This is a genomic window from Streptomyces sp. NPDC050658 (assembly GCF_044457025.1).
Taxonomy (GTDB): Bacteria; Actinomycetota; Actinomycetes; order Streptomycetales; family Streptomycetaceae; genus Streptomyces.
Genome location: NZ_JBITGM010000002.1, coordinates 914,189 through 971,113, shown reverse-complemented (window position 1 = coordinate 971,113; position 56,925 = coordinate 914,189). Strand labels below are relative to the sequence as shown.

The 56,925-nt window shown below is 71.3% G+C and carries 48 protein-coding genes and 1 pseudogene (2 of these 49 only partly in view); 25 read left to right on the top strand and 24 right to left on the bottom strand.

What is annotated here, in order from left to right:
* Together ACIBKX_RS11080 and ACIBKX_RS11075 are read right to left on the bottom strand one after the other, a co-directional pair.
* A protein-coding gene (locus ACIBKX_RS11080; RefSeq protein ID WP_363274002.1) for a cytochrome bc complex cytochrome b subunit crosses the window boundary here: on the bottom strand, positions 1–1,707 show its 5' portion. It extends 54 nt beyond the left edge of the window; only the first 1,707 of its 1,761 coding nucleotides appear in the window; the start codon lies at positions 1,705–1,707; its stop codon lies off the left edge, out of view.
* 163 nt (positions 1,708–1,870) lie between these two features.
* On the bottom strand, positions 1,871–3,427 hold the full coding sequence (locus ACIBKX_RS11075) for an NCS1 family nucleobase:cation symporter-1 (RefSeq protein ID WP_363274001.1): 1,557 nt from the start codon (positions 3,425–3,427) through the stop codon (positions 1,871–1,873).
* A gap of 155 nt (positions 3,428–3,582) precedes the next feature.
* On the opposite strand from ACIBKX_RS11075, the gene ACIBKX_RS11070 reads away from it, so the two are divergent.
* Entirely contained in the window at positions 3,583–4,164 is a 582-nt protein-coding gene (locus ACIBKX_RS11070; RefSeq protein WP_363274000.1) for a hypothetical protein, read from the top strand.
* A gap of 71 nt (positions 4,165–4,235) precedes the next feature.
* Here the strand turns inward: ACIBKX_RS11070 and ACIBKX_RS11065 are convergent, their stop codons facing one another.
* Together ACIBKX_RS11065 and ACIBKX_RS11060 are read right to left on the bottom strand one after the other, a co-directional pair.
* Positions 4,236–5,183 carry a class I SAM-dependent methyltransferase gene (locus ACIBKX_RS11065; RefSeq protein ID WP_363273999.1) on the bottom strand — a complete coding sequence of 316 codons (948 nt, stop codon included), beginning with the start codon at positions 5,181–5,183 and terminating at the stop codon, positions 4,236–4,238.
* Positions 5,180–6,196, bottom strand: a complete 1,017-nt coding sequence (locus ACIBKX_RS11060) for a carboxymuconolactone decarboxylase family protein (RefSeq protein ID WP_363273998.1) — start codon at positions 6,194–6,196, stop codon at positions 5,180–5,182. The genes ACIBKX_RS11065 and ACIBKX_RS11060 overlap by 4 nt, the downstream gene beginning before the upstream one ends.
* A gap of 440 nt (positions 6,197–6,636) precedes the next feature.
* Here ACIBKX_RS11060 and ACIBKX_RS11055 point away from each other — a divergent pair.
* The 3 genes and pseudogenes from ACIBKX_RS11055 to ACIBKX_RS11045 all read left to right on the top strand — a co-directional run.
* Positions 6,637–7,689 (top strand): annotated as a pseudogene (locus ACIBKX_RS11055) (sensor histidine kinase); the annotation flags it as partial.
* 215 nt (positions 7,690–7,904) lie between these two features.
* Positions 7,905–8,573 (top strand): response regulator transcription factor, encoded by a 669-nt coding sequence (locus tag ACIBKX_RS11050; RefSeq protein ID WP_363273996.1) that lies wholly within the window; start codon positions 7,905–7,907, stop codon positions 8,571–8,573.
* A 69-nt stretch (positions 8,574–8,642) separates the two neighbouring features.
* The gene (locus tag ACIBKX_RS11045) at positions 8,643–9,389 is read left to right on the top strand and encodes a DUF4232 domain-containing protein (RefSeq protein ID WP_363273995.1); all 747 of its coding nucleotides are present in this window, start codon (positions 8,643–8,645) and stop codon (positions 9,387–9,389) included.
* On the opposite strand, the gene ACIBKX_RS11040 is transcribed toward ACIBKX_RS11045, so the two are convergent.
* The gene (locus ACIBKX_RS11040) at positions 9,355–10,410 is read right to left on the bottom strand and encodes a biotin/lipoate A/B protein ligase family protein (protein ID WP_363274044.1); all 1,056 of its coding nucleotides are present in this window, start codon (positions 10,408–10,410) and stop codon (positions 9,355–9,357) included. The two genes, ACIBKX_RS11045 and ACIBKX_RS11040, sit on opposite strands and share 35 nt — an antisense overlap.
* 172 nt (positions 10,411–10,582) lie before the next feature.
* Between ACIBKX_RS11040 and ACIBKX_RS11035 the strand changes: the two genes are divergently transcribed.
* Complete coding sequence (locus ACIBKX_RS11035) at positions 10,583–12,040, top strand: basic amino acid/polyamine antiporter (RefSeq protein WP_363273993.1); 1,458 nt, start codon at positions 10,583–10,585, stop codon at positions 12,038–12,040.
* Between the two features lie 53 nt (positions 12,041–12,093).
* Positions 12,094–13,356 carry an arginine deiminase gene (locus tag ACIBKX_RS11030; protein WP_363273992.1) on the top strand — a complete coding sequence of 421 codons (1,263 nt, stop codon included), beginning with the start codon at positions 12,094–12,096 and terminating at the stop codon, positions 13,354–13,356.
* 33 nt (positions 13,357–13,389) lie between these two features.
* On the opposite strand, the gene ACIBKX_RS11025 is transcribed toward ACIBKX_RS11030, so the two are convergent.
* Both ACIBKX_RS11025 and ACIBKX_RS11020 read right to left on the bottom strand, forming a co-directional pair.
* The gene (locus tag ACIBKX_RS11025) at positions 13,390–14,025 is read right to left on the bottom strand and encodes a hypothetical protein (protein WP_363273991.1); all 636 of its coding nucleotides are present in this window, start codon (positions 14,023–14,025) and stop codon (positions 13,390–13,392) included.
* Positions 14,026–14,051: 26 nt separating this feature from the next.
* Entirely contained in the window at positions 14,052–15,146 is a 1,095-nt protein-coding gene (locus tag ACIBKX_RS11020) for a chemotaxis protein (RefSeq protein ID WP_363273990.1), read from the bottom strand.
* 198 nt (positions 15,147–15,344) lie between these two features.
* On the opposite strand from ACIBKX_RS11020, the gene ACIBKX_RS11015 reads away from it, so the two are divergent.
* The gene (locus ACIBKX_RS11015) at positions 15,345–17,513 is read left to right on the top strand and encodes a hypothetical protein (protein WP_363273989.1); all 2,169 of its coding nucleotides are present in this window, start codon (positions 15,345–15,347) and stop codon (positions 17,511–17,513) included.
* A 112-nt stretch (positions 17,514–17,625) separates the two neighbouring features.
* Positions 17,626–18,447 (top strand): inositol monophosphatase family protein, encoded by an 822-nt coding sequence (locus ACIBKX_RS11010; RefSeq protein ID WP_363273988.1) that lies wholly within the window; start codon positions 17,626–17,628, stop codon positions 18,445–18,447.
* Here the strand turns inward: ACIBKX_RS11010 and ACIBKX_RS11005 are convergent.
* Positions 18,383–19,042, bottom strand: coding sequence for a hypothetical protein (locus tag ACIBKX_RS11005; RefSeq protein ID WP_363273987.1), 660 nt, complete (start codon positions 19,040–19,042; stop codon positions 18,383–18,385). The two genes, ACIBKX_RS11010 and ACIBKX_RS11005, sit on opposite strands and share 65 nt — an antisense overlap.
* Positions 19,043–19,140: 98 nt before the next feature.
* On the opposite strand from ACIBKX_RS11005, the gene ACIBKX_RS11000 reads away from it, so the two are divergent.
* The 4 genes from ACIBKX_RS11000 to ACIBKX_RS10985 all read left to right on the top strand — a co-directional run bounded on the left by ACIBKX_RS11000 (position 19,141) and on the right by ACIBKX_RS10985 (position 23,249).
* The gene (locus ACIBKX_RS11000) at positions 19,141–20,550 is read left to right on the top strand and encodes an NAD(P)/FAD-dependent oxidoreductase (protein ID WP_363274042.1); all 1,410 of its coding nucleotides are present in this window, start codon (positions 19,141–19,143) and stop codon (positions 20,548–20,550) included.
* Entirely contained in the window at positions 20,547–21,071 is a 525-nt protein-coding gene (locus ACIBKX_RS10995) for an O-acetyl-ADP-ribose deacetylase (RefSeq protein ID WP_363273986.1), read from the top strand. Before ACIBKX_RS11000 ends, ACIBKX_RS10995 begins: the two co-directional genes overlap by 4 nt.
* A gap of 187 nt (positions 21,072–21,258) precedes the next feature.
* Entirely contained in the window at positions 21,259–22,734 is a 1,476-nt protein-coding gene (locus ACIBKX_RS10990; RefSeq protein WP_363274041.1) for an AlkA N-terminal domain-containing protein, read from the top strand.
* 14 nt (positions 22,735–22,748) lie between these two features.
* On the top strand, positions 22,749–23,249 hold the full coding sequence (locus ACIBKX_RS10985) for a methylated-DNA--[protein]-cysteine S-methyltransferase (protein ID WP_363273985.1): 501 nt from the start codon (positions 22,749–22,751) through the stop codon (positions 23,247–23,249).
* Positions 23,250–23,275: 26 nt separating this feature from the next.
* Here ACIBKX_RS10985 and ACIBKX_RS10980 read toward each other — a convergent pair whose 3' ends face one another.
* On the bottom strand, positions 23,276–23,770 hold the full coding sequence (locus ACIBKX_RS10980) for an NUDIX hydrolase (protein WP_363273984.1): 495 nt from the start codon (positions 23,768–23,770) through the stop codon (positions 23,276–23,278).
* A 118-nt stretch (positions 23,771–23,888) separates the two neighbouring features.
* Entirely contained in the window at positions 23,889–24,950 is a 1,062-nt protein-coding gene (locus tag ACIBKX_RS10975; RefSeq protein WP_363273983.1) for an ADP-ribosylglycohydrolase family protein, read from the bottom strand.
* 145 nt (positions 24,951–25,095) lie between these two features.
* Here ACIBKX_RS10975 and ACIBKX_RS10970 point away from each other — a divergent pair, with 145 nt between their 5' ends.
* Both ACIBKX_RS10970 and ACIBKX_RS10965 read left to right on the top strand, forming a co-directional pair.
* Positions 25,096–25,308 carry a hypothetical protein gene (locus ACIBKX_RS10970; RefSeq protein ID WP_363273982.1) on the top strand — a complete coding sequence of 71 codons (213 nt, stop codon included), beginning with the start codon at positions 25,096–25,098 and terminating at the stop codon, positions 25,306–25,308.
* Between the two features lie 160 nt (positions 25,309–25,468).
* On the top strand, positions 25,469–26,647 hold the full coding sequence (locus ACIBKX_RS10965) for a glycerate kinase (protein ID WP_363273981.1): 1,179 nt from the start codon (positions 25,469–25,471) through the stop codon (positions 26,645–26,647).
* Between the two features lie 133 nt (positions 26,648–26,780).
* Here the strand turns inward: ACIBKX_RS10965 and ACIBKX_RS10960 are convergent, their stop codons facing one another.
* Positions 26,781–27,980, bottom strand: a complete 1,200-nt coding sequence (locus ACIBKX_RS10960; protein ID WP_363273980.1) for a helix-turn-helix domain-containing protein — start codon at positions 27,978–27,980, stop codon at positions 26,781–26,783.
* A gap of 224 nt (positions 27,981–28,204) precedes the next feature.
* Here ACIBKX_RS10960 and ACIBKX_RS10955 point away from each other — a divergent pair, with 224 nt between their 5' ends.
* The 5 genes from ACIBKX_RS10955 to ACIBKX_RS10935 are packed head-to-tail and all read left to right on the top strand — an operon-like array spanning position 28,205 to position 33,119.
* Positions 28,205–29,017 (top strand): ABC transporter ATP-binding protein, encoded by an 813-nt coding sequence (locus ACIBKX_RS10955; RefSeq protein WP_363273979.1) that lies wholly within the window; start codon positions 28,205–28,207, stop codon positions 29,015–29,017.
* Positions 29,014–29,844: an ABC transporter ATP-binding protein gene (locus ACIBKX_RS10950; RefSeq protein ID WP_363273978.1), complete on the top strand. Its 831-nt coding sequence runs from the start codon at positions 29,014–29,016 to the stop codon at positions 29,842–29,844. The genes ACIBKX_RS10955 and ACIBKX_RS10950 overlap by 4 nt, the downstream gene beginning before the upstream one ends.
* Positions 29,841–30,731 (top strand): branched-chain amino acid ABC transporter permease, encoded by an 891-nt coding sequence (locus tag ACIBKX_RS10945; RefSeq protein ID WP_363273976.1) that lies wholly within the window; start codon positions 29,841–29,843, stop codon positions 30,729–30,731. Before ACIBKX_RS10950 ends, ACIBKX_RS10945 begins: the two co-directional genes overlap by 4 nt.
* On the top strand, positions 30,724–31,857 hold the full coding sequence (locus ACIBKX_RS10940) for a branched-chain amino acid ABC transporter permease (protein ID WP_399375725.1): 1,134 nt from the start codon (positions 30,724–30,726) through the stop codon (positions 31,855–31,857). The genes ACIBKX_RS10945 and ACIBKX_RS10940 overlap by 8 nt, the downstream gene beginning before the upstream one ends.
* Positions 31,854–33,119, top strand: a complete 1,266-nt coding sequence (locus ACIBKX_RS10935) for an ABC transporter substrate-binding protein (protein WP_363273975.1) — start codon at positions 31,854–31,856, stop codon at positions 33,117–33,119. Before ACIBKX_RS10940 ends, ACIBKX_RS10935 begins: the two co-directional genes overlap by 4 nt.
* A gap of 11 nt (positions 33,120–33,130) precedes the next feature.
* Here the strand turns inward: ACIBKX_RS10935 and ACIBKX_RS10930 are convergent, their stop codons facing one another.
* A complete protein-coding gene (locus ACIBKX_RS10930) occupies positions 33,131–33,982 on the bottom strand; it encodes a PaaX family transcriptional regulator C-terminal domain-containing protein (RefSeq protein WP_363273974.1) in 852 nt (283 codons plus the stop codon).
* 74 nt (positions 33,983–34,056) lie between these two features.
* Here ACIBKX_RS10930 and ACIBKX_RS10925 point away from each other — a divergent pair, with 74 nt between their 5' ends.
* Together ACIBKX_RS10925 and ACIBKX_RS10920 are read left to right on the top strand one after the other, a co-directional pair.
* Positions 34,057–35,271, top strand: a complete 1,215-nt coding sequence (locus tag ACIBKX_RS10925) for an LLM class flavin-dependent oxidoreductase (RefSeq protein ID WP_363273973.1) — start codon at positions 34,057–34,059, stop codon at positions 35,269–35,271.
* On the top strand, positions 35,268–36,308 hold the full coding sequence (locus ACIBKX_RS10920) for a zinc-binding dehydrogenase (protein ID WP_363273972.1): 1,041 nt from the start codon (positions 35,268–35,270) through the stop codon (positions 36,306–36,308). The genes ACIBKX_RS10925 and ACIBKX_RS10920 overlap by 4 nt, the downstream gene beginning before the upstream one ends.
* A gap of 194 nt (positions 36,309–36,502) precedes the next feature.
* Here the strand turns inward: ACIBKX_RS10920 and pssA are convergent, their stop codons facing one another.
* The 9 genes from pssA to ACIBKX_RS10875 form a co-directional block, all read right to left on the bottom strand.
* A complete protein-coding gene (pssA, locus tag ACIBKX_RS10915; protein WP_363273971.1) occupies positions 36,503–37,354 on the bottom strand; it encodes a CDP-diacylglycerol--serine O-phosphatidyltransferase in 852 nt (283 codons plus the stop codon).
* Positions 37,341–37,997 (bottom strand): phosphatidylserine decarboxylase, encoded by a 657-nt coding sequence (locus ACIBKX_RS10910; RefSeq protein ID WP_363273970.1) that lies wholly within the window; start codon positions 37,995–37,997, stop codon positions 37,341–37,343. The genes pssA and ACIBKX_RS10910 overlap by 14 nt, the downstream gene beginning before the upstream one ends.
* Positions 37,998–38,167: 170 nt before the next feature.
* Positions 38,168–39,382, bottom strand: a complete 1,215-nt coding sequence (locus ACIBKX_RS10905; RefSeq protein ID WP_363273969.1) for an acyl-CoA dehydrogenase family protein — start codon at positions 39,380–39,382, stop codon at positions 38,168–38,170.
* 2 nt (positions 39,383–39,384) lie between these two features.
* Entirely contained in the window at positions 39,385–39,912 is a 528-nt protein-coding gene (locus ACIBKX_RS10900; RefSeq protein WP_363273967.1) for a MaoC family dehydratase, read from the bottom strand.
* A 5-nt stretch (positions 39,913–39,917) separates the two neighbouring features.
* Positions 39,918–40,883 (bottom strand): CoA ester lyase, encoded by a 966-nt coding sequence (locus ACIBKX_RS10895; RefSeq protein ID WP_363273966.1) that lies wholly within the window; start codon positions 40,881–40,883, stop codon positions 39,918–39,920.
* The gene (locus ACIBKX_RS10890) at positions 40,880–42,907 is read right to left on the bottom strand and encodes a protein meaA (RefSeq protein WP_363273965.1); all 2,028 of its coding nucleotides are present in this window, start codon (positions 42,905–42,907) and stop codon (positions 40,880–40,882) included. Before ACIBKX_RS10890 ends, ACIBKX_RS10895 begins: the two co-directional genes overlap by 4 nt.
* A gap of 17 nt (positions 42,908–42,924) precedes the next feature.
* The gene (gene ccrA / locus ACIBKX_RS10885) at positions 42,925–44,262 is read right to left on the bottom strand and encodes a crotonyl-CoA carboxylase/reductase (protein WP_363273963.1); all 1,338 of its coding nucleotides are present in this window, start codon (positions 44,260–44,262) and stop codon (positions 42,925–42,927) included.
* Positions 44,263–44,670: 408 nt separating this feature from the next.
* The gene (locus tag ACIBKX_RS10880) at positions 44,671–45,480 is read right to left on the bottom strand and encodes a TetR family transcriptional regulator (protein ID WP_363273962.1); all 810 of its coding nucleotides are present in this window, start codon (positions 45,478–45,480) and stop codon (positions 44,671–44,673) included.
* A gap of 124 nt (positions 45,481–45,604) precedes the next feature.
* On the bottom strand, positions 45,605–47,386 hold the full coding sequence (locus tag ACIBKX_RS10875) for a 3-hydroxybutyryl-CoA dehydrogenase (protein WP_363273961.1): 1,782 nt from the start codon (positions 47,384–47,386) through the stop codon (positions 45,605–45,607).
* 343 nt (positions 47,387–47,729) lie between these two features.
* On the opposite strand from ACIBKX_RS10875, the gene ACIBKX_RS10870 reads away from it, so the two are divergent.
* Complete coding sequence (locus ACIBKX_RS10870; protein ID WP_363273960.1) at positions 47,730–48,302, top strand: adenylosuccinate lyase; 573 nt, start codon at positions 47,730–47,732, stop codon at positions 48,300–48,302.
* Between the two features lie 26 nt (positions 48,303–48,328).
* On the opposite strand, the gene ACIBKX_RS10865 is transcribed toward ACIBKX_RS10870, so the two are convergent.
* The 3 genes from ACIBKX_RS10865 to ACIBKX_RS10855 form a co-directional block, all read right to left on the bottom strand.
* Entirely contained in the window at positions 48,329–48,721 is a 393-nt protein-coding gene (locus ACIBKX_RS10865; protein ID WP_363273959.1) for a RidA family protein, read from the bottom strand.
* A 57-nt stretch (positions 48,722–48,778) separates the two neighbouring features.
* The gene (locus ACIBKX_RS10860) at positions 48,779–50,347 is read right to left on the bottom strand and encodes an alpha/beta hydrolase (protein WP_363273957.1); all 1,569 of its coding nucleotides are present in this window, start codon (positions 50,345–50,347) and stop codon (positions 48,779–48,781) included.
* Positions 50,348–50,511: 164 nt separating this feature from the next.
* Positions 50,512–51,555, bottom strand: a complete 1,044-nt coding sequence (locus ACIBKX_RS10855; RefSeq protein WP_363273956.1) for an Rv2578c family radical SAM protein — start codon at positions 51,553–51,555, stop codon at positions 50,512–50,514.
* A 149-nt stretch (positions 51,556–51,704) separates the two neighbouring features.
* Here ACIBKX_RS10855 and ACIBKX_RS10850 point away from each other — a divergent pair, with 149 nt between their 5' ends.
* From ACIBKX_RS10850 to ACIBKX_RS10840, 3 genes are all read left to right on the top strand, one after another.
* Entirely contained in the window at positions 51,705–52,148 is a 444-nt protein-coding gene (locus ACIBKX_RS10850; protein WP_363273955.1) for an SRPBCC family protein, read from the top strand.
* Between the two features lie 237 nt (positions 52,149–52,385).
* A complete protein-coding gene (locus ACIBKX_RS10845; RefSeq protein WP_399375724.1) occupies positions 52,386–54,791 on the top strand; it encodes an MFS transporter in 2,406 nt (801 codons plus the stop codon).
* Between the two features lie 132 nt (positions 54,792–54,923).
* Positions 54,924–56,925 carry the 5' portion of a SpoIIE family protein phosphatase gene (locus ACIBKX_RS10840; protein WP_363273954.1) on the top strand. It continues 437 nt past the right edge of the window, so only the first 2,002 of its 2,439 coding nucleotides appear in the window; its start codon is at positions 54,924–54,926; its stop codon lies off the right edge, out of view.

The following is a 56,925-nucleotide window of genomic DNA, read 5'->3' as shown; positions in this document are numbered from 1 at the left end:
CCCGCTTCCCTCGGGCAACGCCGCGTCCCCGGAGCGCGGCCCCTCGTCGACAGGCCGCTCGCTCCCGTTTCCGCCCCCGCTCCCGATTCCGCTCCCGTTTCCGCTCCCCACCATCGGTCGCGCCTTCGGGATCTGGCTTCCCTCCCCGAACATCCACCGCGACAGCGCCACCCGCAGTCGTTCCGTGCCACGCACTCGTCTGCGCACGCCGTGCTCGTCCATGGACGGCACCCGTGAAAGCGGCTTCGGCTGTTCGTGCTGGGTCAGACGGTACAACTCGCCCTGTGGCAGCGGCTCGTGGACCTCCACGAACTCGCCGTGCGGGAGGCGGCGGATACGGCCCGTCTCCCTGCCGTGCAGGACCTTCTCGCGGTCCCGCCGCTGCAGGCCCAGGCAGATCCGGCGCGTGATCACGAACGCGAGCACCGGACCCACGAGGAGTGCCACGCGTACGAACCACGTGACCGCGTTCAGGGAGAGATGGAAACGCGTCGCCCAGATGTCGTTGCCGCCGCCCATCAGCGCCACGAAGAAGATGGTGAGCCAGGCGACGCCAAGTCCTGTACGTACCGGGCGATTTCGTGGTCGGTCCAGGAGGTGGTGTTCGCGCCGGTCGCCGGTGATCCACGACTCGATGAACGGATACACGCCGATCAGGACCAGGACCAGCGGGAAGGCGACGATCGGGATGAAGACGCCCAGGGCGAGTGTGTGGCCCCACAGTGTTATCTCCCAGCCCGGCATCACACGGACCAGGCCCTCCGCGAATCCCAGGTACCAGTCCGGCTGCGCGCCCGTCGACACCTGGTCGGCGCGGTAAGGGCCGTACGACCAGACCGGGTTGATCGAGGCGATCGCCGCGATCACCGTCACCACGCCGAACACCAGGAAGAAGAATCCACCCGCCTTGGCGAGGTATACGGGGTAGAACGGCGCGCCGACGACGTTGCGTTCGGTCTTTCCGGGGCCCGGGAACTGGGTGTGCTTGTGGTAGAAGACGAGGATCAGATGCGTCACGACCAGCGCCGCCATGATGCCGGGCAGCAACAGCACATGGAGGGAGTAGAAGCGCGCCACGATGTCGTCGCCGGGGAATTCGCCGCCGAAGAGGAAGAACGAGAGATACGTTCCGACGATCGGTACGGAGAGAATCGCGCCGTCGACGAAGCGCATTCCCGTCCCCGACAGCAGATCGTCGGGCAGCGAGTATCCCAACAGGCCCTCGAACAGGCCGATGAAGAGCAGCAGCCAGCCGAACAGCCAGTTCATCTCGCGGGGTTTGCGGAACGAGCCCGTGAAGAAGTGCCGCATCATGTGCATCAGCATGGCCGCGATGAAGATCAGCGCGGACCAGTGGTGGATCTGCCGGATGAGCAGTCCGCCGCGTACGTCGAAACTGATGTCGAGCGTCGACGCGTACGCCTCCGACATCCTGACCCCGTTCAGCGGGATGTAACTGCCGTGATATTCCACCTCGTTCATCGACGGGTGGAAGAACAGGGTCAGATAGATGCCGGTGATGATGAGGATGATGAAGGTGTACAGGCAGACCTCGCCCAGCAGGAAGGACCAGTGGTCGGGGAAGACCTTCCGCAGGTATTTGCGGCTGATTCCATAGATGCCGAGCCGTCCGTCGGCCCAGTCGGCGACGCGCTCTCCTCGCGGTGCCGACTGCTCGGTCCGTTGCCTGGTGGTGCTCTCGGACATCCCTTGCCTCCCGTGGGCGCTCATACACCCGACGGGATGGGAGGCCGGCCTGTGACAGCACGGGGGTTGTTTGTGGCGTAGGTCACGGTGGCGCGAGCGGGCTCAGCGCCTGCGGCGGCTTCTCGGGCTTCAGCGCTTGTGACGGCTGCCCGGCTTCCCGGCTTCAGTGCTTGTGACGGCTTCCCAGGCTCGTCGCCACATAGAGGCAGAGCGCCGCGCCCAGGCCGACCGCCCAGCCGTAGTCGGCCAGCGGTTTGAGGAAGGGGATGAGGCCGTCCGCGGGGAACGGGCCCTTTCCGGGGGCCGAGTAGGAGCCGCCGATCGCGAGGGTGCCGCCGACGGTGAAGGCCAGCAGGGCGCGCCAGTTCCAGCCCGCCGCGTACCAGTAGCGGCCGTGCGGTCGGTACAGGTCGGCGAGGTCGAGGACCGTGCGGCGGATGATCCAGTAGTCGGCGATCATCACGCCCGCCACTGTGCCGAGCAGTCCGCCGACCACGCCCAGCCACGTGAAGATGTAGAGCTCGGGCGTCGCGGTCAGCTTCCACGGCATCACCAGGACGCCGATCACGCCCGTGATCAGCGCGCCCGTACGGAAGTTGATGAGTTTCGGGGCGAGATTGGACAGGTCGTACGCGGGAGAGACGACGTTCGCCGCGATGTTCACCGACACCGTCGCGATCAGGATCGTCACCAGGGCGAAGAGCAGGCCGAATACGTTGTCGGTCTTCGCGGAGAGTGCGACCGGGTCCCAGATCGCCGCCCCGTAGACCGCCTGCGATCCCGAGGTGACGAGGACCGAGAGGAGCGCGAAGGCCGTCATCGTCGTGGGGAGGCCCAGCGACTGGCCCCAGACCTGGGCCCGTTGGCCCTTCCCGAAGCGGGTGAAGTCGGGGATGTTCAGCGAAAGCGTCGCCCAGAATCCGATCATTCCCATGAGGGACGGGAAGAAGACCTTCCAGAAGTCCGCGCCCCAGCCCAGCTCCGACGGCTGGTCCAGGAGCGGTCCGAAGCCGCCCGCCTTCGTCGCCATCCATACGAGGAGCACCACCGCGCCGATCAGCACGAAGGGAGCCGCCCAGTTCTCGAACCTGCGCAGCGCGTCCATCCCCCGGTAGATCACGGCGAGTTCGAAGGCCCAGAAGGCGACGAAGCACAGCCACAGGGTCCACGGATAGCCGCCCACCTCGGACGCGTTCGCCCAGCCGCCGAAGATCTTGCCGAGCAGAAGGAAGATGCCCTGGCCGCCGATCCACGTCTGGATGCCGAACCAGCAGCACGCCACCGCCGCCCGGATCAGCGCCGGGAGGTTCGCGCCCCGCAGGCCGAACGAGGCGCGGGCCAGGACGGGGAACGGGATGCCGTACTTCGGTCCCGCGTGGCCCGTCAGGAGCATCGGGAGCAGCACGATCAGATTCGCCAGGGCGATGACGAACACCGCCTGCTTCCAGTCCATCCCGAGGGCCACCAGACCCGAAGCAAGCGTCCAGGAAGGGATGTTGTGGGCCATGCCGACCCACAGGGCCGTGTAGTTGTAGACGCCCCAGGTGCGTCGCTCCATGGGGACGGGGAGCAGGTCCTCGTTCGCGAACCGGGGGTCGTCCAGCGTGACGCCGTCGGCGAGGGACACCCGGCCGTCGGGGTGTGAACGCTGGGTCGTGATCGGGGGCGTGGGCGCGGTCGTGGCGGGGCGGACCGCAGGGGGCGGGCTGGCGTCGCTCATGGGCAGGCCGTTCTTGACAGGGCACGCCCGGCCACGAGGACTCGTGCGGAGGTGCCACGTGACAGGGACAGGGCGCTGTGCGGGTGCCGTGATCCAACGCGGAGTGGAGAGGACTGTACAACTCCCGCGACACTTGCGGGAGTAGGGGATCGAAGATGGGGAGACGCATGGGCGGGGCGCAGGACGGCATAACGGTCGGGCAGTTGCTGCTCACCGAGTACCAGGTCGTCAAGGAGGAGCAGAAGGCGCGGATCGGATTCCGCGACAATCTGCTGTACGTGACGCTCGCCGCCGTCGCGGCACTCGTGGCCGCCGCCGCGCAGACCGGACAGGCCGCCATGCTGCTCGCCCTGGGGCCCGTCTGTGTCGTCCTCGGCTGGACCTACCTCGTGAACGACGAGAAGATCTCGGCCATCGGGGCCTATGTGCGCGGCGAACTCGGGCCGCGCCTCGTGGAGTTGGCGGCAGCGACGGACGAAGGGGCGGCCGCCCAGGCCTTCGGCTGGGAGACCGCCCATCGGGGTGACGCGCGGCGCCGATCGCGCAAGGCCATCCAGTGCCTGGTCGACCTGGTGGCGTTCTGCGTGGTGCCGCTCGCCGGACTCGTCGTCTTCTGGGCCGACGGAGAGGGCGGCGGACTGCTGCTCGCCCTCTCCGTCGTCGAGGCGGTGGCGATCGTGGGACTCGCCTGTCAACTGGTGTGGTACGCCCGGCCGTTCGTGGGAGGCGGGAGGTGAGCTGCCGCTGCTGCGGATCTCACGGGCCTCGCGGATCTCAGGACCTCACGGACCTCAGGACCTCGCGGATCTCACGGACGTACCGCCGTGACCAGCCATACCCCCGCCCGCAACCGCACGCCCCGCCCGGTCGCGTACGGACGGAACACGTCCTCCAGCGCCGCCCGCGCCTGCGGGGTCACGGTGCGGCCGGGGGCGCGCGACAGCATGAAGTCGACGGTGTCGCGCGGAGTCTCGCCCCAAACCGTCTCGACGAGTACGGGCGTCACCGCCACGTCCGCGTAGGCGGCGAGCGCCGCGTGGATGCGGGCCGGGTCGGAGAGGGAGGCCATCGCGGCGCGGGCCGCGAGTGCGTCGGCGGACGCCTGCTGCTGCTCGCCGGAGCCGCCCTGCTGCCCGCCGGAGCCACCCTGTTGCTTGCCGGAGCCGCCCTGTTGCCCGCCGGAGCCACCCTGCTCCTCCAGGAGTTCGCCGAAGTGGGCCAGCGCCCGTGACTCATCGCCTGACTCTCCCTCCTCACCCGTCGCGTCGGCCGGCTGCGGGCAGACGAAGGCCAGCCGCCCCCCGGGGCGCAACGCGCGGCCGATGTTCTCGAACGCGGCCGCGTGGTCGGCGAAGAACATCACCCCGCCACGGCTGATCGCCACGTCGTACCCGGCCGCCGGGAAGGGGTGCACCTGGGCGTCGGCCCGTTCGTACGCCGCGTTGGTGACGCCTTCGGCGGCCGTAAGCGCACGGGCCCGGTCCAGGAGCGGCGCCGAGATGTCGACGCCGACCGCGTGGCCGTGCGCGGCGCGGCGAGCCGCGATACGGGTGGTCGCGCCGGCCCCGCAGCCGATGTCCAGGACCCGGTCGCCCGCGGCGATGGCGGCGGCCTCGAAGAGCGCTTCGTTCACGCCGCCCAGCATCGTGTCGAAGCGGTCGTGGTGTGCGGCCCAGTGGGTCCCGAGTTCGCCGTTCCAGGCCGCCGCCTGGCGGGAGTTGGGGCAGACGGCCACACCCTCGCGCGCCCCGGTCATGACCGCTCCACGGCCAGGTGGGTGGTGATGCCGCGCTCGACGCGCTCGACGGCGGCGAACGCGCCGTACGAGATCAGATGCACCAGACAGTGATCGCTGAACGGCGGCTTCTTCCAGGCCGCCACGTCCTCGTCCGTGATGCGGTACGGGGCGAGCGCGGCGAGCAGCGCCAGGCGTGCCCCCGGCCGGGACGCGCGGTCGGGCAGCCCGTCCCAGGCCAGCGGCGGATGCGCGCCGTCCCACGCCGCCACCGTCTCCTGTACGAGATGCTGATCGGCCTCGTCGAGCAGTCCGGCGCCCGCCTGCGCCGCCCCACGGAGCGCGGCGTACGCGGCACCGACCGGCGAGCCCGCCGCCCAGTCCGGGCCGGGCAGCGGGTCGTCCAGGAGGGCCAGCGAGTCACCGGGCGTGATGCTGCGCCGGACCGACTTCTGGAGCGAACGGCCGCCGATCGCGCGCACCGCGCGGAAACGCTCCGCCCGGCACGGCAGCACCCCCTCCGTGATCAGCGACGACGCGACCCGATTGATGAAGTGGAAGGTCAGCGCGGTCCCGATGTGCCCCGCGGCGTGGGCGCGCGGGAACGGCAGCGAGGCCAGCTCGGGAGCGCCCGGGGTGCGGGTCGCGCGGCTCCAGTCGACCAGCCGTGCCTGGTCGGGGTCCTCGGGGCGGTCGCCGCGCAGCACCCGCTCCGCGACGTGGTGGTCGCCGGTGGCGTGCAGCATCGTCGTGTGCGCGTTCACGCAGAACGGGCAGCGGTTGGCGAGCGAGACGCCGAGGGCGACCAGTTCGCGGTCGGCGCGGGTGCTGCCGCCGGAGTGCGGGTCGCCCGCCAGCAGGGACTCGCGGAGCAGCGCCCAGGCGGCGGTGAACAGTTCGGGCGCCGGGGAGAGCGCGGCGAGCGGCGCGGGCACCGCGATGCCGAAGTCGTCGGCCATCTGCGCGTAGGCGTCGGCGGTCCTGCCGGTCGCGGACTTCGGGAGCACGGGATCGGCGTATCGGTAGGTCGTCATGGCATAGAGGTTCGCGGTGCCGGGTGCCTTCGGTCGTCGTATGGCGGAAGGCAGTCGGGGGTACGTCGGCGGGGGCGGCCGGGGGCGCGACTACTACCGGGGGAGTAGCGCGGAAGGGGTCTGCCGGGCGGACGCCGTTGTCAGTGGCGGCGTCTATGGTTTTGAACACGGTGGGGGACGCGCGGGTGTGCGGGGGCGCGGTGGAAGCGGTGGGCGCGGGTGGGATCGGGGGGCGGGGGATCGGTGGATCGGCGGGAGCCGGGACGGGGGAGCGAGTGGTGAGTCGGGCGGGACGGTCGGATCGGGCGGGACGGTCGGATCTGGCAGATCTGGCGGAGCTGGCGGATCGGACGCGGCGTTCGGCGGGCCTTGCGGTGCGGGCCGGGCGGCGGGAGCGGATCGGTGACGCGGTGCTCGCGGTCGTCGTGGCGGTGATCGTCATGATCGCCGAGGGGTACGGCGGAGACGCGGGCCTGCTCGATCACGTGCTGATAGCGGCGGGCGCCCTGGCCCTCGCCGCGCACCGCGCCGCACCCCGCGTCGTCCTCGCCGTCACCACGGTGTGCCTGCTCGGGGAGGTGCTGCACGCGGGGGCGAGCAGCGTCGCGGCGATACCGGTGGTGGCGGCCGTGCACACGGCGGCGCGGGCCGGGCACCGGGGCGTGGCCGGGCTGGCCGCCGGGGTGTTCCTCGCGGGATTCGCCGTGGCCGGCTCCGGGGCAGCGGGCTTCGCGGCGGCGGGCTCCGGCTCGGACGACGTGACGCAGCGGACCATGCTGCTGGCCGGCTGGTTCCTGTGCGCGCTGGTCACGGGCCTCGCCGACAAGAACTGGCAGGCGTATCTGCGGCAGACCGAGCAGCGGGCCCTGGAGGCCGAGCGGACCCGTGAGGAGGCGGCGCTGCGCCGGGCGGGCGAGGAGCGGCTGCGGATCGCCCGCGAGCTGCACGACTCGCTGACGCACAGCATCTCCATCGTCAAGCTCCAGGCGGGCGTCGCCGTCCACCTGGCACGCAAGCGGGGCGAGGAGATACCGCCCGCGCTGCTCGCCATCCAGGAGGCCAGCGGCGAGGCGATGCGTGAACTGCGGGCCACGCTCGACGTGTTGCGGACGGACGAGCCGACCGGCAGCCCCGCGCGGCTGGTGGAGCGTGCGCGGGCGGCCGGGCTCGACGTGGAGTTCGCCGTGCGGGGCCGGGAGCGGGCCCTCGCCGAAGGGCTTGAGCGCGCCGTGTACCGGATCGTGCAGGAGGGGCTCACCAACGCGGCCCGGCATGCGGGGAGCGCCGCCCGTGTGACGGTGGAAGTGGAGTACGGGGAGCGGGCGTTGGGGGTGCGGGTCGCGGACGACGGGGCGGGTGAAGCCTGGCGACCGCCGGTTGAGGGGACGGGGCTCACGGGGATGCGGGAGCGAGTCGTGGCGCTGGGCGGCACGCTGCGGGCGGGGCCGCAGGCGGAAGGGGGATTCTCGGTGGTGGCCGAACTGCCGCTGGAGGTGGGGGAGTCGGCTTCGCGGACGCCCTCGGGGGCGGAGGCGGTGTCTGGGGTGACGGTGTCGGGGGTGGCGGCTACTGGGACGACGGCTAGGGCGGCTTCCACTGAGACGGTTTCCACTGAGACGGCGGCCACCGGCGCGGCGGCCACCGGGGCGGCGGCTTCCGGCGCGGCAGAGATACCGGCTGTCGTGGCCGGGCCTGGCGGGGCGCGCCGGTGATCCGGGTCGCGCTGGTGGACGACCAGGCGCTGATGCGGGCCGGGTTCCGCGCGTTGCTCGACGCCGAGGACGGGATCGAGGTGGTGGGGGAGGCCGCCGACGGGGAGCGTGGGGTGGCCCTGGTACGGGAGTGCGTGCCGGACGTGGCGCTCATCGACGTACAGATGCCCGTGATGACGGGGATCGAGGCGACGCGCAGGATCGTCGCCGATCCGCGCCTGGCGGGCGTACGGGTCGTGATCCTGACCAACTACGGCCTGGATGAGTATGTCTTCGACGCGTTGCGGGCCGGGGCCAGCGGGTTTCTGCTGAAGGACACCGAGCCCGCGGACCTGCTCCAGGGCATCGAGATCGTCGCGCGCGGGGAGGCGCTGCTCTCGCCCTCGGTGACCCGCAGGCTCATCGGGGAGTTCGTGTCGCGGCCGCCGGACCGGGCCACGGCGCCGGGGCTGGAGACGCTGACCCGTCGCGAGCGTGAGGTGACCGCGCTCGCGGCGCGCGGACTGACGAACGAGGAGATAGCCGAGCACATGGTGATCAGTCCGTTCACGGCGAAGACGCATGTGAGCCGCGCGATGACGAAGCTCGGCGCGCGGGACCGGGCCCAACTGGTCGTGTTCGCCTATGAGTCGGGGCTTGTCACGGCGCGGAGCTCGGCTTCATAGCGATGAATGGGGGCAAGGTCGGCAATAGGGGACACAGGGCGGGCAACTCGGGCATGGCATGATCGGCGCGTGACCGTCATACCGTTCAGATCAGTCGTCGGACGCGTCAGACCCGCCGTCAGACGCGCCGCCGTCGTCACGGCCGTCGTGCTGCTCGCCGCCGGGTGCGGGCTCTCGGAGGAGTTGGAGCGGGAGCGGGATCCGGGGCGCACGGAGGCTGCTGCCCCGGAGGGCGGGGCGGGTGCCTCGGGGGTGCCGAGTGCTCCCGGTCTGCCGTCGCGCACGCCGATCCCGATCGACGAGGCGCCGGCGCAGGGCGCGCCCGAGGCCTCCTGCCCCGCGTCGGGGGTGCGGATCGAGCCCGGCATGGTCGACGCCGCCATGGGGCTGCGTGCGATGGGCGTGACGCTGACCAACTGCGGCAAGCGGACCTACCGGTTGAACGGCTACCCGCGGCTGCGGGTCCTCGACGAACACCGCGAGCCCCTCGACGTACAGATCCTCGAAGGCCCGAAGCCCGTCACGCAGATGGACGACCCCGGTCCGCATCCGGTCACGCTGAAGCGGGGCGAGGCGGCGCACACGGTGCTGGTCTGGCGCAACACCGTCACCGACACCACGACGACCGCCGTCAGCGGCACCTACCTGGACCTCACCCCGGCCCGCGGCGCACGCAAGGTGACCCTGACGCCGCAGGGCCGCATCGACCTCGGCAACACGGGGCGCATCGGCACCACCGCCTGGCAGAAGAGCCCGGCGGGCGACGGCGGGGCGGCCAGGCCTACGGCACCCGCGCCGTCCACTCCGGCGAGCTGAACTTCGTCCGGGCCAGCTCCCGGGCCCGGGACATCTCGTCGTCGGTGGGCTTGCCCGCCGTCAGTCCGTACCGCGTGCGGAACGAGTCCAGCATCCGCTCGATGACGGCCTCGCGCGGCAGGCCGGTCTGCCGGCGCAGTGGGTCCACCCGCTTCTTCGCGCTCTTCGTGCCCTTGTCGGAGAGCTTCTCGCGGCCGATGCGGAGCACCTCGACCATCTTCTCCGCGTCGATGTCGTACGACATGGTCACGTGGTGCAGCACGGCACCCTGACCGCCCGCCACCCGCTTCTGGGCGGCGCCCGCGACCTTCCCGGCGTCGGTGGCGATGTCGTTGAGCGGCTGGTACCAGGCCTTGACGCCCATGTCGCCGAGGGCGCCGAGCACCCAGTCGTCGAGGTAGGCATAGCTGTCCGCGAAGGAGAGGCCCTGCACGAGGGCGTCGGGGACCGAGAGGGAGTACGTGATGGCGTTGCCCGGCTCGCAGAACATCGCGCCGCCGCCGCTGATCCGGCGTACGACCTGGATGCCGTGCCGCTCGGCGCCCAGCGGGTCCACCTCGTTGCGCAGCGACTGGAAGCTGCCGATGACGACCGCCGGTGACGCCCACTCCCACACCCGCAGCGTCGGCGGGCGACGCCCTGCGGCGACCTCCTCCGTGAGCACCTCGTCCAGGGCCATCAGGAGCGCGGGGGACTGCGGGGCCTCGTGGATCAGCTGCCAGTCGTAGTCGGTCCAGTCGGTGGCGTGCGCGAGGGCGCGGCGGACGGCGACGCCCACGCCCTCCGTGGTGAGCCCGTACAGCACGGTGTCCTCCGGCAGTGCCGCGTCGATCCGGGCGGCGAGGCCCGCCGCGTCGGTGTCGGCGGGGGCACCCTCCAGGGCGTGGCTCAGCACGTCGAACGCCTCATCCGGCTCCAGGAAGAAGTCCCCGGCCACGCGCACGTGCCGCAGCACGTCGTCCTTGACGTCGAGATCGACGACGACGAGCTTGCCGCCGGGGACCTTGTACTCACCGTGCACTGCGCTTCCTCCGGGGTCCGTCGCCTTGGGCGCCCATGAGTCATGGGTGCCCATGAGTCATGGGTGCCTGGGTGCCTATATCAGGACAAGTGATCGCACCGGGGATAGATTCCCGCAGAGGGTGGTCAGCCGACCGTCGGTGTCCGCCCCGAGGGGAGCTGACGAGTCACCCATGTCCCACGCCGAAGCGAGCGACAAGGCCGCCGCGGGCTCCGCTCCGGCGGCGAAACTGACGCTGGTCACGCTGACGACGATGGTCGTCGGCTCCATGGTCGGCGCGGGCGTCTTCTCGCTGCCCAGCCGGTTCGCCGCCGAGACCGGCGTCGCCGGAGCGCTCATCGCCTGGGCCATCGCAGGCACCGGCATGCTGATGCTCGCCTTCGTCTTCCAGGCCCTCGCCGTGCGCAGACCCGACCTGGACGCCGGTGTCTACGCCTACGCCAAGGCCGGGTTCGGCGAATACCTCGGCTTCTTCTCCGCGTTCGGCTACTGGGCCAGCGCGTGCGTCGGCAACGTGACGTACTGGGTGCTGATCATGTCGACGGTCGGCGCCATCTGGCCGAGCCTCGGCGAAGGGGACACCGCGCTCGCCGTCGTGCTCTCGTCGGTGGGCCTGTGGGGGTTCTTCCTGCTGATCCGGCGGGGCGTCAAGGAGGCCGCCGCGATCAACCGGATCGTGACCGTCGCCAAGATCGTCCCGATCCTCGTCTTCGTCGTCCTCGCGCTCTTCTACTTCAAGGTGAACGTCTTCGTCGACAACTTCGGCGGCGCGGACTACGCGGGCTCCCTCTTCAACCAGGTGCGCGGCACGATGCTCGCCACCGTCTTCGTCTTCCTCGGCGTCGAGGGCGCCAGCGTCTACTCCCGGCACGCCAAACGGCGCGAGGACGTCGGCCGCGCCACGATCCTCGGCTTCCTCAGCGTCTTCGCCGTCTTCGCCTCCGTCACCATCGTGTCGTACGGGATCCTGCCGATGGCCGAGATCGCCGAGCTGCGCCAGCCCTCCATGGCGGGCGTCCTGGAGGAGGCCGTCGGCACCTGGGGCAAGGTCTTCGTCAGCGTCGGCCTCATCGTCTCCGTGCTCGGCGCCTATCTCGCCTGGACGCTGATGGCCGCCGAAGTGCTCTTCGTCGCCGCGAAGGACAGCGACATGCCGCGCTTCCTGCGCAGCGCGACGTCCGAGGACGTGCCGGTCCCCGCGCTCCTGATGACCACCGCGCTGAGCCAGGTCGTGCTGGTCGTCACGGCGTTCTCCGACGACGCGTTCAACTTCGCACTCGATCTGACCAGTTCGCTCAGCCTCATCCCGTTCCTGCTCGCGGCCGCCTTCGCCGTCAAGATCGGGCTCAGGCCGCGGGCCGCGGGCGTCGTCGGGCGGAGCACCCGCGGTGAGCTGGTGATCGGCGTGATCGCCACGCTCTATACGGCGTTCCTGCTGTACGCGGCCGGGCTCAAGTTCGTCCTCGTCTCCTTCATCGTGTACGCCCCGGCGACCCTGCTGTTCGTCAAGACGCGGCGGGAACAGGGCCGCCGCCTCTTCTCGCCCCCCGAGGCCGTCATCTGCGCCGTCTCGGTCGCCGGCGCCGTCATGGGCGTGATCGCCCTCGCGGCCGGCTGGATCGAGCTCTGACCGCTGCCCGACCGACCCCCGCCGCCCGCTCCCCCTTCCACGAAAGGCGCACCGTGACCAGCCCCGACACCCCCGCCACCGCGAACTTCGGCGTCTACTCCGAGGTCGGCAAGCTGCGCAAGGTCCTGGTCTGCGCGCCCGGTCTCGCCCACCGCAGGCTGACCCCGACCAACGCCGAGGACCTGCTCTTCGACGACGTCATGTGGGTGGAGAACGCCCAGCGCGACCACGCCGACTTCGTCAACAAGCTCCGGCAGCGCGGCGTCGAGGTCCTCGAACTGCACGAGCTGCTCGCCCAGACCATGGCCATCCCCGAGGCGAGGACCTGGCTCCTGGAGCGGAAGATCACCGCGAACGAGGTCGGCATCGGACTCATCGACGACACCCGCGCCTTCCTGGAGACCCTGGAGCCGCGCCGGCTCGCCGACTTCCTCATCGGCGGTCTGGCCACCGCGGACCTGCCGGACGAGTTCCGCTCCGGGTATGTCTCCCTCGTCCGCGAATCCACCGGCGTACGCGAGTACTTGATGCCGCCGCTGCCGAACACGCTCTACACGCGCGACACGACCTGCTGGCTGTACGGCGGTGTCACGCTCAACCCGCTGTACTGGCCCGCCCGGCACGACGAGACGCTCCTGATGAAGGCCGTCTACCGCTTCCACCCCGACTTCGCGGGCGCCACGATCTGGTGGGGCGACCCCGAACTCGACTGGGGGCAGGCGACGTTCGAGGGCGGCGACATCATGCCCGTCGGCAACGGCGTCGTACTGATGGGGATGAGCGAGCGCACCTCGCGGCAGGCCATCACGCAGGTCGCGTCCGCGCTGTTCCGGAACGGGGCGGCGCAGCAGGTCATCGTCGCGGGCATGCCGAAGCTGCGGTCCGCGATGCACCTCGACACCGTCTTCACCTTCGCCGACCGCGACATCGTCACGCTCTACCCGAAGATCATGGACGCCGTGCACTCCTTCACGCTGCGGCCCAGCGACAAGGCGCCGGGGCTCGACATCACCGACGAGGGCTCGCGCGCGTTCGTCGACGTGGTCGGCAAGGCGCTGGGCCTCCCCGGGCTGCGGGTGATCGAGACCGGCGGGGACGTCTACGCCTCCGAGCGGCAGCAGTGGGACAGCGGAAACAACGCCGTCGCCCTGGAGCCGGGTGTGGTCTTCACCTACGACCGCAACACCCAGACCAACACGCTGCTCCGCAAGGCGGGCGTCGAGGTCATCACGATCGTCGGCGCGGAACTGGGGCGGGGCCGCGGCGGCGGACACTGCATGACGTGTCCGTTGCTCCGCGACCCCGTGGGTTTCTGAGGATCAGTCACTTTTGATGTGCCGTCAGGCGGCTCAGTAGCGCTGGGCCTTGACCAGCTTCGCGGAGAGCTTCGGCTCCGGTGGCGCGTGACTGATGGCGTACGCCTGGGTCCGCTCGCCGGGGCCGAGGTCCTCCCTGCCGATGTAGCGCGTCTCCACGGTCTTGCCCTCGGCGTCGCGGAAGTCGACCTGGAGGGCGTAACTGGCCTTCTTGTCGGTGCTGTTGGTGATGGTCACGATCGAGGCGAGCACCCCGCCCGTCTCGGAGCGCGGCTTGCCCGTCATCGACACGTCGGACATCGCGTTGCCCTCGCCCTCGACGTCCTTCAGCGCGTTCTTCGCGTCCTTCTGGAGCCGCTCGGCCTCCGCCGACACGGACGCCTCGAACTCGTCCGCGCGCTCCGACGCCGATGCCTCCGCCGCGGACGCCGACGCCCGCGCGGACTCCACGGCCTGTGACGCGGCGGACTTCAGGGGTGATGCGGTCTTCTCCGAGAAGGACACCGAGTCGGGAGCCGTCGGCCGCTCGCTGATGGTCCGGCTGCTCTGACCGGAGGGCGCGTCGCTGTCGGTGCTGCACGAGACGAGGGCGGCGGCAGCCGTCACTGTGGCGGCCACCGCGAGGGCGGCGGACATCGCCGCCCCGGGGCGCCGTGTCTGGGGGTTCATTCCGTACGGTCCTTTCGCCGCGGGGGTCAGTAGCGCAGGGCGCAGGCGATCCGGCCGCGGTCGGTGAGGCTGCCTTCGGGTACGAAGCTGACCTGTGCGCCGGTGTCCAGGGCCCGCTCGACGATGTCGTCCACGATGTCGTCGACCGCGTCGATGTCGTCCGCCGATGCCGGCACCAGATGGCCGCCGTCGCCGCGCACGGTCTCCCGGTAGGAGTCCTCCACGGCGAGCAGCCGGACCCGGTCGGCCGCCACGTTCTGCCAGACCTCGTCGAGCCCCGCGGCGAACTGGCGCCGCCCCTGCGCCGCGTCCAACTCGCGCAGTACGCCCTCCAGTTCGGCCTTGTCGCGTTCGGCGAGCAGCGGTGCCAGCGCTTGGCGCACCGCATCCGCCGAGCCGTGCGCCAGGCCGCCGTGCGGCACCCGCGTGGCCTTCTTGGTGACCGTCCCGATGTCGTCGAGGAGGGACAGCGCGGCGGCCTCCCCGGCCACGAAGAGGGGGCGCGGGTGGGCGTCGAGCACGGCTGCCGCCGCCTGGTCGGCCTCGCGCAGGAACTTGCGGGTCTGCTCGTCGCGGAAGGTGCTCGGCAGATCGCCGATCCGCTCCTTGCGCTCGGCGTCCGGGTCCTCCAGGCTCCGGCTCAGCGGGAACCCGTCGGCGGTGTGCTCGGTGATCCGCTCCTCGGAGCCGCTCCACAGCGTGACGCGGTCGGGGGAGACGGCCAGGACCCAGTAGGGGCGCTCGGCGGCCTGGGCCGCGACGACGTTGCGGGTCAGGAACGTGTCCGAGAGCACGACGCGCGAAGGCACGGTCCTGGCCAGCGACCACACCTGGTGCTCACCGGGAGCGGCGAAGACCGCGAGCCCGTCCTCGGCGTGCACGAGATCGACGTCGGCGACCGCGCGGTCCAGCTCCTCGACCACCGCCAGCCGCTGCTCCCTCGGCACGGCCGGATCCGCCTCCAGGCGATGCTTGGCCTCGGCGACGAGATTGCGCAGTCGTACGGGATCCTGCGCGTTGTCCGGCTCCCTGCGGTGCGTCGGCATCAGGACCGTGACGGCCGGATAGGGGCGCGCCGCGCGCAGCCGGGCCAGGGAATCCGGGGTGAGGGAGGGGTACATGGGAGGGCCCTTTCGGGACGGAGAGGGATCTTATGCACCATATGTCGGCTTGCTCGGGGTGGCGCGGCGACGGGACTGGGGGCGGTGCGGCGACGGGACTGGGGCGGTGCGGCGACGGGACTGGGGGCGGCGCGGCGACGGGGACGGCGGGCGCCCCACCGACTCGCCGCGTCCGCCCGGTGCGCTCAACCTGAATCCATGGAAGTCCGCTCGTCCCGCCTCAGGCGCGTGCTGCGGCCCGTCGCCTGGGTCGTGGCGGTGCTGTGCGTGACCGTCCTCGCCGCGACGGCCACGGTCCGCAGCACGGTCCTCAGCCCCGGCTTCCACCAGCGCGTACTCGACGAGCAGCATGCCTACGACCGCCTCTACAACGAGGTCCTCGTCGATCCGCGGACCCTCCCGGTGGCCCGCGACCTCCTGGGACGGCTGCCGGTCCCGGAGGCGGCGATCACCTCCAACCTGAAGATCGTGCTGCCCCCGGAGACCTTGCGGGCCATGGCCGACCGGCAGATCACGGAGGTGACCGGGTATCTGCGGGGCGAGCACGACACCCTGCGGCTCACCGTGGACCTGCGGCCGGTGCTCACCAACGTCGGCAATCTCGCCCAGACCTACTTCGGCGACCTGGTCGCCTCCGTACAACGGCAGCCCGAACCGGACTTCCGCGCCTTCGTCGACGGCCTCGGCCGAGCCGCGAACACTCTGGCTACCGGCGTCCCGCCCGCCGGTCTGCCCGCCCTCGAACTGTCCAGGGAGCAGGCAGTCACGGCCGCCGGAGCGCTGCTCCAGGTGGTGCCGGAGGACCGCCGCGACGAGCTGCGTCCCGAGGTGGAGGTGGCCCTGGAGAGCGGGGACGTGGCGTCGGCCCTCGCCGCCGTCGGGCCCGAGGCCGCGTCGGAGCGCACCCGGCTCGCCACCGCGCAGCTGCGCGGGCTCGCCGACGGGGACACCTGGGACATCACCGCCGACCTCGACACGTCGGGCGACACGCTCGCCCCGCTGCACCGGGCGCGCTCCGCCACCCACCTCGCCCAGGGCGTCGTCGAGCCCCTCGCCGCGCTGCTCGGCGTCGCGGCCCTGGCGTTCCTGTGGGTAACGGGCCCGGCGGCCCCCGCCCGGCGCCTGATGGGTCTTGGCCGGGCATTCGCCCTGGGCGGGGCCCTGACGGGGCTGTGCGCGGTGGCCGCCCGCCTGGCCACCGACGGCGGCGTCGTCGACCCGCCCGCGTCCTGGCCGCCCTCCGTGGCGCGGCTCGTCGACGACGTGGTGGGCGCGGCCCTGGACGGCGTGCTCACCACCGCGACCGTCGCCGCGTACATCCTGCTCGCGGCGGGAGCGCTGCTCGTCACCGCCGGCTGGGTGTGGGAGTCCGGGCCCGCCCTGACGGTCGGCCCCCGCCGGGTGCAGCTGCTCGCCGTCGGCGTGGCGGGCGCGGCCCTCGGCGGCGTCGTCCTCGCGCCCGTCGCGGCGGGCCGGGCCGAACCGCGCGTCTGCCAGGGCAGCGCACACCTCTGCGACCGCCCCTACGACGAGCTGGCCCAGCTCACCTCGCACAACGCGATGTCCACCACCGCCGACCAGTTCATCGGGCCGCTCCAGGACCCCCGTATCACCGCGCAGCTCAACGACGGCGTACGCGCCCTGCAGATCGACACCTACACCTGGGAGCGCCCGGAACAGATCACCGGCCGCCTGGCGGACTCCGACTTCTCGCCTCGCCTGCAGGGGCAGATCAAGGCTGCGATCAACAAGTTCAACCCGCCCCGCGAAGGACTCTGGCTCTGCCACTCGGTGTGCCGGGCGGGCGCGATCGGCCTCGTGCCCACACTGCGCGAACTGGGCGACTGGCTGCGCGCCCACCCCACCGACGTCGTCACGCTGATCGTGCAGGACGCGGTGGGCGCCGAGGAGACCGCGGCCGCGTTCGAGGAGGCCGGGCTCGCCGACCTGCTGTTCACGCCGGACCCGGACCCCGGCCGGCCGTGGCCCGAACTGGGCGAGATGATCGACGACGGCAGGCGCCTCGTCGTGTTCGCCGAGCGCGCCGACGGGCCCGCGCCCTGGTACCGCAACTTCTACCGGTACGGAATGGAGACCCCGTACGCCTTCCGCGCCCCCGCCGACATGAGCTGCGTCCCGCACCGGGGCGGCACGGACAAGCGGCTCTTCCTGCTCAACCACTTCATCACCATCGACGGCGGCAGCCGCCTCGACGCCGGCACGGTCAACACCCGCGCGGCGGTGCTCGACCGCGTGCGCGACTGCGAGCGGGAGCGCGGACGCCCGGTGAACTTCGTCGCCGTGGACTACCTGACCATCGGCGACGCGAGGGGAGCGGTGGACGCGCTGAACGCGGAGCGCCGGTGAAGGCGAGGGGCGGTGGGAAGCCGGTGACGGCGTTGTGTGGAATTCACCTCACATCCGGCTTCCGTACACCTGGTCCGTACGCGTTGTCAGTGCGGCGTGCTCTCATGGACGCATGATCGAAGACTTTCTCGTACACGGCGTCCCGGCGGTCGAAGAGGCACTCCGCAAGGCCGCCGCGGCCGAGGTCATGCCGAGGTTCCGGCAGCTCACGGCCGACGAGGTCGTGCAGAAGAGCGGGCCGCACGACCTGGTGACGGTGGCCGACCGCCTCGCGGAGGAGCAGCTGACCGCCGCCCTCACGGAGCTGCTGCCCGGCTCGGTCGTCGTCGGAGAAGAAGCGGTGCACGCCGACCCCGCGCGCTACGAGGCGATACGCGGCGAGGCACCGGTGTGGATCGTCGACCCGGTCGACGGCACCCGGCAGTTCGTCCACGGCGACCCCGGCTTCTGCATGCTGGTCGCGCTGGCCCGGCACGGCGAGGTGCAGGCCTCGTGGACGTACGCCCCGGCGCTCGACCAGATGGCCGTCGCAGTGCGCGGCAAGGGCGCCTGGCTGGACGGGCAGCGGCTGACGGCCGGTTCGCCGGGCGGGGTGCTCGAAGTGGCCACCTCGCACCCGGACTTCACCACCGACGACCAGAAGCGCGCGCTGAGCGGCCTGCGGACCGAGGGCGTCGCGCCGCGCCCCTGCGGTTCGGCGGGCCTGGAGTATCTGGCCGTCGCCAAGGGCGAGTTGGACGCGGTCGCCTTCTCCTGGGAGCTGGCCTGGGACCACGCGGCGGGGCTGCTGCTCGTGGCGGAGGCCGGTGGCGGGAACCGCACGGTGGCGGGGGAGCCCTTCCGGATAGCCGGGGGCAACGCCCTGCCGTTCACGGCCGCGCGGGATGCCGCCACGGTCGACCGGGTGGTGGCACTGCTGTCGGCCGGAGTCTGATCTGCGGGGCGCCGCGCGGCGGCTCGAGGCTGAAGCGGACGGTGGTCACCTCGAACTCGGTGACGGTGCCGACGGGCGGCCAGTCGTCGGGGTCGAAGAGAAGGTGCCCCATGTCCACGAAGCCGGTGATCGGCAGGCCCAGGTCGACGAAGAGGCCAGTCCTGCCGGGTCCCCACGGCAGCTCGCTGACCGTGCCGGTCAGCCGGGTGCCATGGGGGAGCGGACCGCCCTCGTGCGGTGACGAGGAGTTCCGACCGTGCCGGGCGCGCTGCCACGCGGCCTCGAACCCGGCTTCGCCGACCGCCTCGCCACCCCTGACAGGACCCCTGACGCCACCCCTGACCGGACTCCTGACGGGACGGTCCACGAGTGCTCCGTACCGCGCCGTGTAGAGCCCGGCGCCCAGCTCCCCGAACTTGCTCTCGGTCCAGGTGAGTTCCTCGCGGGATGCGGCGACGGAGGCGACGACGGGGGCGGTGCCGTGCGGCTCGTCGAAGGAGGCCTGGCGTACGGGGATCAGGTCGTCCCCTGTCTCGAACCAGTGGACTGAGGCGGAACCGGAGGCGCCGTCAGCGATGCGGAACCAGTGCGTCACCCGGCAGAGGCTACCCGCGCCCGCGGCGCTGTCGGTGGCCAGGCCTATCCTGGGCGGCAGTGGCCATCGGCTGACAAAGGAGTCCGAAGGTGCCGTCGATGCTTGATGCCGTCGTCGTGGGGGCGGGACCGAACGGTCTTACGGCTGCCGTGGAGCTGGCCCGCCGCGGCTTCTCCGTGGCCGTGTTCGAGGCCAAGGGCACGGTCGGCGGGGGTGCGCGGACCGAGGAGCTGACCCTGCCCGGCTTCCGCCACGACCCCTGTTCCGCCGCACATCCGCTGGGCATCAACTCCCCGGTGTTCAGGACGATGCCACTCGATCGGTACGGCCTGGAGTGGCTGCAGCCGCCGCTGCCCATGGCGCACCCCTTCCCCGACGGGAGCGCGGCCGTGCTGTCGCGTTCCGTCGCCGAGACGGCCGCCTCGTTCGGCCCGCGCGACGCGGGGACGTACCGCCGTCTCGTCGAGCCGTTCCTCGCCGAGTGGGACACGGTCCTGCGGGACTTCATGTCGCTGCCGTCGACGGCCCTGCCGCGCGACCCGGTCGCCCTCGCGCGCCTGGGCCTCGTCGGGCTTCCGCCCGCGACGTGGCTGATGCGGCGCTTCCGGGACGACCGGGCACGCGCGCTGCTCTCCGGGCTCGTCGGGCATGTCATCGCGCCGCCGACCGGGATCGCCACCGGCGGTGTCGGCCTGGTCTTCGCCCTGGCGGCGCACGCCCGCGGCTGGCCGCTCGCGCGGGGCGGCTCGCAGTCGATCTCCGACGCGCTCGCCGCGTACCTGAAGGACCTCGGCGGCGCGGTGCACACCGACTACGAGGTCAAGCGGCTCGACGACCTGCCGCCGGCCCGCGCGTACGTCTTCGACACGTCCCCCACCGCGCTCGCGCGGATCGCGGGGCTCGGCCGGAGCTACCAGAACTACCGCTACGGCGCGGCGACCTTCAAGATCGATTACGCCCTCGACGGCCCCGTTCCATGGACGGCGAAGGAGGCGCACACCGCCGGTACGGTGCAGATCGGGCCCAGCAGCGCGGAGATCGGCGCGGCGCTGAGGGCCGTGTCGCGGGAGAACCGGCCTCCGGACCCGCCGTTCCTGATCACCGTCCAGCCCGGTGTCGTCGACCCCTCGCGCGCGCCGGAGGGGAAGCAGGTGTTCTGGGCCTACGGGCACGTGCCGAACGGCTGGGAGGGCGATCTCACCGACCCGATCGAGCGGCAGCTGGAGCGGTTCGCGCCGGGCTTCCGGGACCGGATCCTCGCGCGGGCGACCGCGGGGCCCGCGACGCTGGCCGAGCGCAATCCCAACTATGTGGGCGGCGACATCGCCTGCGGCGCGGCGAGCGGGCTCCAGCTGCTCCTGCGTCCCAAGCTGTCCCTGTTCCCGTACAACACCGCGCACCCCGCGGTCTTCATCTGCTCGTCCGCGACGCCGCCGGGGCCGGGTGTGCACGGCATGTCCGGTCACAACGCCGCCAAGGCGGTATGGAGGAGGCTCCGCTCGGCATGACGGCCATCACCTTCGTCCAGGGGGACATCACCCGGCAGTCGGTCGACGCGATCGTCAACGCCGCGAATTCCTCGCTGCTCGGGGGTGGGGGCGTCGACGGGGCGATCCACCGCAGGGGCGGACCGGAGATCCTCGCCGAATGCCGGCGGCTGAGGGCGTCGCACTACGGCAAGGGGCTGCCGACGGGGCAGGCGGTGGCGACGACCGCGGGACTGCTGGACGCGCGGTACGTCATCCACACCGTGGGCCCGGTGTGGTCCGCCACGGAGGACCGCTCCGAGCTGCTCGCCTCCTGCTACCGGGAGTCGCTGCGGGTGGCCGCGGAGCTGAGGGCGCGGACGGTGGCCTTCCCCGCGATCTCCACGGGCGTCTACGGCTGGCCCCTGGACGACGGCGCCCGCGTGGCCCTCCGGGCGGTCGGCCGGGCGCCGACCGGCTCCTTCACGGAGATCCGCTTCGTGCTTTTCGACGCCGGGGCCTATGACACGTTCCGCCACGCCTTGCCCCTGCCGCCTGATTGACCGCTGCCCGGCATGGGCACAGCGAGGGGGGCGATGGGCAAGGGAGCGATGGGCAGGGGGCGACGGACGCCCCAAGGTCCATGTCGGATTCTCGCCAGCCGTCAGGGGGCCGATGCACCATTCTTGAGCCATGCCCCTCACCGCCCAGGCCGGCGCCAGTGCCAGTGCCAGTGCCAGTGCCAGCGTCATGCATCAGGATCCCGCCCGCTGCATCCGCGCCGTCCAGTCCAAGGACGCCCGGTTCGACGGGTGGTTCTTCACCGCGGTGCTGACCACCCGGATCTACTGCCGGCCCAGCTGCCCCGTGGTCCCCCCGAAGCCCGAGAACATGAGCTTCTACCCCAGCGCCGCGGCCTGCCAGCAGGCCGGATTCCGGGCCTGCAAGCGCTGCCGCCCGGACAGCAGCCCCGGCTCCCCGGAGTGGAATCAGCGCGCCGACCTCGTGGCCCGCGCCATGCGGCTCATCGGCGACGGAGTGGTCGACCGCGACGGCGTCCCCGGCCTGGCGAACCGCCTCGGCTACAGCACCCGCCAGGTCGAGCGCCAGCTCCTCGCGGAACTCGGCGCGGGCCCGCTCGCTCTCGCCCGCGCGCAGCGTGCCCAGACGGCGAGGCTCCTCATCGAGACGACGGCCCTCCCCATGGCGGAGATCGCCTTCGCCGCGGGCTTCTCCTCGATCCGTACGTTCAACGACACCGTACGAGAGGTCTTCGCCCTGGCTCCGGGCGAGCTGCGCTCCCGGGCCCCCAAGGCGGCGACGCCCACCCCCGGCACACCCGGCGTCCTCTCCCTGCGCCTCCCCTTCCGCGCCCCGCTCACCCCGGACAACCTCTTCGGCCACCTCATCGCCACCGCCGTACCCGGCGTCGAGGAGTGGCGCGACGGAGCGTACCGACGCACCCTCCGCCTGCCCTACGGACACGGCATCGCCGCCCTCACCCCCACCGCCGACCACATCGCCTGCCGCCTCAGCCTCACCGACCTGCGCGACCTCACCATCGCCATCAGCCGCTGCCGCCGCATGCTCGACCTGGACGCCGACCCGGTCGCCGTCGACGACCAGCTGCGCGCCGACCCGCTGCTCGCGCCGCTCGTCGACAAGGCTCCGGGACGCCGCGTGCCGCGTACCGTCGACGAGGCGGAGTTCGCCGTACGCGCGGTCCTGGGCCAGCAGGTCTCCACGGCCGCGGCCCGCACCCACGCCGCGCGCCTCGTCACCGCGCACGGAGAGCCGGTCGACGACCCCGAGGGCGGCCTCACCCACCTCTTCCCGGCCCCGGAGGCGCTCGCCGCGCTCGACCCGGAGTCGCTCGCGCTGCCCCGCAGCCGCCGCACCACACTGACCACCCTCGTACGCCACCTCGCGGACGGCTCGCTGGGGCTCGGCGTGGAGTGCGACTGGGAGGAGGCCAGGGCGCGCCTGACCGAGCTGCCCGGATTCGGCCCCTGGACGGTCGAGGTCATCGCGATGCGGGCGCTCGGCGACCCGGACGCGTTCCTGCCGTCGGATCTCGGAATCCGGCGCGCGGCACAGGAGTTGGGCCTGCCGCACACCCCGGCCGCGCTCACCGCACGGGCCGCGGCCTGGCGCCCCTGGCGGGCGTACGCGGTCCAGTACCTTTGGGCCATCGATGATCACCCCATCAACACGATCCCCGCGTAAGGAAGTTCGAGCCGATGCACCGCCAGCACACCGTCATCGACAGCCCCTATGACCCGCTGACCCTTGTGGCGACCGACGGCACCCTCAGCGGTGTCTACATGACGGATCAGCGCCACCGCCCGGCCGAGGAGACCTTCGGCGACCGTGACGCCGCGCCGTTCGGCGAGGTGATCCGCCAGCTGGAGGCGTACTTCGCACAGGAGTTGACGGAGTTCGACCTGCCGCTGCGGCTCGACGGGACGCCGTTCCAGCGCACCGTCTGGGAGCAGCTGCTGCTGATCCCGTACGGCGAGACCCGTACGTACGGAGAACTCGCGGAGGCACTGGGCAAGCCCAACGCCTCGCGCGCGGTGGGCCTGGCCAACGGCAAGAACCCGATCAGCGTCATCGTCCCCTGCCACCGGGTGATCGGCGCGGGCGGCTCCCTGACGGGATACGGCGGCGGCCTCGACCGCAAGCAGCGGCTGCTGGTGTTCGAGGGGGCGACGCAGGCAAACGCCGACGCGCTCTTCTAGGCCCAGCTCTCAGCGGGCGTACGGCCTCAACCCACCCGCACCCCGTTCTCCAGTTCCACGGCCCCCGCCCCCGCGTCCAGCGCCGCGAGCCCCGCGAGGACCCGCAGCCCCAGCTCGCCCGGCAGGTACTCGCGCAGCTCCTCGCGGGCCACCAGGCGCCAGGAGAGCAGCTCCTCCTCCTGGAGGCGGATCGACTTCAGCTGTTCGTCGCGGAGCACCCCACCGTCGTACAGATAGGCGACCAGCGGCGGCCGGGCCGCGCCCGGCACCCAGTCGACGGCGAGCAGCGCGCCGAGTTCGACGTCCAGGCCGATCTCCTCGGCCGTCTCGCGGCGGGCGCCCTGGCGCGGGGTCTCGCCCTCGTCCGACTCGATGGTCCCGCCGGGCAGCGCCCACCCGTCACGGTAGTTGGGCTCGACGAGCAGCACCCGTCCCTCGGCGTCCCGGAAGAGCGCGGCGGCCCCGGCGATGACGCGGGGCAGGCCGGCGATGTACGTGGCGTAGTCCTGAGCAGCAGTCACGCCGAAAGCCTAGACGCGCCGATCGGGGCAAGGGCGCACCGAGCGGACGCCACGCCCCTTTGCCGCGCCGCTGCCCTCGACCGACGCCACGCTCCTGCCCTCGACCGACGCCGCACTCCTACGCCTCGACCAACTCCACGGTCCGCGCCGCCAGTTCACTGATCCGCGCCCCGTCGAACCCGAACACCGCACTGCGCACCCGGTCGTCGAGCGGATCGCGCCACTGCGCGGGGATCGCCTTGGCGCCGCACAGCACCCCGGCGACCGATCCGGCCGTGGCTCCGTTCGAGTCCGTGTCCAGGCCGCCGCGCACGGTCAGCGAGATGGTGCGGGTGAAGTCGCCCTCGCCGTACAGGAGTCCGGCAGTCAGGACGGCGGCGTTCGGCACCGTGTGGATCCAGCCGAGCCCCGCGGTCTCCGCCTCCGAGGTGGCCAGCGTCTCCTCCCAGTCGAGCCCGGCCTCGTGCAGCGAGAGCACGCGGCGCACCGTGCGGGCGAGGCGGCTGCTGGACGGGATGACGCCGAAGGCCGCGTCGAGCGCGGCCCGCGGCGTCGGCGCGGTGAACGCCGCCGACACCAGCGCCGCCGCCCACATCGCGCCGTACACGCCGTTGCCGGTGTGCGAGAGCACGGCGTCACGGCGGGCGAGGGCTGCGGCGCGGCGCGGGGCGCCGGGACAGGTCCAGCCGAAGATGTCGGCGCGGATGAGGGCGCCGATCCACTCCTGGTAGGCGTTCTCATAGGTCGCCGTGAGCGGCGGCTTCAGCCCGTTCGCGAGATTCCGGTACGCCGCGCGCTCCGCCGTGAAGGTCTGCAGATAGGGCAGCCGCAGCAGCCACAGCTCGCCGACCTGCTCGGTGCTGAACCCGAAGCCGTGGGTCTCCAGGAGGTCGAGGCCGAGGATCGCGTAGTCCACGTCGTCGTCCCGGCAACTGCCGTGCACCCCGCCCCGCACACACCGCTGCCACTCGGGCCGCAGCTGGAACTCCTCCACCCAGGAAGGAGGTTCGGGCAGATAGTCGGTGAGCGGCAGGGCGTCCGCCTGGCGCAGATAGCGTTCGATGCGCTCCCGCGTCCAGTAGTCGCCCCGCTCGATGGGCTTGCCGAGCATGTTGCCGGCGATCCGACCGATCCAGCCGCCGAGGACGCGGTCGGCGAGTTCCGCTCGCACTGGGGTCATGCGTCCGGTTTACCGAATTCGCGGCGCTTTCGCGCGGTCAACGCCACTGCTTTGACGGACGCGTGAGACGTTTGACATGTTTTCGGTGAAAAACACAGACTTCCCATGTTGTTCATGTCGAATCATGCAGAAACAGGGAGCGCTCATGAAGCGTCGTACGACCGTACTGGCTGCCGCCGTCCTGGGGGTTGTCCCTTTGGCGGTCCCCGCCGCCGCGGAGGCGTGCGAGCCGATGGTCCGTACCGGCGACATCGACCTGTTCGAGGATGTGCTGGAGCACATCAGCGTGCCGATGGGGGACGGTGGGCGCACGACGCACCAGCTGTACGACTCGCGGGGCGCCGGGGGGACGGACTGAGACCGGGTGAGTCGGAAGGGTGAATCCGGGCGGGGTGGAGGACGGCAGCCGGCCGTCTCGCTGATCGATCATTCTTCCCGTACGGGGACCCTTCCGGTTATGGTCGCAACGGCGCGACTGCCTTGACGTGAGCAAGGCCCGGAAAGCAAGGGGATGCAAGGTGGCGGACGCTGCTGAGACGGCGGAGCGTGTGCGGCATGCGCGGGAGGCGCAGCATGTGCTCATTGCCGCGGACAAGTTCAAGGGGTCGCTCACGGCGGTGGAGGTCGCCGAACGGGTGACGGCCGGGTTGCGCCGCGTCACCCCTGAGGTGCGCGTCGAGGCCCTGCCGGTGGCCGACGGCGGCGACGGCACGGTCGCCGCGGCGGTCGCGGCCGGGTTCGAGCGCCGCGAGGTGAAGGTCACGGGACCGATCGGCGAGGAGGTCACGGCGGCGTACGCGCTGCGTGAGGGGACTGCGGTCGTGGAGATGGCGGAGGCGTCCGGCCTCCAGCTGCTGCCCGACGGCGTCTTCGCGCCGCTCACGTCCACGACGTACGGCTCCGGGGAGCTGCTCCTGGCCGCGCTCGACGCGGGGGCGCGGACGATCGTGTTCGGCGTCGGGGGCAGTGCGACGACCGACGGCGGGGCGGGGATGCTGGCCGCGCTCGGTGCGGTGTTCCTGGACGCCGAGGGGGCGCCGGTGGCGCCGGGCGGGGGTCCGCTGGCCTCGCTGGCGCGGGCCGACCTGTCCGGCATCGATCCCCGGTTCGCCTCGGTGGACCTCGTGCTCGCCAGTGACGTGGACAATCCGCTGACCGGGCCGAAAGGCGCGCCCGCGGTGTACGGGCCGCAGAAGGGGGCGAGCCCCGAGGACGTGGCCGAGCTGGACGCCGCGCTCGCGCACTTCGCCCAGGTGCTCTCGGAGTCGGTCGGCTCCTCCGCCCTCTCGTACGCCGAGTCTCCGGGCGCCGGAGCGGCCGGTGGCATCGGCTACGGCGCGCTGGTCGGGCTCGGCGCGAGTTTCCGGCCCGGGATCGAGGTCATGCTGGACGTCCTCGGCTTCGCTCCGGCGCTGGAGCGTGCCTCGCTGGTGATCACCGGTGAGGGGTCCCTCGACGAGCAGACGCTGCACGGGAAGGCGCCGGCGGGCGTCGCCACGGCGGCGCGGGCGGCGGGCGTGGAGGTCGTCGCGGTCTGCGGTCGGCTCGCGCTGCCGGCCCAGGCGCTGGGGCGGGCCGGGATCCGCCGCGCGTACGCACTGACGGATGTGGAGCCGGACGTCGAGCGCTGCATCGCCGAGGCGGGGCCGATTCTGGAGACGGTGGCGGAGCGGATCGCGCGGGATTTCCTGGTGTAGTCCGCGTGGGGCCGGGCCGGGTGGGGCTCGTTCCCGGGGTCCGGCTGAAATGCCGCGGCACCGGGCAACAGCACCGGCCAACAGCACCGGACAAATCGGGCGGCTGGGCGGGAAGAGCCCGCCCAGCCTCCGCTCAGCCCGGCGCCAGCCGATACGCGTCCAACGCCAGCGTCATCTCCATCAGGTCCCGCGGCCTGGCCAGTGACCGCGACGTCAGTTGTTCCAGGCGGCGCAGGCGGTTGAACACCGTGTTCCGGTGGCAGTACAGGCGTCCGGCCGCCCGTCCCGCGGACCCCTCGCACACCAGCCACGCGTCCAGCGTCTCCAGGAGCACCGCCCGGTCGGCCGGATCGAGGGCCAGCACCTCCCCCAGCACGTCGGAGACCAGCCGCCCCGCCAGCTCCGGCTGGCTCACCACCAGCGCCGTCGGCATCCGCTGGTCGAGCCGTACGATCCCGCTCGCGTCCGGCGGGCACGTCCGCAGCGCCAGTTCGGCGAGCCGCCGGGCGTGGCCCAGCTCGGTGAGGCCCGCCACCACGGGGCTGATCCCGCCGGGACCGGGACAGCGCCCGTCGAGGGCGGCGGCCAGCGCGTCGAGGTCCGCCGAGGCGCCCAGCGCCACCACCCCCACCTCCCGGTCCGTCCGCATCCGCCAGACGAAGCGGAACCCGGCCCGCTGGATCTGCCGGTGGAATGCCGCACGCCCGTCCCGCCGCTCGGCCCGCAGCACCACCACCGCGTACGGCGCCCGCTCCGGCAGATCGAGCCCCGCGGCGACCTGCGCGGCGAGCCCCGGTGACGACTGGCCCTCCAGGAGCGCGTCGAGCAGCGCCTGCAGCTGCTCGTCGGTGCGCCGCCGCAGCTCCATCTCCGTCGCCCGGTACGCCTCCGCCGCGGCCGCCGCCTGCGCGTCGACCGCCGACCACACCATCGTCGCCGAACGCATCAGGACCGCGAGCCGCTCCGGGTCCTGCCCCGCCGTGCCCTCCAGAAGCGCGTCCCACACCAGATAGCCCGCATTGCGGTACGAGTGCACCAACAGGTCCAGCGGCAGGCCCTGCTGGGCGCGCCGCCGCCCGGCGTCCTCGGCATACTCCAGATCGCGGCGCGGCGAGGCGCGAGGCGCGGTGATCGTCGCGATGCCGATCCGCATCGCCTCCTCGGCCTCCTGCCACTGCTGGTCGTAGGGAAGCACCCGCGCGTACACGGGGGAGTGCTCGAAGAGCTGCCGCAGATGTTCGTCCACCAGCTCGGGGACGCGCGGCAGGAGCGCCTTGCACGCCTCCTCCAGGACCTTCCAGTCGTGACCCGTACGAGGCCTGCGCCCGCCCATGGGTTCCCCTGTCGCCGCCGCCCGTAGCCGCCCCTTCGTGCGGAGGATGCCACCGCTCGGCCGCCTCCGGCAGGCCCCTGACACGCGGTGTTGTGCCCGTGCACAACCGGCGGCCGGTCCCGCTGGTCACCCGCAGCGATTCGGCCACGGGCCGTGGACGGGCGGTCCCCGCGGTGCTGGGGTGAGCGCCACGCGCAGGGCAGTCGGCGGGCAGGGGGTCGCAGGTGGGTGGTTCCGGACTGGTCGTACGGGACGCGTCGGTCGGATACGGTCCGGTGCGCGCCCTGCGGCAGGTGTCGATCGAGGTGCCGGACGGTGCCGTCGTCGCCGTGCTCGGCGGCAACGGCGCGGGCAAGTCGACGCTCCTGCGCGCGATTTCCCGCACCCTCGCCTTCCACCGCGGGGCCCTCACATCGGGGTCCGTGCGCTTCGGCGGGCGCCGTGTCGACGGGCTGCGCGCGGACCGGGTCGTGGCCGCCGGGATCTCCCAGGTCCCGGAGGGCAGGCGGGTGTTCGCGCGGATGACCGTCGCGGACAATCTGCGGGCGGGCGCCCTCGGCTCGGCCGGGAGCAGGCTGGCGAAGTCCGAGGCCCTGAGCCGGGTCCATGAACTCTTCCCCGTGCTCGCCGAGCGCGCGGGCCAGCGCGCCGGACTGCTCTCCGGCGGCGAGCAGCAGATGCTGGCCGTGGCGAGGGCGCTCATGGCCTCTCCCAGACTGCTGCTCCTGGACGAACCGTCCCTGGGGCTCGCCCCGTTGATGGCCGCCCGCATCGCCGACACCATCCAGGAGATCAACGCCCAGGGCACCTCCGTCCTGCTCGTCGAGCAGAACGCCGCGCTCGCCCTGCGCCTCGCCTCGCGCGCGTACGTCCTCGACGTGGGCGAAGTCGCCCTCGCCGGGCCCGCGGACGAACTCGCCGCGTCCGACGAGGTGCGCCGCCGCTACCTCGGCGTGGTCGACGAGACCGCCGCGGCCGACGCCTCGCGCGGAGTCCACGCACTGCCGGTCCTGGAGCGGTGGGTGGAGCGACGATGACCGGAGACCGGCCCGAAGCCGCCGGGCAGCCGCAGCAGCCGACGCCACGCGATACGGACGTACCTCCTCTGGACGTACGGGAGTTGACCGTCCGCTTCGCCGGACTCACCGCGCTCGACGCCGTCAGCTTCACCGTCCGCCCCGGCACCGTGCACGCCGTCATCGGGCCCAACGGCGCCGGCAAGTCGACCTGCTTCAACGTCCTGTCCGGGGTCTACCGCGCGGGCGGCGGCACCGTCCGCTTCGGGGAGCACGAGCTGACCGCGCTGCCGCCGCACCGCATCGCGGAACTCGGCGTCGCGCGGATCTTCCAGAACCTCGCCCTGCCGCCCCGCGCCACCGTCGCCGACAGTCTGATGCTCGGCCGCCACCGCCTCACCCGCACCGGCTTCATCGCCGCCGGGCTGCGCCTCCCGTCGGCCGCCCGCGAGGAGCGCCGGCACCGCGAACGCGTCCGGGAGATCGCCGCGTTCGTCGGCATCGAGCAGCAGCTCGACGTACCGGCGGGCGCGTTGCCGTACGGACAGCAGAAGCTCGCCGAACTGGCCAGGGCCCTGTGCATGGAGCCCCGGTTGCTGCTGCTCGACGAGCCCGTCGCGGGGATGACCGCCGACGAACGGCGCCGCACCGCGGCCGTCATCGCCGGCGTGCGCGACAGTCTCGGCATCTCGATCGTGCTCGTGGAACACGACATGGGGGTGGTGATGCGGCTCGCGGACGCGGTGACCGTACTGGACTTCGGGCGCCGGATCGCCGACGGCACCCCGGCGGACGTACAGAACGACCCGGCCGTCGTCCGGGCCTATCTGGGGGAGGCCCGGCCATGACCACCTTCAGTGAACTCCTCCTCAACGGGCTCTCGTTGGGTTCGGTGTACGCCCTCATCGCGCTCGGCTTCGTCGTCATCTTCCGCGCCACCGAAGTGGTCAACTTCGCGCACGCCTCGCTGCTCCTCGCGGGCGGCTACATCACCGCGTCCCTCCACGACGACATCGGCTTCTGGGCGGCGCTGCTCGTCGGCATCGCGGGTGCCGCCGTGGTCGGCGCCGCCGTCGAGTTCCTCGTCATGCGCCGCTACCGGGGCGCGGACCACAGCGTCCTCGCCATCGTCACCATCGGCGTCGACATCCTGCTCACCACCGAACTCACCCGCCGCCTCGGCACCGACGTGCTCGCGCTCGGCGACCCGTGGGGCGACTCCGTGCTCACGGTCGGGTCGGTCACCCTCGCGCACACGCGGATCGCCGCGTTCGTCGCCGCCGCGCTCCTCATCACCGTCTTCCTGCTCGCCTTCCGGTACACCTCGTGGGGCGTCGCGATGCGCGCGGCGGCCGAGAGCCCGGAGACCGCCGCGCTGATGGGCGTACGCCTGGGCCGGGTCTCGCTCGGCGCCTGGGCGGTGGCGGGCGGGCTCGCCGCCGTGGCCGCGCTCTTCCTCACCGTCTTCCCCACCCCGGGCCTCGAACGGGCCACGTCGCTCGCCGCGTTGAAGGCGTTCCCCGCCGCGATCCTCGGCGGCCTCGACTCCACCACGGGTGCCCTCGTCGGCGGCATCGTGGTGGGCGTGACGGAGTCGCTCGCCACCGGCTATCAGAGCGAACTCACCTTCCTCGGCCGGGGTCTGGGCGATCTCGCGCCCTATCTCGTGATGACCGTCATCCTGCTCGTCCGGCCCGCCGGACTCTTCGGCACGAAGGAGCTGGCCCGTGTCTGAAGTCCTGGCCCGTGGCCGCGAGTTGCGCTCCCGTGCGCGTACGCCGATGAGGCGGCCCCGCGGGTACGTCCGGGCCGCAGGGGCGGTGCTGCTGCTCGCCCTGCCCTTCTACCTCGACCGCTTCTGGCTGCAGGCCGGGCTCTTCGCCATGGCCGCCGCGATCGGCGCGATCGGCATCAACCTGCTCACCGGCGCGACCGGCCAGCTCTCCATGGGGCACGCCTTCTTCCTCGCGATCGGCGCGTACGGATACTGCGTGCTCGCGGGGGACGGTTCGGACGGCCTGACCGGGCTCGGCCTGCCGACCTGGATCGCCGCCGCGCTCGCCGTCGCGCTCGCGGGCCTCGCGGGCGGCCTCTTCAGCCCCATCGCGGGACGCCTGCGCGGCGCCTACCTCGGCATCGCGACCCTCGCCCTGATCTTCATCGGGCAGCATGTGCTGTTCAACGCCCATGATCTGACGGGCGGTTCCAACGGCCGTGACGTACCGCCCCTGAGCCTCTTCGGCCTTACCTTCGACGACAGCGAACTCGTCGTCGCCGCCGTGCCGTTCGGCGCCTCGGAGAAACTCTGGTACGCCGGACTCGCCCTGCTCCTGGGCTGCGGGCTCTTCGCCCGCGGCGTGCTGCGCGGACGCCCCGGCCGCGCCATGAACGCCATCCGCGACCACCGCATCGCCGCCGGGGTCATCGGCGTGCCCGTCGCCCGCTACCGCGCCGGAGTCTTCGTCCTCTCCTCCATGTACGCGGGCCTCGCCGGGGTGCTGCTCGCCCTCGTCTTCCAGCGCACCGTGCCGGACTACTTCGGCATGACGCTCTCCCTCGAATACCTCGCCATGATCGTCATCGGCGGCCTCGGCTCGGTCGCGGGCGCGGTGGCCGGCGCAGCCGTCGTCTCCCTGCTGCCGCAGCTCCTGACCCGCTACAGCGACGCGCTGCCGCTGGTCTCCGCGCCCGGTACCGGCGGCATCAACCCCGGTGAGGCGTCCCGGTATCTGTACGGCGCCGCCGTCGTGGCGGTGGTGCTCTTCCTGCCCGGCGGTCTTGCCGGTATCGCCGCCCGGCGCTCCAGGCCGAAGTCCGGCCACGCTCCAGCGGAATCAGTGACATCAGGGGAGGACCGATGAGTTCACGTACCCGGCAGCGAGCCACCGCGACGGTCACGGCGCTGGCCGTGCTGCTGGCATTGGCGGCCTGCAGCTCCAAGGCGAAGGACGGCGACGACGACAAGAAGGGGGCCGGCGGCGTCAAGACCGGTCAGGGCGTCTCCGGGAAGACGATCAACCTCGGGGTGCTCACCGACATGACCGGCGTCTACGCGACCCTCGGCAAGAGCGTCACCCAGGCCCAGCAGCTCTACGTCAAGCAGACCAACGCGGACGGCGGCATCTGCGGGTACAAGCTGAAGCTGACCGTCCGGGACCATGGCTACGACCCCCAGAAGGCGGTCGCCGCGTACACCGAACTGGAGCCGGACGTCCTCGGCTTCGCCCAGTTCATCGGCTCGCCGTTCGTCGCGGCCGTCAAACAGCGGGTCGACGGCAACAAGGGCCTGGTCCTGCCGCAGGCCTGGTCGGCGAACCTGCTCGGCAGCCGCTACATCCGGGTCGTCGGATCGACGTACGACCTGGAGACGATCAACGCGATCGACTTCCTGATGCAGGAGAAGGGCCTCAAGAAGGGCGACAAACTCGGGCACGTCTACTTCGAGGGCGACTACGGGGAGAACGCCCTGAAGGGCTCGAAGCACATGGCCCGGAAGTCGGGCCTCACCGTCGTCGAGCAGAAGATCAAGGCGACCGACAACGACATGACGGCGCAGGTGTCCGCCCTGAAGAAGGCCGGCGTCAAGGGCATCGTCATCAGCGCGGGGCCCCGGCAGGCGGCCTCGCTGGTCGGTGTCGCCGCGGCGGGCCGCTTCGACGTACCGATCATCGGCAACAACTCGGCGTTCTCGCCCCAGCTCCTCGGTACGCAGGCGGGCCCCGCCCTCGCGAAGAACTACTACGTGGCCTCGCCGACCCTCCCGATCGGCGCCGACACCGCCGCCGCGAAGAAGCTGGTCGCCGACTACCGGGCGGCGTACCCCAAGGACGCCCTGGACAACGGCGTGACGGCGGGCTGGACGGCGGCGTCCGTCTTCGGCGAGGCCCTGAAGAAGGCCTGCGAGAGCAAGGACCTCACCCGTGAGGGCGTGGACAAGGCGCTCCTGACGATCGACGCGTACGACACCGGCTTCGGCGTCACCCAGAACTTCACCGACCCCAAGTCCCCGTCCTCCAAGGAGAGCGTGATCCTGCGCCCCGACAAGAAGGCGACGGGCGGCATGAGCGTCGCCCGAGCCCCGGAGGCCTCAGAGGCGGCGCAGGGGTACACGCCGGGGGCGTGAGGCGGGCCCGCTCAGGACCGCGGATCGGCGGCCAGCCACCCCCAATGCCGGTCCGCGGGCCCCCGCAGCAGGCGCCACGTGTCGACGAACAGGCGGGTTGCCGCCGGGCCGGGCCAGTCCGCCGGCAGCAGGGACCCCGGCAGGCGCGGGTCCCGTTCGAAGGTGGACCGCCAGGCGTGGACCAGGCGGGTGCGCAGGACGAAGGACTCCTCGTCGGAGGACGGGGGCGTGGTCGGTACGTCGCCGAAGCGGGCCAGGAACGTGTCGTGGGCGGCGCGCACCGCCGTCAGGTCCCAGGCGCGGTCGACGAGCGCGCGCCGCTCCGCGGGCGAGCCCGAGCGGGACACCAGCCACACCGCGTACGGCGTCAGGCCCTGCTCCCGCAGCAGCCCCCGCACCGCCGCCACACCCCCCGCGTCCGCCGCGATCCACACCCCTTGCCCCAGCGAGCCGAAGCCCTCGAACGCCAACTGCTCCTCCACCAGCGGCCGGTCGCGCCACGCCTCCGCCGGGACCCGCAGGAGCAGCTGCTGCCACTCGCCGCGCCACGGCGTCTCCTCGACCGCCCGTTCCAGGCGGTGCGTCCACGCCGTGAGGAGCGTGACGAGCCGGGGTTCCAGGACGAGCCGCGTCCAGCGGCCCACCGACTCCGTGCCCAGCCACCCCTCCCGGACCAGCCGCGTCACCGCCCGCCGGGTCGCCGCCTCGCCGACCCCGCAGCCGCCGAGCGCCCCGACGACGGCCTGCGACCAGACCCGCTCGTCCCCCGCGTAGCGGACGTACTCACCAAGGACGGTGAGCAGCAGCGTCCGCGCGCTGGGCGAGCCGTCGGCGCGGCGGCGCGTGCGTGGTGCGGACTCCAATGTCCCACCCCCTGCTGCCTGTTGACCTCTTCGGAGGTCAGGTATAGGACGTAAGGATTCGAAGGATCGACCTTATGTCCAACGTCCTGTCGGCGAAAGGCGTACGCGTGGATCACTCAGGCTCTTCCCCCCGACTCCCCACCCGCTTCGGCACCTTCCTCGCCCCGTACCACGGCATCGACGGCAACCCCGCGCTCCAGATCCGCCGCGACCTCGACCTCGTCCGGCATCTCGACACGCTCGGCTTCGACGAGGCGTGGATCGGCGAGCACCACTCCGCCGGGTACGAGACCATCGCGTCCCCGGAGGTCTTCATCGCGGCGGCGGCCGAGCACACCCGCAGGATCAGGCTCGGCACGGGCGTGAACTCGCTGCCGTACCACCACCCCCTCGTCCTCGCGGACCGCATCCGGCAGCTCGACCACCAGACGATGGGGCGCGTGATGCTGGGCGCGGGGCCCGGCCAGCTCGCGTCGGACGCGTTCATGATGGGCATCGACCCGATGCGCCAGCGCGCCATGATGGCCGACGCGCTGGACGCCGTCGTACGGCTCCTTCGGGGCGAGAGCGTCACCGCGCGCACCGACTGGTTCGAACTGGCCGAGGCCCGCCTTCAGCTGCGCTCCTACGCCCCCGAGGGCGTGGAGCTCGCCGTCGCGTCGACCGTCTCGCCGTCCGGCTCCGTACAGGCGGGCCGGCACGGCATCGGCCTGCTCTCGCTGGCCGCGTCCGACCCGGCGGGCCTCGCGGCGCTGGCCGGCAACTGGGCGGCGTACGAGAAATCCTGCGCCGAGCACGGCCACGTCGCCGACCGGCGCCGCTGGCGGCTCGTCGTGCCGATGCACCTCGCGGAGAGCGAGGCGCAGGCGCGGTCCCAGGCCGAGTACGGGGTGCTGCACCTCGTGCGCTACATCGAGGGACTCTCCGGTACGACGATGAGCTGGGGCCGCACGGCGTCGGACGCGGTGGCGCAGTGGACCGGCGAGGGCTTTCCCGTCTTCGGCGTCGCGACGATCGGCACCCCGGCCGACGCGATCGCCCGTATCGAGGCCCTGGCGGAGGCGTCCGGCGGCTTCGGCACGCTGCTGCTGCTCGATCTGCCGACGGGTACGCCGGAGGCCAAGCGGCGCAGCTATGAGCTGTTCGCCGAGTACGTGGTGCCGCGCTTCACCGGGGCGAACCGCGGGCGCGTGGCGTCGATGGACTGGGCGCATGCGAACAGCGAGCGGTTCGTGGGGGCGATGCGGCAGGCGGTCGAGGCGGCCGTGGCGCGCGGGGGTGCGTCATGAGGGCGGCGGTGCTGCGGGCCGGCCGGTTCGTCGAGGCCGACGTCCCGGAGCCGGTGCCGGGGCCCGGGCAGGTGCTCGCCGAGTCCCTCGCGACCGGGATCTGCGGCTCGGACCTCTCGGCGGCGCGGCACACCGCCGACTTCCTGGCCGCCTCGCGCGATTCCGGGACGGAGTCCTTCCTCTTCGACCCGGAGGCCGACCTGGTCATGGGGCACGAGCTGTGCGCGCGGGTGCTGAGCCCGGGGGAGTGGGAGGGCAAGGCCGTCGTGGGCCTGCCCTGGGCCCTCGACCCGGCGGGCACCCTGCGGACGATCGGCTACTCCAACACCTTCCCGGGCGGCTTCGGGGAGCGCGTGGTCCTGCAGACCGCCGCCCTGATCCCGGTCCCGGACCATGTCCCGCCGCGCGTCGCGGCCCTCACCGAGCCGCTGGCGGTCGGCTTCGGGAATGTCGCCCGTGCGGCTCCGGAGGAGGGGACGGGGGCCGTCGTCATCGGGGCGGGACCGATCGGCCTCGGGGCGACCGCGGCGCTCGTGGAGCGGGGCGTGGCCCCCGTCGTCGTATCGGAGCCGTCTCCTCGCCGACGGGAGCTCGCGGGGCGCTTCGGGGCGCACGTGGTGGTGGACCCGGCGGGACGCGACCCCTTCGACGCGTGGCGCGAGGCGTCGTCGCAGGGGCAGCGGCTCACGGTCCTGGAGTGCTCGGGCCGCCCCGGCATGCTGAACACGGTCCTGCACCGGGCACCCCGCTCCACGCGGGTGCTGCTGATCGGCGCGTGCATGACGGAGGACGTGTTCCGGCCGGTGGTCGGCATCTACAAGGACATCACGGTGACCATGTGCATGGCGTACCCGCCGGAGGAGTTCGGCGGAACGCTGACGCGGATCGCGCAGGGGGCGGTGGACGCGGAGGCCTTGATCACCGGGGAGGTGGGCTTCGACGGTATCGACGAGGCCTTCGCCATGCTGGCGGCGCCGGACGATCACGTGAAGGTGCTGGTGACCCCCGGACGTGGCTCGGTTCGGGCCGGCGGATAGTTTCCGGCCCGGACCGGCGGATATCTTCAGCCCGTCCGGCGTTTGAGGACGAGCCCGAAGGGCGATCTGCGGTACGCAAAGCGGGCCGAGGCGATAAGCGGGCCGAGGCGATCCACACAACGCGAAGCGGGCCCGAACCACAAGGGTTCGGGCCCGCTCACACACGGTTCGAGCGCCGCTAGGCACCTGCGCCGCTACGGCACCTGCGCCGCCCGCGCCTCACGCCGGTTGTCCCGGAAGTTGTGCACCCGCCGCGCCGTGGCGAAGAGGGGGATCACCGCGCCGAGGACGAGCTGGAGCGCGCAGCCGGTCTGCAGCAGCAGCTGGCCGCCCGGAGCGTCGAACGCCCAGGCCGCGAGCAGCCCCATGGCCGAGACGATCCACGCGAGCATGGCCACCGCCAGCGGACCGCGCGGCTTCGGGTACTCGACCCGGCTGACCATGAGCCACGCCGTGCCGATGATCGCCAGGAGCGTCGCCACGAAGGGCAGCTCCAGGAGCACGATCGAGACGACCGTCAGCGCCCCGAAGGGCGACGGCATGCCCTGGAAGGTGCCGTCCTTCACGGTCACGCAGGAGAATCTCGCAAGCCTCAGCACCACCGCCAGCAAGACCACGATCGCGCCCACCGCCGCGACCCGCTCGTGCGCGTCCCTCGCGACCATGCCGTACACGAGAACGAAGTACGCCGGTGCCAGGCCGAAGCTGATCAGGTCGGAGAGGTTGTCCAGCTCCGCGCCCATCGGCGACGACCGCAGCTTGCGGGCGACGAGGCCGTCGAAGAGGTCGAAGACCGCCGCGCACAGCATCAGTATCACCGCGGTGGCCGCGCTGTTGCGGGCCATGCCCGACTCGTCGCCCGACAGGTGCGGGATGAGGATCCCGGTGGTGGTGAAGTACACCGCCATGAACCCGCACGTCGCGTTGCCCAGCGTGAGGGTGTCCGCTATCGAGAGGCGGAGTGAGAGAGGCATCTCCTCGTCGGCCTCTTCCTCCGTCGCCTCGGGAACCCAGCCTGCCTGTGTCTCAGGATCAACCACGGTCAATTCGAGTCACCCCAGCCACGGTCTTCTGACCGACCTCGACGTCCACTTCGACACCCTCGGGGAGGTAGATGTCGACGCGGGAGCCGAAGCGGATCAGACCGATCCGTTCGCCCTGTTCCACCTTCGTGCCCTGGGGCACGTAAGGAACGATGCGCCGCGCGACCGCGCCGGCGATCTGGATCATCTCGATGTCACCGAGCTCGGTGTCGAAGTGCCAGACGACGCGCTCGTTGTTCTCGCTCTCCTTGTTGAACGCCGGGACGAACCCGCCGGGGATGTGCTCCACGGACGTCACCGTGCCCGCCAGGGGCGCGCGGTTGACGTGGACGTTCAACGGGCTCATGAAGATCGCGACGCGAGTGCGTCCGTCCTTCCACGGCATGATGCTCTGCACCACACCGTCGGCCGGCGAGATCACCCGGCCCTGGGTGATCTCGCGCTCGGGGTCGCGGAAGAACCACAGCATGCCCGCCGCCAGGGCGGTGGTGGGTACGGCTACGGCCGCGGCAACCCCCGGCCTGGGGGCACGGCGCGCACGGACGAGGCTGAGCGCCGCGGTGGCGACGGTCGGGAGGAGCCACGGCGATGCTCCGCGCGCGAGGCGGACCCGACCGCGTGGTGCAGAGGTTTGGCTGTGGGGCATGGATGACCTTCGTAGCGGATGATGCCGCGCAGTTAACGGGGGACGGCGGCTTTTTCCGGATGCTATCGGTTGCGAGCCACAACTGGGCAAGCCAGGAAGCCGAGTCGACGGCCGAAGAGTGTTGACAGGGTGTGATCTTCTTCTCGGTGATAACACCCCAACTCGGACATTTAGCCCTGGAATCGATACTCTTCGAGCAGTCGCCGCCCAATGATCATTTTCTGGATCTCGGCGGTACCTTCGCCGATCAGCAGCATCGGAGCCTCGCGGTAGAGCCGCTCGATCTCGTACTCCTTCGAGAAGCCGTAGCCGCCATGAATCCGGAACGCGTCCTCTACGACTTCTTTGCAGTATTCGGAGGCGAGGTACTTCGCCATCCCTGCTTCGAGGTCGTTTCGTTCCCCGGAGTCCTTTTTGCGTGCTGCGTTCACCATCATCGCATGGGCGGCCTCGACCTTGGTAGCCATCTCGGCCAGCTTGAACTGAATCGCCTGGTGCTGAGCGATCGCCTTGCCGAAAGTGTGACGTTGCTGGGCGTACGAGACACCCAGTTCAAATGCACGCTGAGCGACGCCGCAGCCACGCGCGGCGACATTCACGCGGCCGACTTCGACGCCGTCCATCATTTGGTAAAACCCTCGGCCGGTGACCCCGCCGAGCACGCGATTGGCCGGAATGCGCAGTCCGTCCATGATGAGTTCGGTCGTGTCGACGCCCTTGTAACCCATCTTGTCGATCTTCCCGGGAATGGTGAGACCGGGACGGACCTCTCCGAAGCCGGGCTCCTTCTCGACGAGGAAGGTCGTCATCGACTTGTGGGGCGCCGTGGCTGTTTCTGGACTGGGGTGTCCTTCGTCACTCCGGCACAGAACGGCCACCAGAGTCGACGTTCCGCCGTTGGTCAGCCACATCTTCTGACCGTTGAGTACGTACTCGTCGCCGTCCTTGACGCCCTTGGACGTGATCGCCGACACATCGGAGCCGAGGCCCGGCTCCGACATGGAGAACGCGCCGCGCACCTCGCCGGCCGCCATCCGCGGCAGGAAGGTGTCCTTCTGCTCCTGTGTGCCGTGCTGCTTGAGCATGTAGGCGACGATGAAGTGGGTGTTGATGATGCCGGAGACCGACATCCAGCCACGCGCTATCTCCTCGACGCACAGCGCGTACGTGAGCAGCGACTCGCCCAGACCGCCGTACTCCTCGGGGATCATCAGGCCGAACAGGCCCAACTCCTTGAGGCCGTCGACGATCTGCTGCGGGTACTCGTCGCGGTGCTCAAGCTCCGTGGCGACAGGAATGATCTCCTTGTCGACGAAGTCCCGGACGGTGGACAGGATCTCCTGCTGGACGTCGGTGAGACCGGCGGTCTGCGCGAGTCGGCTCATGGCTACTTCTCCTGGCTCTTCTTGGGAACGTCAAGCAGCTCGGGGCGGCCGGGCTGCTCGCCGCCGCGCTCCTTGATGTACGTCTCGGTGGGCACCATCACCTTGCGGCGGAACACGCAGACCAGCGTGCCGTCCTGCTTGTAGCCCTTGGTCTCCACGTAGACGATCCCGCGGTCGTTCTTCGACCGCGAAGGCGTCTTGTCCAGGACCGTCGTATCGCCGTAGATCGTGTCGCCGTGGAAGGTCGGCGCCACGTGCTTGAGCGACTCGATCTCCAGGTTGGCGATCGCCTTGCCGGAGACGTCCGGGACGGACATGCCGAGGAGCAGCGAGTAGATGTAGTTGCCCACGACGACGTTCTTCCCGAAGTCCGTCGTCTTCTCCGCATAGTTGGTGTCCATGTGGAGGGGGTGGTGGTTCATCGTCAGGAGACAGAAGAGGTGGTCGTCGTACTCCGTGACCGTCTTTCCGGGCCAGTGCTTGTACACGGCGCCGACTTCAAACTCTTCGTAGGTGCGGCCGAACTGCATGGGTCTTACGCCTCCGGGGCTTCGAACTTGGAGGTGCGGGTCATGCCGGCGGCACGCCCCTTGCCGGAGATGACCAGCGCCATCTTGCGGCTGGCCTCGTCGATCATCTCGTCGCCGAGCATCGCCGAGCCCTTCTTGCCGCCCGCCTCGGACGTGCACCACTCGTACGCGTCCAGGATCAGCTCGGCGTGGTCGAAGTCCTCCTGGGAGGGCGAGAAGACCTCGTTGGCCGCCTCGACCTGGCCGGGGTGCAGGACCCACTTGCCGTCGAAGCCGAGGGCCGCGGCGCGGCCCGCGACCTCGCGGTAGCCGTCGACGTTCTTGATCTGGAGGTAGGGGCCGTCGATCGCCTGGAGGTTGTTGGCGCGGGCGGCCATCAGGATCTTCATCAGGATGAAGTGGTAGGCGTCCGCCGGGTAGCCGGGCGGCTGCTCGCCGACGACCAGGGACTTCATGTTGATCGACGCCATGAAGTCGGCCGGGCCGAAGATGATCGTCTCGACGCGCGGCGAGGCCTGCGCGATCGCGTTGACGTTGTTGAGGCCCTGCGCGTTCTCGATCTGCGCCTCGATGCCGATCTTGCCGACCTCGAAGCCCATCGTCTTCTCGATCTGGGTCAGGAGCAGGTCGAGCGCGACGACCTGGTCGGCCGTCTGGACCTTCGGCAGCATGATGCAGTCGAGGTTCTGGCCCGCGCCCTCGACGACCGTGACGACGTCGCGGTACGTCCACTCGGTCGTCCAGTCGTTGACGCGCACGACCCGCGTCTTGCCCGTCCAGTCGCCCTCGTTGAGGAACTTGACGATGGTGTGCCGGGCCTCCGGCTTGGCGAGCGGCGCGCAGGCGTCCTCCAGGTCGAGGAAGACCTGGTCGGCGGGGAGGCCCTGGGCCTTCTCCAGGAAGCGCGGGTTGGAGCCGGGAACCGCCAGGCACGAACGGCGCGGGCGCAGGCGGTTGATGGGCGCGGTCATGCGGGGACCTCCAGAGGGTCGAGCTTGTTCGCTTTCCGGATCTCGTCGACGATACGGCCGATGATCTCGGTGATGCCGAAGTCCTTGGGGGTGAAGACGGCGGCCACACCCGCGGCCTTCAGGTCCTCGGCGTCGCTGTTGGGGATGATGCCGCCCGCGATCACGGGTATGTCGGGCGCGCCCGCCTCGCGCAGCCGCACCAGGACGTCCGGGACGAGCTGCGCGTGCGAGCCGGAGAGGATCGACAGGCCCACGGCGTGTACGTCCTCGGCGAGCGCCGCGTCGACGATCTGCTCGGGCGTGAGCCTGATGCCCTGGTAGACCACCTCGAAACCGGCGTCACGCGCACGCACCGCGATCTGCTCGGCGCCGTTGGAGTGCCCGTCCAGGCCCGGCTTGCCGACCAGGAAGCGGAGCTTGCCGGTGCCGAGGTCGGCGGCGGTCTTGGCGACCTTCTCGCGGACGAGGGCGAGCGGCGTGCCCTCCTCCGCCGTGACGGCCACCGGAGCGCTTGAGACGCCCGTAGGCGCCCTGAACTCGCCGAAGACCTCCCGCAGGGCACCTGCCCACTCCCCGGTCGTCACACCGGCGCGTGCGCACTCCAGGGTGGCCTCCATGAGGTTGCCCGTGCCCGCGGCGACCTCCTTGAGGCGCTCCAGGGCCTTGCAGGGGCGCGGGTGGTTGAACGGCGGCTGGTAGCGGGTGTCGCGCCAGTGCTTGAGGGCGTTCACGGCGCGGGGCTCGACCGCCGGGTCGACCGTCATGATCGCCGTGTCCAGGTCCGCGGTGAGCGGGTTCGGCTCGGTCGTCTCGAAGGAGTTGACGCCGACGATCTTGTCCTCGCCGGCCTCGATCCGGGCCCTGCGCTCGGCGTGCGAGGAGACCAGCTGCGACTTCAGGTAGCCGGACTCGACGGCGGCCATCGCGCCGCCCATCTGCTCGATGCGGTCGATCTCCGCGAGGGACTCCTCGACGAGGGACTCCACCTTGGCCTCGATGACGTGCGAGCCGGCGAAGATGTCCTCGTACTCCAGCAGGTCGCTCTCCAGCGCGAGCACCTGCTGGATGCGCAGCGACCACTGCTGGTCCCACGGCCGGGGCAGACCGAGCGCCTCGTTCCAGGCGGGCAGCTGCACGGCACGCGCGCGTGCGTCCTTCGAGAGCGTGACGGCCAGCATCTCCAGGACGATGCGCTGGACGTTGTTCTCGGGCTGCGCCTCGGTCAGACCGAGCGAGTTGACCTGCACGCCGTAGCGGAAGCGGCGCTGCTTGGGGTTGGTGATGCCGTACCGCTCGCGCGTGATCTGGTCCCAGATGCGGCCGAAGGCGCGCATCTTGCACATCTCCTCGATGAAGCGGACGCCCGCGTTCACGAAGAAGGAGATACGGGCGACGACGTCGCCGAACTTCTCCTCGGGGACCTGCCCCGAGTCGCGGACGGCGTCGAGCACGGCGACGGCGGTGGACATCGCGTACGCGATCTCCTGCACCGGAGTGGCCCCGGCCTCCTGCAGGTGGTAGCTGCAGATGTTGATGGGGTTCCACTTGGGGATGTTCGCCACCGTGTACGTGATCATGTCGGTGGTGAGGCGGAGGGAGGGCCCCGGCGGGAAGACGTGCGTCCCGCGCGAGAGGTACTCCTTGACGATGTCGTTCTGCGTCGTCCCCTGGAGCTGCGTGATGTCCGCGCCCTGCTCCTCCGCGACCACCTGATAGAGCGCCAGAAGCCACATGGCCGTGGCGTTGATCGTCATCGAGGTGTTCATCTGCTCCAGGGGGATGTCCTGGAACAGCCGTCGCATGTCGCCGACGTGCGAGACGGGGACCCCGACCCGGCCGACCTCACCACGGGCGAGGATGTGGTCCGGGTCGTAGCCGGTCTGCGTCGGCAGGTCGAACGCGACCGAGAGGCCCGTCTGACCCTTGGCGAGGTTGCGCCGGTACAGCTCGTTGGACGCCTCGGCCGTGGAGTGACCGGCGTAGGTCCGCATGAGCCACGGCCGGTCCTTCTGACGCTCTGTCATGTGCGAACCCTCAGCCCTCAGACGTTACGGAAGCGGTTGATCGCGTCGATGTGCTTGGCCCGCATCTCGGGGTCGCGCACGCCCAGGCCTTCTTCGGGGGCGAGGGCGAGGACGCCGACCTTGCCCTGGTGGAGGTTGCGGTGCACGTCGTAGGCGGCCTGCCCGGTCTCTTCCAGGGAGTACGTCTTGGAGAGCGTCGGGTGGATCTTGCCCTTGGCGATGAGGCGGTTGGCCTCCCAGGCCTCGCGGTAGTTGGCGAAGTGCGAGCCGATGATCCGCTTGAGGGACATCCACAGGTAGCGGTTGTCGTACTCGTGCATGTAGCCCGAGGTGGAGGCGCAGGTGGTGATGGTGCCGCCCTTGCGGGTGACGTAGACCGAGGCGCCGAAGGTCTCGCGGCCGGGGTGCTCGAAGACGATGTCGATGTCCTCGCCGCCGGTGAACTCGCGGATGCGCTTGCCGAAGCGCTTCCACTCCTTGGGGTCCTGGGTGCGCTCGTCCTTCCAGAACTTGTAGCCCTCGGCGCGGCGGTCGATGACCGCCTCGGCGCCCATGTTCCGGCAGATCTCCGCCTTGTCCTCGCTGGAGACCACGCAGATCGGGTTGGCGCCGCCGGCCAGCGCGAACTGGGTGGCGTAGGAGCCGAGTCCGCCGCTGGCGCCCCAGATCAGGACGTTGTCGCCCTGCTTCATGCCGGCGCCGTTGCGCGAGACGAGCTGGCGGTAGGCGGTGGAGTTGACCAGGCCGGGGGAGGCCGCCTCTTCCCAGCTGAGGTGGTCGGGCTTGGGCATCAGCTGGTTGGACTTCACCAGCGCGATCTCGGCGAGGCCGCCGAAGTTGGTCTCGAAGCCCCAGATGCGCTGCTCGGGGTCGAGCATCGTGTCGTTGTGGCCGTCGGAGGATTCCAGCTCGACGCTGAGGCAGTGGGCGACGACCTCGTCGCCGGGGTTCCAGGCGTTCACGCCGGGGCCGGTGCGCAGCACGACGCCCGCCAGGTCGGAGCCGATGACGTGGTAGGGCAGGTCGTGGCGCTTGGTGAGCTCGCTCAGGCGGCCGTAGCGCTCCAGGAAGCTGAAGGTGGAGACGGGCTCGAAGATCGAGGTCCAGACCGAGTTGTAGTTGACGGAGGAGGCCATGACGGCCACCAGGGCCTCGCCCGGTCCGAGTTCGGGGACGGGGACGTCGTCCAGGTGCAGGGACTTGCGGGGGTCCTTGTCGCGGGACTCGAGCCCGGCGAACATCTCGGCCTCGTCCTTGTGCACGGTGATCGCGCGGTACGAGTCGGGCAGGGGGAGAGCGGCGAAGTCGGCGGACGTCGTGTCCGGCGACTGGATCGCGTCCAGGATTTCCTTCACGGTGATGCCTCCGGCGAAGTGCGACTCCCCCCTCTGAGGGGAGCACGCTCTTGAGGGTTACGTCGGGTGCTGCTGGTGCAGGTGGTGGAGGGTGTGCCGTCGGTTCGGCGAAGGGTGGAGCTCGGCAGCGCTTGGTGTGGCGCGGGAGGTTGCCTGTGACGCAGGCGTCCGGGCGCACGAGCCGTGGCTTGTGGGGACAGCCGGCGTACGGAAGTTCTCTGCACGCCGGCCGCCCGGACAACATCAACGTATGGCACCGCGTGCCAGTGGGCAAGACACTGGGTGCCATGAGTTTTTGATAGATGATCGATCAGTGCAGGTCAGAGGGTGTGCGGACATGCGAAAGGGGGCGCTACTCGGCAGTAGCGCCCCCGTAAAAGCCGAGGACAAACAGGTGCGAATCCGGACCTACGAGGCCCGCTCCCGCAGTGCCTTCTCGATCGTCCGCATGATCTCGTCCAGCGGTGCGTCTGTCCGCGCCACGGTGACGAGAACATCCCCGCCGGTGCTCACCGAGGCCGCCGGAGCGGTGCCGGTGTCACGCCCCGCCCCGATGCCCGAACCGAAGGTCCTGCGGACGATCGCGAAGGCGTGGTCCAGCTGGGTCTCCACGTCCCCCTGGCCGCCCGCCCGCAGCCAGCGCCGCAGGACGTGGTTGTGCGCGGTCACCACCGCCGATGCCGCGACCTCCGCGAGCAGCGGATCGTCGTTGCCGTCATGGTGGGCCTGCTCGTCGAAGTGGCCCAGGAGATAGCGCGTGAAAAGACGCTCGTAGCGGGCCACCGAGGCGATCTCGCGCTCGCGCAGGGTGGGCACCTCGCGTGTCAGGCGGTACCGCTCCACGGACACCGCGGGCGAGGCGGCGTACATCTTCATGACTTCCTTGATGCCGCGGCACACGGTGTCCAGCGGGTGCTCGTGCGGCGGCGCCGCGTTCAGCACCGCCTCCGCGCGGATCAGGGTGTCGTCGTGATCGGGGAAGATCGCCTCTTCCTTGGAGCGGAAGTGCCGGAAGAAGGTCCGTCGTGCGACACCGGCCTGTGCCGCGATCTCGTCGACCGTCGTCGCCTCGTACCCCTTGGACGCGAAGAGTTCCATCGCGGCCGCCGCCAGCTCCCGGCGCATCTTGAGTCGTTGGGCGGCGGCGCGGCTGCCCGCGGCACTCTCCGGAGTGTCGGGCGTAGCGGGCGTACGTGAGGACTTGGCGGCCTTGGGCATGCCCCGAACGTACTGCATATGCGCAGCCGAGTGCTCGTGTGGGACGGGGCCGCCCGACGGATCGAGCAGCCCTCCCCAGTCCGTGCGCGGTCTGTCGCCAGGCGCGCCCGCCTCCGTGCCCGGCCTAGCGCCGGGCATATTCGCGGAAGCCGCGGCCGGTCTTGCGGCCGAGGCAGCCCGCGGCCACCAGGTGTTCGAGCAGCGGGGCGGGAGCGAGGCCCGGGTCGCGGAACTCGCTGTGCAGCACCTTCTCGATGGCGAGCGAGACATCGAGGCCCACGACGTCCAGGAGTTCGAAGGGGCCCATGGGGTAGCCGCCGCCGAGCTTCATCGCGGCGTCGATGTCGTCGAGCGAGGCGTAGTGCTCCTCGACCATCTTGATCGCGTTGTTGAGGTAGGGGAACAGCAGGGCGTTCACGATGAAGCCCGCGCGGTCGCCGCAGTCCACCGGGTGCTTCTTGATCGTCGCGCAGACGTCGCGGACGGTCGCGTGCACGTCGTCGGCCGTCAGGACCGTGCGGACCACCTCGACCAGCTTCATGGCCGGAGCCGGGTTGAAGAAGTGCATGCCGATCACGTCGCCGGGGCGCGTGGTGGCACGGGCGCAGGCGACGACCGGCAGCGACGAGGTGGTGGTCGCCAGGATCGCGCCCGGCTTGCAGACCTTGTCCAGGATCCCGAAGAGCTGCTGCTTGATCTCCAGGTCCTCGGCGACCGCCTCCAGGGCCAGGTCGACGTCGGCGAACGCGTCGTACGAACCGGCCGGAGTGATCCGGTCCAGGGTCTTGGCGGCGGTCTCCGCGGTCATCCGCCCCTTGTCGACAGAGCGCGAAAGCGACTTGCCGATACGGGACTTGGCCTTCTCCGCCTTCTCCTCGCTGCGCGCGGCGAGCACCACGTCGTAGCCGGCCTTGGCGAACACCTCGGCGATGCCGGACGCCATCGTGCCCGAACCGGCGACGCCGACCGACCTGATCTCCCGGCCACCGATCCGCGGACCGCCCTCCAGCGGGGTCAGCGCGTCCCGCACCACGGTCGAACTTCCCGGCTCCTCGTACGAGTAGAAGCCGCGCCCCGACTTGCGGCCGGTCAGGCCCGCCTCGCTGAGCTGCTTGAGGATCGGGGCGGGGGCGTGCAGCCGGTCGCCGGACTCGGCGTACATGGCGTCCAGGACGGTGCGGGCGGTGTCGACGCCGATCAGGTCGAGCAGGGAGAGGGGGCCCATCGGCAGACCGCAGCCGAGCCGCATCGCCGCGTCGATGTCCTCGCGGGACGCGTACTTCGCCTCGTACATCGCGGCGGCCTGGTTCAGGTAGCCGAAGAGCAGCCCGTCGGCGACGAAGCCGGGCCGGTCGCCGACCGCCACGGGCTCCTTGCCCAGTGCGTACGCGAGATCGGTGACGGCGGCGACGGCGGCGGGTGCGGTCAGCACCGACGAGACGACCTCGACCAGCTTCATGGCGGGCGCCGGGTTGAAGAAGTGCAGGCCCAACACCCGCTCGGGGCGCTGCGATTCGGCGGCGAGGCGAGTCACGGAGAGCGCGTTGGTGCCGGTCGCGATGATCGTCTCGGGGCGCACGACGTCGTCCAGCTCACGGACGATCTGCTGCTTGATCTCGTACGACTCCGGGGCGACCTCGATCACCAGGTCGGCCTCGGCCGCGGCGGTCAGGTCGGTGAAGGTGCGGAAGCGGGCGAGGGCGGCCTGCCGCTCGTCCTCGGTGAGCTGCTCGCGGCGCACGGCCCGCGCGGTCGACGACTCGACGGCGGTCACCGCCTGGGCGGCGGCGGCCTCGCTGATGTCGATGCCGATGACCTCACGGCCCGCGCGGGCGAGGACCTCGGCGATGCCGGTGCCCATGGTGCCGAGACCGATCACGGCGACAGTGTTCAGGGGAGTGTCCATGTGTGGACTCCAGGAAGGTGAGTGACGACTGAGGGGCGCACGCGGGCGTTCGAGGGATGCCAGGCGTACGGAAGGCGGAGCTGCGTGTCGTGACCGGGCGGCGAGCACGCGCACGCCCGTGAGAAGCCGACCGGCCCTGTCCCGGGGCCGCGTCGTACTGGGTGGAGCTGAGGTACCTGAAGTACCGAACCGACTTGCACTCGTCACGGCTGCGTCACCAGGCCGCCACGAGGAAAACAACTGCTTGCGGGGAGTGTGCCCCGCTCACATGAGACTAACCGGCGAGTAACGAGCGCGCCAGTCCCCGGTGTTTGTGATCTACATCGCGGATAGGCTCCCGGACATGGACGTGGAGTTGCGGACGGTGACGGAACGCTTACGCCGCGAGGCGGGGGTCTCGAAGGCCTACGAGAGGCTGGCGGCGACCGGAGATCTGGAGGAGCTGGCCGAAGTGCTCGCGGCGGCCGGACAGCCGCTGTGGGCACGGGAGCTGGCGGCCGTGCGGCTCGGGGCCGCCGGGGACAGCAGGGCGTTCGAGTCGCTCGTGCTGCTCCTCAACCACCGGGATCCCTCGCGGTGCGCCGCCGCCGCGTACGCGCTTGCCCGGCTCGGTGATCCGCGCACGGCCCGCGCGGCGGCCGCCCTCGCCACCAATGAACTGCGCATCGCCTACGCCCTGCACCCGGTGCGGCTGCTGACCGAGCTGCGCGCGCCCGAGTCGGTGCCCGCCCTGATCACCACGCTGGAGCGCAGACTCGTCCCGTACGACCCCTACGGGAAGATCGCGCTCGCGTGTGTGGAGGGCCTCGGGGCGCTCGGCGATCCGCGGGCCAGGGACGTCCTGACGAAGGCGAGCGGCCATCCCCGCCTCGCGGCGGCGGCGTCCGCGGCGCTGGCCCGGCTGCCGGGCAGCTAGCGGGCGGGCCGGCGGGCGGCGGTGCGCTACAGCACCGCGTACGCCTCGATCTCCATCAGGTACTCCGGGGCGACCAGCGCGGAGACCTGCACGGCGGAGGCGGCGGGCAGGCGTGCCGGGTCGAGATAGGTGTCCCGAGCGGAGCGGATCGCGGGCATGTACGCCATGTCCGTGACGAAGTACGTCAGCTTCACGACGTCCCGGAAGCTGACGCCCGCGGCCACCAGGCAGTGCCAGAGATTGTCGAAGACCTGCCGCGCCTGCGCCGCCGGATCGCCCTCGCCGACCAGGTTTCCGTCCTTGTCCAGGGGGAGTTGACCGGAGATCGCCACGAACCGGCCCGTGCCCAGGACCACGTGGGTGTACTGCGTGGCGGGGGCGACGCCGGTGGGAGCGTTGATGTGGGTCAGTCGGCTCATACGTCCATCCTGGACCATGGGTACGACAACGCCCCCGCCGGCCTTACGTGTTGCCGCTCAGCCGCGGAAGCCCAGCAGGCCGTGCAGCGTGGCCCCGCGGTCCGAACCGGCCTTGGTGCTCAGCGGCTTGGGGTCGGGCAGCGCCTTGCACACCGCGTCGATCTCGCCGCCGCTGCGCGGCACCTTGCCGCTCTCCAGATAGGTCGCCAGGTGCTGGTCGAGGCACTTGCTCCCGGACAGCGTGATGCCGTGGTTGCCGCCGCCCTGCTCGACGACCAGGCTCGAGCCGCGCAGCTTGCGGTGCATCGTGATGCCGCCCTCGTACGGCGTGGCCGCGTCGTCCGTCGCCTGGAAGAGCAGCGTCGGGGGCAGCTGGGAGTTGGACACGTCCGTCGGCTCCAGGGACTCCGTGGGCCAGAACGCGCACGGAGCGTTGTACCAGGCGTTGTTCCAGGCCATGAACGGTGCCTTGTCGTGCACCGCCCAGTTGTCCTCGCGCCAGGTGCCCCAGTCGCGCGGCCAGCCGGCGTCACGGCACTGCACGGCGGCGTACACGCTGTAGCCGTTCTCGCCCGCCGCGTCGACCGCGCCGAAGTTCTCGTACGCCTCCACCAGCGGGTCCGCGTCCTTGTCGTTGACGTACGCGGCGAACGCCTCGGCCAGGAGCGGCCAGTAGCCGTTGAAGTAGCCGCCGGGGAGGTAGGTGTCCTCCAGCTCGCCGGCGCCGACCTTCTTGCCCGCGGGCTTCTTGGCGACCGCCTTGCGCATCTCGTACCACTTGGCCTCGACCTTCGCGGGGTCCTTGCCGAGCTTGTACGTCGTGTCGTGCCGGGCGACCCAGGCCGCGAACGCCTTGTGGCGGGCGTCGAAGGCGTAGTCCTGCTGGAGGTTGTCGTCGTACCAGACGCCCGTCGGGTCGACGATGGAGTCCAGGGCCATCCGGCGCACGCGCTCCGGGTAGAGCTTTCCGTAGACGGCGCCGAGGTAGGTGCCGTACGAGTAGCCGAAGTAGTTGATCTTCTTGGCGCCGAGGGCCGAGCGGATCGCGTCCATGTCCCTGACCGCGCTCACCGTGTCGATGAACGGCAGGATGTCCGCGTACTTCTGGGCGCACGCCTTCGAGAAGGACCGTGCCCGGTCGAGGTTCGCCTTCTCGATCGCGTGCGTGGCGGGCACGGTGTCGGGGCGTACCGGCTTGAAGTGGCCGGGGCGGCAGTTGAGGGCGGGCTCGCTCTTGCCGACGCCGCGCGGATCGAAGCCGATGACGTCGTACTGGGCCGCGACCTTGGCGGGCAGCGACTTCGCGACGAATCCGGCGAGGGTGAGGCCGCTGCCGCCGGGGCCGCCGGGGTTGACCAGGAGCGGGCCCTGGGACTTCTTCGCGGTGTGCGGGACGCGGGACAGCGCGAGGGTGATCTGTCGCTCGTGCGGCCGGTCGTGGTCGAGCGGGACCTTCAGTGAGGCGCACTGAAGGGTGGGGTAGTCCTTGGTCGCGCACTTCTTCCAGGTGAGTGCGGGGGTGCGCGGGACGCTGGTGCTGTCGGCGCTCGCGGCGGGCACCGCGGCCGTGACCATCGAGGCCACCACCGCGGCGGCGCCGCACAGGGCGACGGCGCGTTTCTTCATCGGGCCTCCCGGGATGGGGGGTTTTGGACCGTGGGGGCCACGGTCCCCGCGGCATCGTCCCGGAAAGTCCGCAGGGAAGTGGGCATTCTGCGGAGAAATGACGTGAAGGCGCACCGTTCGGTGCAGTGTCGCCGTGCTGCGGGGGCCCTCGGGGGCCCTCGGGGTCAGAGCAGCGTGAGCTGCGTTCCGCCGGGTGCGGGCTCCGGTGCTGTGGCTTCCTCGGGCACGCGGATGCGACGGGCGGTGCCCGCGCGGGCGGGGCCGATGCCGAACTCCTCGGCCAGCTCGTGCACTTGGCGGGTGATGCGGCGCTGGTACCACTTGGGGGCGTACGCGCCCTCCGCGTAGAGCCGTTCGTAGCGGCGTACGAGGTGGGGGTGGTGCTGCCCGACCCAGGCCATGAACCACTCGCGGGCGCCGGGCCGCAGATGCAGCACCAGCGGGGTCACGGAGGTCGCTCCGGAGGCGGCGACGGCGCGCACGGTGGCCCGCAGCTGCTCGGGCCGGTCGCCGAGGAAGGGAATGACGGGCGCCATCAGCACCCCGCACCCGATCCCGTGCCCGGTCAGCGTCCGTACGACGTCGAGCCGCCGCTCCGGAGCGGGCGTGCCGGGCTCGACGGTGCGCCACAGCTCATGATCGACGAACCCGACGGAGACGGAGATGCCGACGTCCGTGACGGCGGCGGCCTGCCGCAGCAGTTCGAGGTCGCGCAGGATGAGCGTCCCCTTCGTCAGGATGGAGAAGGGATTCGCGTGATCCCGCAGGGCCGCGATGATCCCCGGCATCAGTCCGTACCGTCCCTCGGCCCGCTGATAGCAGTCGACGTTGGTCCCCATGGCGATGTGCTGCCCCTGCCAGCGCCGCGAGGCGAGATGCCGCCGGAGCAGCTCGGGGGCGTTCACCTTGACGACGATCTGACTGTCGAAGCCGAGCCCGGTGTCCAGGTCGAGATAGCTGTGCGTCTTGCGCGCGAAGCAGTACACGCACGCGTGCGTGCACCCCCGATACGGATTCACGGTCCATTCGAAGGGCATGCGCGAGGCCCCCGGCACCCGGTTCACGATCGTCCGGGCCCGGACCTCGTGAAACGTGATCCCACGGAACTCGGGCGTGTCAAAGGTCCGCGTGGTCACCGCGTCCGCACCGAACAGCGCGGCATCCACACCCCTCCGCGACGGCCCGTCGGCAAGGTTCTCCCAACGCATGACGCCTCCTCGGTAGCACTGACCACAGAATAGAACACATGTTCCCTTGATCGTGCGACCGGATACCCGACCCCGATTTGGGGCCCCGGCAGGCAGGGTGGTTGGCTTTCCGGGAACCACCCGAGACACCGAGTGCTGGAGGAAGTGCAATGGCGCAGGTCGAGGCGACCACGGAGCGGATCATCGCGGCTAAGCCGGAGGACGTCTTCGACGCGCTGGCCGACTACGAAGGCACGCGCGGGAAGATCCTTTCGGAGCACTTCAGCGAGTACGAGGTGCGTGAGGGCGGGGACGGCGAGGGGACGCTCGTCCACTGGAAGCTGCAGGCCACCAGCAAGCGGATCCGGGACTGCCTGCTCGAGGTCAGTGAGCCCAACGACGGTGAGCTGGTCGAGAAGGACCGGAACTCGTCCATGGTGACCACCTGGACCGTCACCCCGGCCGGCGAGGGCAAGGCGCGTGTCGTCGTCTCCTCCGTGTGGAACGGGGCCGGCGGCATCGGCGGCTTCTTCGAGAAGACCTTCGCGCCCAAGGGACTCGGGCGGATCTACGACGAGGTGCTCGGCAAGCTGGCCGGGGAAGTGGAGAAGTAGCCCGCCCACGCCACCGCCTTCGGGGCGCGTGGCGGCCCGGTCAAGTTCCGTAGCCCATCAGGGTTGTTGTCACGCTCACCGTTTCGAGTGGTTTTCGGTTCGGTGCAGTTGTACGCCGTAGGGCTCCCACCGGCGCTTACGTGCGCCGGGCCCCGCGCAAGGGCGGCTCGTCGCGCTTGCTCGCAGTTGTCGCGTAATGCGAGAAATGCGGCGCAGGCGTGACGAGGGGAGCAGGACGTGGGCGGGACGACGTTGGTCAAAGGCGCCGAGCGGGTCGAGGCGGCGGGTGCGCCGCTGCCGGCGACGGCCGGGGCGCCGCAGCCACCCGACCCCGCGGCCACCGTGCAGGGCCTCAGCCCCGCCCGCGTCCGGATGGTCTTCGTCGGGCTCATGCTCGCGCTGCTGCTCGCCGCGCTGGAGCAGATGATCGTCGCCACCGCGCTCCCGAAGATCGTCGGCGAACTGCACGGCCTGGACAAGATGTCCTGGGCCATCACCGCCTATCTGCTCACCTCGACCATCGGGCTTCCCATCTACGGGAAGCTCGGGGATCTCTTCGGGCGCAAAGGCGTCTTCCAGTTCGCCATCGTCATTTTTGTCGTCGGGTCCGCGCTCGCCGGATGGTCCCGGACCATGGACCAGCTCATCGCCTTCCGCGCCATCCAGGGCATCGGCGCCGGCGGCCTCATGATCGGCGTACAGGCGATCATCGCCGACATCGTGCCGCCCCGCGAACGCGGCCGCTACATGGGGCTCATCGGCGCCGCGTTCGGTCTCGCGTCGGTGGCCGGACCGCTGCTCGGCGGGTTCTTCACCGATCACGTCACCTGGCGCTGGTGCTTCTACTTCAACGTGCCGTTCGGGCTCGTCACCCTCGCCGTCGTCAGCTTCGTGCTCAAGCTGCCGAGGCCCACCGCCAAGGCCCGACTCGACGTCCTCGGCGCCCTGTTGCTCGCCGCCGCCTCCACCTGCCTTGTGCTCCTCACCAGTTGGGGCGGGACCGAATACGCCTGGGGCTCCCGCGTCATCCTGGGGCTCGCCGCCGGTGCGTTCGTCTCCACCGTGCTCTTCCTCGTCGCCGAGCGGTTCGCGGCAGAACCGATCATCCCGCTGCGACTTTTCCGTGATTCGGTCTTCAACATCACCGGCCTAGTGGGGATGGTCGTCGGAGTCGCCCTCTTCGGAGCGGCCAGTTATCTCCCGACCTTCCTGCAGATGGTCGACGGGGCGAGCGCCACCGAGTCCGGACTCCTGATGCTGCCGATGATGGGCGGCGTCGTCGGCGCCTCCATCCTCGCCGGGCAGCTCATCAGCCACACCGGGCGCTACAAGATCTACCCGATCCTGGGAGGTCTGCTCTCCGTCGTCGGCATGTGGCTGCTCTCCCGGCTAGAGGTCGACACGCCCCGGCTGCACTACAGCATCTGGATGGCCGTACTCGGCGCGGGCGTCGGCCTCGTCATGCCGGTCCTCGTCCTCGCCGTACAGAACTCCGTACGCCCCACCGACCTCGGCACCGCCACCAGCGCCAACAACTACTTCCGGCAGATCGGCGGCAGCGTCGGCGCCGCGATCTTCGGCACCCTCTTCGCCGACCGGCTCGCCGAGTCCCTCGCCGACCGCATCCCGGCCGGCTCGGGCCTGCCGGACCCAGAGTCCATCACCCCGCAGCTCGTCCACGCGCTGCCCGCGCCGCTGCGCGAGGGCTACATCCAGGCCTACGCCGACGCGATGCCGCGCATCTTCCTCTACCTGGTGCCGGTGCTCGTCCTCGGCATGCTGATCGCCTTCTTCCTCAAGGAGACCCCCCTGTCCAGCGCCGCGTCCCAGAACGCCCCCACGGCCGAGCCCACCTCCATCCCGCAGGCCCGCACCGGGAACGCCGCCGGAGTCCCCGTATGCGGCACCGTGCAGCACCCGGACGGCACCGTCGTGCCCCGCGCCGCCCTCACCCTCATCGACGTGGGCGGCCGGCAGATCGGCCGCGGCGCCAGCGGCGAGGACGGGCGGTACGCGCTCTCCACGCCGGGCGCCGGATCGTTCGTCCTGATCGCCGCCGCCGGCGGGCACCAGCCGCAGGCGGTCACCGTCACCGTCGGCGAACGCCCCGTGGAGCTCGACGTGGTGCTGGGCGGCGCGGGACGGCTCGCCGGGAGCGTCCTCACCGCCGACGGCACGCCCGTCAGGGACGCCGCGGTGACCCTCACCGACGTACGCGGCGAAGTCGTCGCCACCACCCGCAGCGGCCGCGAAGGCGGCTATGTGATCACGGAGTTGGTGGCCGGCGAGTACACCCTCGCCGCCAGCGCCCCCGCCTTCCGCCCCGCCGCGCTCCCCGTCACCGTGCAGGCCTCCCGCGAGACCCGCCAGGACGTCGAGCTGGCGGGCGGCGCGGTGCTGCGCGGGACGGTGCGGGCCGGCGGCGGGCGGCCCGTCGAGGACGCGCGCGTGACGCTGCTCGACGCGGCGGGCAACGTCGTGGACACCCTCACGACCGGCGCGGACGGCTCCTTCCGGTTCATCGACCTGTCGTCCGGCGAGTACACGGTCATCGCGGCCGGGTATCCGCCGGTGGCGACCGTGCTCCAGGTCGCGGGCGGCGGACGTACCGAAAGGGACCTGCAATTGGGGCACGAGGACTGAGGCGACCCGTCGCACGCCGGTGGCGCCCGGCGCGGGCCAATTCCCCCATTGCGCCGCACGGCAACCTGCACCGGTCGTACGGTGGTTGGGGCGGCGCAGGTCTTCGCGGTGCCGCCGGAAGGAGCATGGGCCATGGATCAGGGCACCCCGGGCGGGCCGGTGGGGCGGAAAGCCGTGGCCGGCCGGATCCCGCTGGCCGTGGTCGTCGTCGACGGCGCTGGCCTCGTCTCCCACTGGAGCACCGGCGCGCGACGGCTGTTCGGCTACAGCAGGGAGGACGCCGTCGGCGTCCCCGCGGGAGACCTGCTGCCGGTCGCGGGCGCCATCCCCGACGCGTACGAACCCTATGCGGCGTACGACGGCCTCGGCCCCGACCTGGGATCCTCGCTCGACGGGCACATCTCCTACCCGGCGGCAGGCCGCGCCAGGCTCTCCGCGCCCGGACGCGACGACAGCCGCGACGACAGCCGCGTGGACGTGCTGTGGTGGGCGTATCCGCTCGTCGGCCCGGGGCCCGAGCGGCTCCTCGTCCTCGCGGCGGACGCCGACCGGCTCGCCGACGCCGAGAGCCTCGCGCCGGGCCAGGTGGAGCGGATAGCGCCCGGCTTCGCCCTGCACACCGACTTCCCCGGCGCCGAGGAGCTGGCGAGCAGGCTGCCCGAGATCCTGCCCAGCATGAGCGTCGGCGAGAGCTCCCGCATCGTCTCCCAGATCCTCGAACTGGGCTATCCCGTCCTGGAGTTCAGCAAGTACGACCGGGTGCCGGTCACCCCGGACTGGGGTGTGGCGCGGCGCACCGAGCGCAAGGAGCGCAGGCGGCGAGAGGAGGCGGCCGCCGCCGCGGGCCTCGCACCGGCGCCGGACGCCGCCGACGAGGGCGAGGACATCGAGTACGCCGCGGTGCGCGAACGCCTGGAGTTCCTCAACGAGGTCAGCGGACGCATCGGCTCCTCCCTCGACCTGTCGCAGACGATCGTCGAGGTCAGCAGGGCCGTCGTGCCGCGCTTCACGGACGTCGCCGGCACCTATCTGCGCGAACAGGTCGTCGCCGGCGAGGGGTTCCCCGACGGGCCGCCGGACGCGACGACGCTGTGGCACCGCGTCGCCGTGGAGCACACGGACGAGCCGGGCCGCTGGGACGACGTCGTACCGGTCGGCGAATCCATGCCGTTCCCCGCGCACACGCCGTTCTTCCAGTGCATGACCTCCGGCGATCCGGTGCTCGTGCCGCGCATCACCGAGGAGATGGGCAACGCGATCGCCGCGCAGTTCGAGAAGCGCGACATCCGCCCGCTCATCAACCACCGCTCGATGCTCGTCGTACCGCTGAAGGCCCGCAATGTGGTCCTCGGGTTCATGATCCTGCTGCGCCACCGCGAGCGGCCCGTCTTCAACGACATGGACCGCGTCACCGGCGCCGAACTCGCCGCCCGCGCGGGCCTCGTGCTCGACAACGCCCGCATGTACACGTACCAGGAGAGCGTCGCCGACACCCTCCAGGACAGCATGCTCCCGCACATCGCGCCCCGGATGACCGGCTGCGACATCGCGACGCGCTATCTGCCGGGCACCCTCCTCGGCCGGGTCGGCGGCGACTGGTTCGACTCCGTCAAGCTGCCCGGATCCAGGACCGCGCTCGTCGTCGGCGACGTCATGGGACACGGCCTCAACTCGGCCGCCATGATGGGCCAGTTGCGTACGGCCGTACAGACGATGGCCGCCCTCGACCTGCCGCCCGCACAGCTCCTGCGCAACCTCGACGACCTGGCGCAGCGGCTCGGCGAGCACTATCTCGCGACCTGCCTGTACGCGGTGTACGACCCCATCGCGGGGGAGCTGCACCTCGCCAACGCGGGCCATATCCCGCCCGTCCTGGTCCGCGCCGCCGACGGCCGCAGCGAACTCCTCGACCTGCCGACGGGGGCGCCCATCGGCGTGGGCGGCGTGCCCTTCGAGGCGGTCACCGTGGCCGTCACGCCCGGCGACCGGCTCCTCATGTGCACCGACGGCCTGGTCGAGGTGCGCGGTGAGGACATCGGCGTCGGCCTCGCCACGCTCACCGAGTCCGCGGCGCACCCGGCGGCCTCCATGGACGACGCCTGCGACACGATCATCCGGGCTCTCAACACGCGCG

Coding starts and splice junctions, on each gene's coding strand:
- ACIBKX_RS11075 (WP_363274001.1), bottom strand. CDS start 3,427: ATGAGCGACGCCAGCCCGCCCCCTGCGGTCCGCCCCGCCACGACCGCG.
- ACIBKX_RS11070 (WP_363274000.1), top strand. CDS start 3,583: ATGGGGAGACGCATGGGCGGGGCGCAGGACGGCATAACGGTCGGGCAG.
- ACIBKX_RS11065 (WP_363273999.1), bottom strand. CDS start 5,183: ATGACCGGGGCGCGCGAGGGTGTGGCCGTCTGCCCCAACTCCCGCCAG.
- ACIBKX_RS11060 (WP_363273998.1), bottom strand. CDS start 6,196: ATGACGACCTACCGATACGCCGATCCCGTGCTCCCGAAGTCCGCGACC.
- ACIBKX_RS11035 (WP_363273993.1), top strand. CDS start 10,583: ATGTCCCACGCCGAAGCGAGCGACAAGGCCGCCGCGGGCTCCGCTCCG.
- ACIBKX_RS11025 (WP_363273991.1), bottom strand. CDS start 14,025: ATGAACCCCCAGACACGGCGCCCCGGGGCGGCGATGTCCGCCGCCCTC.
- ACIBKX_RS11020 (WP_363273990.1), bottom strand. CDS start 15,146: ATGTACCCCTCCCTCACCCCGGATTCCCTGGCCCGGCTGCGCGCGGCG.
- ACIBKX_RS11015 (WP_363273989.1), top strand. CDS start 15,345: ATGGAAGTCCGCTCGTCCCGCCTCAGGCGCGTGCTGCGGCCCGTCGCC.
- ACIBKX_RS11010 (WP_363273988.1), top strand. CDS start 17,626: ATGATCGAAGACTTTCTCGTACACGGCGTCCCGGCGGTCGAAGAGGCA.
- ACIBKX_RS11000 (WP_363274042.1), top strand. CDS start 19,141: ATGCTTGATGCCGTCGTCGTGGGGGCGGGACCGAACGGTCTTACGGCT.
- ACIBKX_RS10995 (WP_363273986.1), top strand. CDS start 20,547: ATGACGGCCATCACCTTCGTCCAGGGGGACATCACCCGGCAGTCGGTC.
- ACIBKX_RS10990 (WP_363274041.1), top strand. CDS start 21,259: ATGCATCAGGATCCCGCCCGCTGCATCCGCGCCGTCCAGTCCAAGGAC.
- ACIBKX_RS10985 (WP_363273985.1), top strand. CDS start 22,749: ATGCACCGCCAGCACACCGTCATCGACAGCCCCTATGACCCGCTGACC.
- ACIBKX_RS10975 (WP_363273983.1), bottom strand. CDS start 24,950: ATGACCCCAGTGCGAGCGGAACTCGCCGACCGCGTCCTCGGCGGCTGG.
- ACIBKX_RS10970 (WP_363273982.1), top strand. CDS start 25,096: ATGAAGCGTCGTACGACCGTACTGGCTGCCGCCGTCCTGGGGGTTGTC.
- ACIBKX_RS10960 (WP_363273980.1), bottom strand. CDS start 27,980: ATGGGCGGGCGCAGGCCTCGTACGGGTCACGACTGGAAGGTCCTGGAG.
- ACIBKX_RS10950 (WP_363273978.1), top strand. CDS start 29,014: ATGACCGGAGACCGGCCCGAAGCCGCCGGGCAGCCGCAGCAGCCGACG.
- ACIBKX_RS10945 (WP_363273976.1), top strand. CDS start 29,841: ATGACCACCTTCAGTGAACTCCTCCTCAACGGGCTCTCGTTGGGTTCG.
- ACIBKX_RS10935 (WP_363273975.1), top strand. CDS start 31,854: ATGAGTTCACGTACCCGGCAGCGAGCCACCGCGACGGTCACGGCGCTG.
- ACIBKX_RS10925 (WP_363273973.1), top strand. CDS start 34,057: ATGTCCAACGTCCTGTCGGCGAAAGGCGTACGCGTGGATCACTCAGGC.
- ACIBKX_RS10920 (WP_363273972.1), top strand. CDS start 35,268: ATGAGGGCGGCGGTGCTGCGGGCCGGCCGGTTCGTCGAGGCCGACGTC.
- ACIBKX_RS10910 (WP_363273970.1), bottom strand. CDS start 37,997: ATGCCCCACAGCCAAACCTCTGCACCACGCGGTCGGGTCCGCCTCGCG.
- ACIBKX_RS10905 (WP_363273969.1), bottom strand. CDS start 39,382: ATGAGCCGACTCGCGCAGACCGCCGGTCTCACCGACGTCCAGCAGGAG.
- ACIBKX_RS10900 (WP_363273967.1), bottom strand. CDS start 39,912: ATGCAGTTCGGCCGCACCTACGAAGAGTTTGAAGTCGGCGCCGTGTAC.
- ACIBKX_RS10895 (WP_363273966.1), bottom strand. CDS start 40,883: ATGACCGCGCCCATCAACCGCCTGCGCCCGCGCCGTTCGTGCCTGGCG.
- ACIBKX_RS10890 (WP_363273965.1), bottom strand. CDS start 42,907: ATGACAGAGCGTCAGAAGGACCGGCCGTGGCTCATGCGGACCTACGCC.
- ACIBKX_RS10880 (WP_363273962.1), bottom strand. CDS start 45,480: ATGCCCAAGGCCGCCAAGTCCTCACGTACGCCCGCTACGCCCGACACT.
- ACIBKX_RS10875 (WP_363273961.1), bottom strand. CDS start 47,386: ATGGACACTCCCCTGAACACTGTCGCCGTGATCGGTCTCGGCACCATG.
- ACIBKX_RS10870 (WP_363273960.1), top strand. CDS start 47,730: ATGGACGTGGAGTTGCGGACGGTGACGGAACGCTTACGCCGCGAGGCG.
- ACIBKX_RS10865 (WP_363273959.1), bottom strand. CDS start 48,721: ATGAGCCGACTGACCCACATCAACGCTCCCACCGGCGTCGCCCCCGCC.
- ACIBKX_RS10860 (WP_363273957.1), bottom strand. CDS start 50,347: ATGAAGAAACGCGCCGTCGCCCTGTGCGGCGCCGCCGCGGTGGTGGCC.
- ACIBKX_RS10855 (WP_363273956.1), bottom strand. CDS start 51,555: ATGCGTTGGGAGAACCTTGCCGACGGGCCGTCGCGGAGGGGTGTGGAT.
- ACIBKX_RS10850 (WP_363273955.1), top strand. CDS start 51,705: ATGGCGCAGGTCGAGGCGACCACGGAGCGGATCATCGCGGCTAAGCCG.